General features: G+C 55.2%; 53 protein-coding genes, 1 pseudogene and 1 CRISPR repeat array (1 of these 55 running past the window's edge). Of the genes and pseudogenes, 26 read left to right on the plus strand and 28 right to left on the minus strand.

Going from position 1 to position 57,671, the window contains the following annotated elements; all coding sequences use genetic code 11:
• The first annotated feature begins 24 nt into the window (after positions 1-24).
• A CRISPR array of direct repeats spans positions 25-1,384; the repeat unit is 37 nt; unit sequence GTTTCAGTGCTCTACCGTGAGCCGAAAGTATTGAAAG.
• 306 nt (positions 1,385-1,690) lie between these two features.
• The 10 genes from cas4 to AC01ZF_RS10750 form a co-directional block, all read right to left on the minus strand.
• Positions 1,691-2,299, minus strand: coding sequence for a CRISPR-associated protein Cas4 (gene cas4 / locus AC01ZF_RS10705; protein ID WP_424677512.1), 609 nt, complete (start codon positions 2,297-2,299; stop codon positions 1,691-1,693).
• Positions 2,286-2,543, minus strand: a complete 258-nt coding sequence (gene cas2 / locus AC01ZF_RS10710) for a CRISPR-associated endonuclease Cas2 (RefSeq protein ID WP_424677513.1) — start codon at positions 2,541-2,543, stop codon at positions 2,286-2,288. Before cas2 ends, cas4 begins: the two co-directional genes overlap by 14 nt.
• A 15-nt stretch (positions 2,544-2,558) precedes the next feature.
• A complete protein-coding gene (gene cas1, locus AC01ZF_RS10715; protein ID WP_424677514.1) occupies positions 2,559-3,572 on the minus strand; it encodes a CRISPR-associated endonuclease Cas1 in 1,014 nt (337 codons plus the stop codon).
• A 192-nt stretch (positions 3,573-3,764) separates the two neighbouring features.
• Entirely contained in the window at positions 3,765-4,742 is a 978-nt protein-coding gene (gene cas6 / locus AC01ZF_RS10720; protein WP_476575351.1) for a CRISPR system precrRNA processing endoribonuclease RAMP protein Cas6, read from the minus strand.
• Between the two features lie 2 nt (positions 4,743-4,744).
• Entirely contained in the window at positions 4,745-7,087 is a 2,343-nt protein-coding gene (gene cas3 / locus AC01ZF_RS10725) for a CRISPR-associated helicase Cas3' (RefSeq protein WP_424677516.1), read from the minus strand.
• Positions 7,065-7,802, minus strand: a complete 738-nt coding sequence (gene cas5b / locus AC01ZF_RS10730) for a type I-B CRISPR-associated protein Cas5b (protein ID WP_424677517.1) — start codon at positions 7,800-7,802, stop codon at positions 7,065-7,067. The genes cas3 and cas5b overlap by 23 nt, the downstream gene beginning before the upstream one ends.
• A gap of 279 nt (positions 7,803-8,081) precedes the next feature.
• Entirely contained in the window at positions 8,082-9,173 is a 1,092-nt protein-coding gene (gene cas7i / locus AC01ZF_RS10735; RefSeq protein ID WP_476575352.1) for a type I-B CRISPR-associated protein Cas7/Cst2/DevR, read from the minus strand.
• Positions 9,174-9,297: 124 nt separating this feature from the next.
• Positions 9,298-10,806 (minus strand): type I-B CRISPR-associated protein Cas8b1/Cst1, encoded by a 1,509-nt coding sequence (locus AC01ZF_RS10740; protein WP_424677431.1) that lies wholly within the window; start codon positions 10,804-10,806, stop codon positions 9,298-9,300.
• A 65-nt stretch (positions 10,807-10,871) separates the two neighbouring features.
• On the minus strand, positions 10,872-11,885 hold the full coding sequence (locus AC01ZF_RS10745; RefSeq protein WP_424677430.1) for a helix-turn-helix transcriptional regulator: 1,014 nt from the start codon (positions 11,883-11,885) through the stop codon (positions 10,872-10,874).
• A 70-nt stretch (positions 11,886-11,955) separates the two neighbouring features.
• A complete protein-coding gene (locus tag AC01ZF_RS10750; RefSeq protein ID WP_424677429.1) occupies positions 11,956-12,186 on the minus strand; it encodes an HTH domain-containing protein in 231 nt (76 codons plus the stop codon).
• A 322-nt stretch (positions 12,187-12,508) separates the two neighbouring features.
• Here AC01ZF_RS10750 and AC01ZF_RS10755 point away from each other — a divergent pair, with 322 nt between their 5' ends.
• From AC01ZF_RS10755 to AC01ZF_RS10765, 3 genes are all read left to right on the plus strand, one after another.
• Entirely contained in the window at positions 12,509-12,637 is a 129-nt protein-coding gene (locus tag AC01ZF_RS10755) for a hypothetical protein (protein WP_424677428.1), read from the plus strand.
• 11 nt (positions 12,638-12,648) lie between these two features.
• The gene (locus AC01ZF_RS10760) at positions 12,649-16,434 is read left to right on the plus strand and encodes a magnesium chelatase subunit H (protein ID WP_424677427.1); all 3,786 of its coding nucleotides are present in this window, start codon (positions 12,649-12,651) and stop codon (positions 16,432-16,434) included.
• Positions 16,435-16,545: 111 nt separating this feature from the next.
• Positions 16,546-17,490, plus strand: coding sequence for an AAA family ATPase (locus tag AC01ZF_RS10765; protein ID WP_424677426.1), 945 nt, complete (start codon positions 16,546-16,548; stop codon positions 17,488-17,490).
• 80 nt (positions 17,491-17,570) lie between these two features.
• Here AC01ZF_RS10765 and AC01ZF_RS10770 read toward each other — a convergent pair whose 3' ends face one another.
• Complete coding sequence (locus AC01ZF_RS10770) at positions 17,571-17,927, minus strand: STAS domain-containing protein (protein ID WP_424677425.1); 357 nt, start codon at positions 17,925-17,927, stop codon at positions 17,571-17,573.
• A gap of 60 nt (positions 17,928-17,987) precedes the next feature.
• Complete coding sequence (locus AC01ZF_RS10775; RefSeq protein ID WP_424677424.1) at positions 17,988-18,254, minus strand: hypothetical protein; 267 nt, start codon at positions 18,252-18,254, stop codon at positions 17,988-17,990.
• Positions 18,255-18,373: 119 nt separating this feature from the next.
• On the opposite strand from AC01ZF_RS10775, the gene AC01ZF_RS10780 reads away from it, so the two are divergent.
• Complete coding sequence (locus tag AC01ZF_RS10780) at positions 18,374-18,631, plus strand: transposase (protein ID WP_424677423.1); 258 nt, start codon at positions 18,374-18,376, stop codon at positions 18,629-18,631.
• A 227-nt stretch (positions 18,632-18,858) separates the two neighbouring features.
• Positions 18,859-19,152: pseudogene (locus AC01ZF_RS10785) on the plus strand (transposase); the annotation flags it as partial.
• A gap of 143 nt (positions 19,153-19,295) precedes the next feature.
• On the opposite strand, the gene AC01ZF_RS10790 reads toward AC01ZF_RS10785, so the two are convergent.
• Positions 19,296-19,538: a hypothetical protein gene (locus AC01ZF_RS10790; protein ID WP_424677548.1), complete on the minus strand. Its 243-nt coding sequence runs from the start codon at positions 19,536-19,538 to the stop codon at positions 19,296-19,298.
• An 86-nt stretch (positions 19,539-19,624) separates the two neighbouring features.
• Between AC01ZF_RS10790 and AC01ZF_RS10795 the strand changes: the two genes are divergently transcribed.
• Both AC01ZF_RS10795 and AC01ZF_RS10800 read left to right on the plus strand, forming a co-directional pair.
• Positions 19,625-20,872: a hypothetical protein gene (locus tag AC01ZF_RS10795; RefSeq protein WP_428113121.1), complete on the plus strand. Its 1,248-nt coding sequence runs from the start codon at positions 19,625-19,627 to the stop codon at positions 20,870-20,872.
• Positions 20,869-21,582, plus strand: coding sequence for a hypothetical protein (locus AC01ZF_RS10800; RefSeq protein WP_428113123.1), 714 nt, complete (start codon positions 20,869-20,871; stop codon positions 21,580-21,582). Before AC01ZF_RS10795 ends, AC01ZF_RS10800 begins: the two co-directional genes overlap by 4 nt.
• A 19-nt stretch (positions 21,583-21,601) precedes the next feature.
• Here the strand turns inward: AC01ZF_RS10800 and AC01ZF_RS10805 are convergent, their stop codons facing one another.
• The 7 genes from AC01ZF_RS10805 to leuB form a co-directional block, all read right to left on the minus strand.
• Complete coding sequence (locus tag AC01ZF_RS10805; protein ID WP_424677545.1) at positions 21,602-22,228, minus strand: hypothetical protein; 627 nt, start codon at positions 22,226-22,228, stop codon at positions 21,602-21,604.
• 222 nt (positions 22,229-22,450) lie between these two features.
• Entirely contained in the window at positions 22,451-23,455 is a 1,005-nt protein-coding gene (locus tag AC01ZF_RS10810; RefSeq protein ID WP_424677544.1) for an ATP-NAD kinase family protein, read from the minus strand.
• Positions 23,456-23,507: 52 nt separating this feature from the next.
• A complete protein-coding gene (locus AC01ZF_RS10815; protein WP_476575353.1) occupies positions 23,508-24,116 on the minus strand; it encodes an alpha/beta fold hydrolase in 609 nt (202 codons plus the stop codon).
• A gap of 7 nt (positions 24,117-24,123) precedes the next feature.
• On the minus strand, positions 24,124-25,467 hold the full coding sequence (locus tag AC01ZF_RS10820) for a phosphomannomutase/phosphoglucomutase (RefSeq protein ID WP_424676476.1): 1,344 nt from the start codon (positions 25,465-25,467) through the stop codon (positions 24,124-24,126).
• Positions 25,468-25,528: 61 nt separating this feature from the next.
• Positions 25,529-26,461 carry a methylmalonyl Co-A mutase-associated GTPase MeaB gene (gene meaB, locus AC01ZF_RS10825; protein ID WP_424676477.1) on the minus strand — a complete coding sequence of 311 codons (933 nt, stop codon included), beginning with the start codon at positions 26,459-26,461 and terminating at the stop codon, positions 25,529-25,531.
• A 2-nt stretch (positions 26,462-26,463) separates the two neighbouring features.
• Positions 26,464-26,871: a cobalamin B12-binding domain-containing protein gene (locus tag AC01ZF_RS10830; protein WP_012615892.1), complete on the minus strand. Its 408-nt coding sequence runs from the start codon at positions 26,869-26,871 to the stop codon at positions 26,464-26,466.
• A 75-nt stretch (positions 26,872-26,946) separates the two neighbouring features.
• Positions 26,947-28,023: a 3-isopropylmalate dehydrogenase gene (gene leuB, locus AC01ZF_RS10835; protein ID WP_424676478.1), complete on the minus strand. Its 1,077-nt coding sequence runs from the start codon at positions 28,021-28,023 to the stop codon at positions 26,947-26,949.
• A gap of 116 nt (positions 28,024-28,139) precedes the next feature.
• Between leuB and AC01ZF_RS10840 the strand changes: the two genes are divergently transcribed.
• On the plus strand, positions 28,140-28,358 hold the full coding sequence (locus AC01ZF_RS10840) for a hypothetical protein (protein ID WP_424676479.1): 219 nt from the start codon (positions 28,140-28,142) through the stop codon (positions 28,356-28,358).
• 3 nt (positions 28,359-28,361) lie between these two features.
• Here AC01ZF_RS10840 and AC01ZF_RS10845 read toward each other — a convergent pair whose 3' ends face one another.
• Positions 28,362-31,853: a BTAD domain-containing putative transcriptional regulator gene (locus AC01ZF_RS10845; protein ID WP_424676480.1), complete on the minus strand. Its 3,492-nt coding sequence runs from the start codon at positions 31,851-31,853 to the stop codon at positions 28,362-28,364.
• 144 nt (positions 31,854-31,997) lie between these two features.
• On the opposite strand from AC01ZF_RS10845, the gene AC01ZF_RS10850 reads away from it, so the two are divergent.
• Genes AC01ZF_RS10850 through AC01ZF_RS10865 form a run of 4 tightly spaced genes read left to right on the plus strand, consistent with a single transcriptional unit; the run spans position 31,998 to position 34,650 of the window.
• Positions 31,998-32,876: a hypothetical protein gene (locus AC01ZF_RS10850; RefSeq protein ID WP_428113133.1), complete on the plus strand. Its 879-nt coding sequence runs from the start codon at positions 31,998-32,000 to the stop codon at positions 32,874-32,876.
• A complete protein-coding gene (locus AC01ZF_RS10855) occupies positions 32,873-33,496 on the plus strand; it encodes a YigZ family protein (protein WP_428113135.1) in 624 nt (207 codons plus the stop codon). The genes AC01ZF_RS10850 and AC01ZF_RS10855 overlap by 4 nt, the downstream gene beginning before the upstream one ends.
• 3 nt (positions 33,497-33,499) lie before the next feature.
• Positions 33,500-33,931, plus strand: coding sequence for a DUF2231 domain-containing protein (locus AC01ZF_RS10860; RefSeq protein ID WP_424676483.1), 432 nt, complete (start codon positions 33,500-33,502; stop codon positions 33,929-33,931).
• A gap of 41 nt (positions 33,932-33,972) precedes the next feature.
• On the plus strand, positions 33,973-34,650 hold the full coding sequence (locus tag AC01ZF_RS10865) for a lysophospholipid acyltransferase family protein (RefSeq protein ID WP_424676484.1): 678 nt from the start codon (positions 33,973-33,975) through the stop codon (positions 34,648-34,650).
• Between the two features lie 56 nt (positions 34,651-34,706).
• Here the strand turns inward: AC01ZF_RS10865 and AC01ZF_RS10870 are convergent, their stop codons facing one another.
• The 3 genes from AC01ZF_RS10870 to fmt all read right to left on the minus strand — a co-directional run bounded on the left by AC01ZF_RS10870 (position 34,707) and on the right by fmt (position 36,801).
• Positions 34,707-35,279: an SH3 domain-containing protein gene (locus tag AC01ZF_RS10870; RefSeq protein WP_424676485.1), complete on the minus strand. Its 573-nt coding sequence runs from the start codon at positions 35,277-35,279 to the stop codon at positions 34,707-34,709.
• Between the two features lie 37 nt (positions 35,280-35,316).
• Positions 35,317-35,751: a hypothetical protein gene (locus tag AC01ZF_RS10875; protein WP_424676486.1), complete on the minus strand. Its 435-nt coding sequence runs from the start codon at positions 35,749-35,751 to the stop codon at positions 35,317-35,319.
• A gap of 105 nt (positions 35,752-35,856) precedes the next feature.
• Positions 35,857-36,801, minus strand: a complete 945-nt coding sequence (fmt, locus tag AC01ZF_RS10880; RefSeq protein WP_424676487.1) for a methionyl-tRNA formyltransferase — start codon at positions 36,799-36,801, stop codon at positions 35,857-35,859.
• Positions 36,802-36,995: 194 nt separating this feature from the next.
• Between fmt and AC01ZF_RS10885 the strand changes: the two genes are divergently transcribed.
• From AC01ZF_RS10885 to AC01ZF_RS10910, 6 genes are all read left to right on the plus strand, one after another.
• Complete coding sequence (locus AC01ZF_RS10885) at positions 36,996-37,940, plus strand: MDR/zinc-dependent alcohol dehydrogenase-like family protein (RefSeq protein ID WP_424676488.1); 945 nt, start codon at positions 36,996-36,998, stop codon at positions 37,938-37,940.
• Positions 37,933-38,874: a GGDEF domain-containing response regulator gene (locus AC01ZF_RS10890; protein ID WP_424676489.1), complete on the plus strand. Its 942-nt coding sequence runs from the start codon at positions 37,933-37,935 to the stop codon at positions 38,872-38,874. Before AC01ZF_RS10885 ends, AC01ZF_RS10890 begins: the two co-directional genes overlap by 8 nt.
• A gap of 218 nt (positions 38,875-39,092) precedes the next feature.
• The gene (locus AC01ZF_RS10895; RefSeq protein WP_424676490.1) at positions 39,093-42,431 is read left to right on the plus strand and encodes a tetratricopeptide repeat protein; all 3,339 of its coding nucleotides are present in this window, start codon (positions 39,093-39,095) and stop codon (positions 42,429-42,431) included.
• Positions 42,428-43,036 (plus strand): FFLEELY motif protein, encoded by a 609-nt coding sequence (locus tag AC01ZF_RS10900; RefSeq protein ID WP_476575354.1) that lies wholly within the window; start codon positions 42,428-42,430, stop codon positions 43,034-43,036. The genes AC01ZF_RS10895 and AC01ZF_RS10900 overlap by 4 nt, the downstream gene beginning before the upstream one ends.
• Positions 43,033-43,854, plus strand: a complete 822-nt coding sequence (locus AC01ZF_RS10905; RefSeq protein WP_424676492.1) for a formylglycine-generating enzyme family protein — start codon at positions 43,033-43,035, stop codon at positions 43,852-43,854. The genes AC01ZF_RS10900 and AC01ZF_RS10905 overlap by 4 nt, the downstream gene beginning before the upstream one ends.
• A 48-nt stretch (positions 43,855-43,902) precedes the next feature.
• Positions 43,903-44,769 carry a YecA family protein gene (locus tag AC01ZF_RS10910; RefSeq protein ID WP_424676493.1) on the plus strand — a complete coding sequence of 289 codons (867 nt, stop codon included), beginning with the start codon at positions 43,903-43,905 and terminating at the stop codon, positions 44,767-44,769.
• Positions 44,770-44,851: 82 nt separating this feature from the next.
• Here AC01ZF_RS10910 and AC01ZF_RS10915 read toward each other — a convergent pair whose 3' ends face one another.
• From AC01ZF_RS10915 to AC01ZF_RS10925, 3 genes are all read right to left on the minus strand, one after another.
• Positions 44,852-48,334, minus strand: a complete 3,483-nt coding sequence (locus AC01ZF_RS10915; protein ID WP_428113147.1) for a sensor histidine kinase — start codon at positions 48,332-48,334, stop codon at positions 44,852-44,854.
• A gap of 199 nt (positions 48,335-48,533) precedes the next feature.
• A complete protein-coding gene (locus AC01ZF_RS10920; protein ID WP_424676495.1) occupies positions 48,534-49,265 on the minus strand; it encodes an amino acid hydroxylase in 732 nt (243 codons plus the stop codon).
• Positions 49,266-49,345: 80 nt separating this feature from the next.
• The gene (locus tag AC01ZF_RS10925) at positions 49,346-49,663 is read right to left on the minus strand and encodes a metal-sulfur cluster assembly factor (RefSeq protein ID WP_012615911.1); all 318 of its coding nucleotides are present in this window, start codon (positions 49,661-49,663) and stop codon (positions 49,346-49,348) included.
• A 95-nt stretch (positions 49,664-49,758) separates the two neighbouring features.
• On the opposite strand from AC01ZF_RS10925, the gene AC01ZF_RS10930 reads away from it, so the two are divergent.
• The 5 genes from AC01ZF_RS10930 to AC01ZF_RS10950 all read left to right on the plus strand — a co-directional run bounded on the left by AC01ZF_RS10930 (position 49,759) and on the right by AC01ZF_RS10950 (position 54,940).
• A complete protein-coding gene (locus AC01ZF_RS10930; protein WP_424676496.1) occupies positions 49,759-51,384 on the plus strand; it encodes an aspartate:alanine exchanger family transporter in 1,626 nt (541 codons plus the stop codon).
• Positions 51,385-51,480: 96 nt separating this feature from the next.
• The gene (gene zigA / locus AC01ZF_RS10935) at positions 51,481-52,707 is read left to right on the plus strand and encodes a zinc metallochaperone GTPase ZigA (protein WP_424676497.1); all 1,227 of its coding nucleotides are present in this window, start codon (positions 51,481-51,483) and stop codon (positions 52,705-52,707) included.
• A 69-nt stretch (positions 52,708-52,776) separates the two neighbouring features.
• Positions 52,777-53,142, plus strand: coding sequence for a SaoD/DsrE family protein (locus AC01ZF_RS10940; RefSeq protein ID WP_424676498.1), 366 nt, complete (start codon positions 52,777-52,779; stop codon positions 53,140-53,142).
• Between the two features lie 150 nt (positions 53,143-53,292).
• Complete coding sequence (gene rpmB / locus AC01ZF_RS10945) at positions 53,293-53,547, plus strand: 50S ribosomal protein L28 (RefSeq protein WP_424676499.1); 255 nt, start codon at positions 53,293-53,295, stop codon at positions 53,545-53,547.
• 223 nt (positions 53,548-53,770) lie between these two features.
• Positions 53,771-54,940, plus strand: a complete 1,170-nt coding sequence (locus AC01ZF_RS10950) for an NAD(P)-binding domain-containing protein (protein ID WP_476575355.1) — start codon at positions 53,771-53,773, stop codon at positions 54,938-54,940.
• Between the two features lie 968 nt (positions 54,941-55,908).
• On the opposite strand, the gene AC01ZF_RS10955 is transcribed toward AC01ZF_RS10950, so the two are convergent.
• Positions 55,909-56,124 (minus strand): hypothetical protein, encoded by a 216-nt coding sequence (locus tag AC01ZF_RS10955; protein ID WP_428113665.1) that lies wholly within the window; start codon positions 56,122-56,124, stop codon positions 55,909-55,911.
• A 311-nt stretch (positions 56,125-56,435) separates the two neighbouring features.
• Here AC01ZF_RS10955 and AC01ZF_RS10960 point away from each other — a divergent pair, with 311 nt between their 5' ends.
• From AC01ZF_RS10960 to AC01ZF_RS10970, 3 genes are all read left to right on the plus strand, one after another.
• A complete protein-coding gene (locus AC01ZF_RS10960) occupies positions 56,436-56,588 on the plus strand; it encodes a VOC family protein (protein WP_428132326.1) in 153 nt (50 codons plus the stop codon).
• Positions 56,589-56,674: 86 nt separating this feature from the next.
• A complete protein-coding gene (locus AC01ZF_RS10965; RefSeq protein ID WP_428132308.1) occupies positions 56,675-57,196 on the plus strand; it encodes a VOC family protein in 522 nt (173 codons plus the stop codon).
• 97 nt (positions 57,197-57,293) lie between these two features.
• Positions 57,294-57,671: the start of an ArsA family ATPase gene (locus AC01ZF_RS10970; RefSeq protein WP_428113661.1), read on the plus strand. Its footprint extends 747 nt past the window's final position; 378 of the gene's 1,125 nt are visible here — the first part of the coding sequence; the start codon lies at positions 57,294-57,296; its stop codon lies beyond the right edge, outside the window.

The raw sequence follows: 57,671 nt of genomic DNA on the forward strand, positions 1-57,671 counted from the left end.
CAGTACCTGTTCCCAAAGAAGTCGGTTTCAGTGCTCTACCGTGAGCCGAAAGTATTGAAAGGAGTCATCAACCGCATCAGACAATAATCCCGCAGAGTTTCAGTGCTCTACCGTGAGCCGAAAGTATTGAAAGAGTAGCATCGCTGCTGCGGCGTATCCGTCATAGTCCCCAGTTTCAGTGCTCTACCGTGAGCCGAAAGTATTGAAAGTTGAGTTGCAGCTTGTATTCGCTCGTCAACAGCAGGGTTTCAGTGCTCTACCGTGAGCCGAAAGTATTGAAAGCGGTAACAATTTCTATTTTCTCAAGCCTGTAGAATGTTTCAGTGCTCTACCGTGAGCCGAAAGTATTGAAAGTTGTTGCATTCGTTATCGTGCTGATGGTGGTTGGTGTGTTTCAGTGCTCTACCGTGAGCCGAAAGTATTGAAAGTATGGCCAACGGAGCACATCATACTCGCCGATGAGGTTTCAGTGCTCTACCGTGAGCCGAAAGTATTGAAAGGGGCACTGTCACAACAAGATGTGATCGGCTATCATGCGTTTCAGTGCTCTACCGTGAGCCGAAAGTATTGAAAGCTTACAGAATCCGCGTTCCATCTGCGGATCGGGACGTTTCAGTGCTCTACCGTGAGCCGAAAGTATTGAAAGTTACTGTAGCATTTGTCTGGATTAAAACTCCGCCAACGTTTCAGTGCTCTACCGTGAGCCGAAAGTATTGAAAGGCAGTATTTTTAGCGATGTCGCCGTCGTCTCGTCCATCACGTTTCAGTGCTCTACCGTGAGCCGAAAGTATTGAAAGGACAAGAGACGAGCAATACGGTCTCGAAACTCGACTAGTTTCAGTGCTCTACCGTGAGCCGAAAGTATTGAAAGCAGCTTGAAGCCCCAGAAGAAGGTAGTCTCCAGGAAGTTTCAGTGCTCTACCGTGAGCCGAAAGTATTGAAAGTTTGTCAGAATACATGCGATATATTACTTCCTTGAGTTTCAGTGCTCTACCGTGAGCCGAAAGTATTGAAAGGCTACGTCGGTATTGTTCACCGTCACCGTAATAGAGTTTCAGTGCTCTACCGTGAGCCGAAAGTATTGAAAGGCGCTCGGTGCTGGATGAAGAGTATAACGTTCGCCAGGTTTCAGTGCTCTACCGTGAGCCGAAAGTATTGAAAGCGCTCGATACACCTCCCCGCTGTAAACCGCAACAGACGCGTTTCAGTGCTCTACCGTGAGCCGAAAGTATTGAAAGTCCATGTAGGAGCTAAAAACTTGCTCCGATTCAATAGTTTCAGTGCTCTACCGTGAGCCGAAAGTATTGAAAGAAACAACAGCTTCAGCAGAAAGCAGGAAATGCCGAGGTTTCAGTGCTCTACCGTGAGCCGAAAGTATTGAAAGGCTACCTCTCTTCCTGAAGCCCTCCCGCTGTGATCACCCTCCCTCTGCCGATACAATCGCTCATAGGCCTTCCTACACTCTTAGTATAATCACTTTTTGGACGATCGCAAACGTACCAAGTGGGCTATGCTCGCAACTTTTCTTTTGCCCGTAAAAGGCATCGAGTTGAGATGATACTCCATCCCTTTGTAATGAACCATATTGCCGATAACGGGTTATCTGTTTTTGTACCGGAGTAGGGGAACAAGACCTCTCCGGTACAGAGTTGCGAGCGAACCGCGTTAACGACCTATTCGATCGCTATGCTCACACAACATCATTACAGAAGCGACGGAATTCACAGTTTACACACATTGCACGACTGGTCGGGGGTGGTGGTAGAGCTTCGGTTTGAATAGCCCGTTGCACGGCGGTAATCGTTTCAAGTACATTACGTCGTAGTTGCGGAGTGATCGGAACCTTTTCGGCTTTACGCAACGGGATATGATAGATCCACCCGGTTTCTACCGGTAATCCCCACACCTCTTCAATCAGCAAGGCATACGTTCCTACTTGCAACTTGAAATGTGGTCCAGCCGGTTGCTCACTGTCTTTGTAATCGACTACTACCACCTTCGCCGCCGGATCGTCTCGCTTGGGTACGACAATTGCGAGATCGAGGATACCACGCACGCCTAAACGCTCTGAACGTAAGTAGACGTTGAAATAGCGCTCACCGGTTTTGAGACCATACGTGCGCAATGAACGTCGCACTTCACGATCCTCTTCGGCACGATGACTGGCTATACCGTGGCGCATCAGATCGGTCTTGGGGCGAATCGTAGGCAAACAGTAAGCATACCACACTACCCGTGGGCAGTAGCGCCATTGCTTGACGTCACTGACCTCGATTGTGTCTAGATCAGGTGTTGTCATAGTTTTGCTCCAATACCCGCCGTTCCTCCCACATCTTTGCATCGAAGACGAAGAGTTGAACGTTGGCAGTGCGATCTTTCAATCGACGAGTTATTTCGTTAAACAGCGCGCGTTGATGCGCTCGGCTGAGATTGCCGGCAAATGCACTGTATTGAATCCGCTGTAGACCGTAGTCTAGACAGGCATCAGCAACACGCTGTCGTGCCCGGTCATCAGGGATGTCGTAAATCACGAGGCACTGCATATCGCTCTATCACTATCACCAGCCCATCACGAATGGGGTGTAGTTTTCACGATCACCACGCACGAAGGTAGCAATGTGGCGTGCTTGACACTGGATGATATGACGTAACGGTTGCCGCTTTCCTTCATACGGTTCGGTTGATTCAAGCCGTTCGAGCACTTTGGTCACAATGCGCTCGCGCGTAGGTTGATCAAGCCGCCCATCTTCTTCCCGCCCAATCTGCCAACCACGGGTGATCTGGCCGAGCAGCGGTCGATCAACCACTGCTTGGCGAAACTCTTCGATTAAATCTAAAACTAGACTCGGTTTTCCCGGTCGATCGGCGTGGAGTAGGCCGGCATACGGATCGAGACCGGCAAGCACGATGGCAAGTTCGATCTGACCATACAACACGCCGTAACCGTAGTTGAGTACTTGATTGAACGGATCGCTTGCCCCACGTGTCTCGCGCCCCGGCCAATTGAGTTCAGGCGGGACTATCGCGCCGATGGCTTTCCAGTAGTGCGCTGCGTAGCGGCCTTCAATCCCCATCAATTCTTCACGAATCTCATCAACCGTTTCGCCTTTGAGTCGTTCGACTGCGATTTGGTAGTCAACCGCTTCACCAGCTGTAGTCATCAGTTGTTCGTATACATCAGGTGCCGTCTCTTTGCGATTTTTTGCTGCGTAGCGCAGGAGGTTGGCTTGGTTACCTAGTTTGCCCAGCGTGAATGCACGGGCAAGGGCGACACCGGCCGGCCCGTCATAAGCACGCAGTTGTGCTCGCCGCGTGAGAACGGTGCCGGTGAGGCCAGCACTGTAGAGGCTAGAATGTGGGGTACCATTGGTGCTGATAAAGTGGATTGGGATGCCTTCTTCACTGCACACCCGTATGGCATCGCTGCTGATGGCGACACCGCCACCACAGATGATGACTTGTCGGAGATGCATGATCGGTACTTCACGTACCAGCTCATTGTCCTTGGTTACCCGCAGCCGGCCTTGGTGTTTACCGACAAAACTGCCGCGTTCGCTAACGATGAGTTCCATGGTGCAGTCTTCCTTTCTGTACCGGCGTCGCCCGCAATGGGTGACATGCTGGTTGTTAAGGTGCAGAAACGATCATGCAGTGCGCTGATGGCTGCAATGCTGGCTCGGTTGTTATGCACTGCCGGTGTGTTCATTGATACTCCGAAACACCTGTCGTTGTCAAGTTCGCAAGGCAATGCCTTGCTACTGGCGTTACGGCAAGACCTCCATCCCGTCCGGGGTGTACCAGCCGTCGCCTTTGACCGCGTTGCGCCCGATGTGGATCAAGCTGCCCCAAACGATCAGCTCGCGCAGGGGCGCAAGCGGCCCGCTGAAAGTGGCACTGCCGATCAGTCCTCCCACCGGGGTGCGCCGTTGCTGGCGCGACGAAACGCTTACCACGTCAACCCAGCGCGTCTGATCAACCGTCGTTGTGACCTGCTCGGCGATGGCGAGCAGGCTACGAAAGTCGATCGCTAGCGGGCCAGCGCCATACGCCCGGCTGAGGTCGTCAAGCCGACGCATGAGGCGCTGGATCAGCGGCCTCAGCGTGATCTGCTTCACCAGCCGGTCTTGGTCGACCAAGCGGGCCGGCGTATGAAAGGTGAGCGTGATCTGATCGGTCGGCAACCGCGCCGCGTAGTCTTGCACCGCCGTCGCATCGATCGGCAGGCTGGGGAAGTTGACGTTGCCGCCGGGCAGCGGATAGAGCATCTGCCGCTCGCCGCTCAGCGGGTTGTACGCTTCAATCGCGTTGAGCTTAATCGTGCCGCGCCGGCGACCGAGTTCGGTCAAGCTGATGCCGATCCCGTCGTGTTCGAGTTCGCGCACAGCCATCACGATGAAGGGGAAGAAGATTTCGGCCTGACCAAAGAGGGCAAGGCCAAACCGGATGGTATCGCCGGGTTGGTAGCGTTTCCCGCCGTCACGGGGCGGGCGCACCACATACGGACGCGGGCGCTGCTCGCTGCCTTTTTCGTCTTCGCTGCGCATTGGCGCGACCAGCGCTGCGACCGGGCAATGCTGAAACAGCGGGCAGCCGGCGCAGGTGGTGGCGCTTTTGTTAGTGCAGAACCGGTTCCAGAGCGCGTTGGAAATTGCGCCGCGCACGGCCGGCCCGCTGTGCGCAGCCAGCACAACCGGGGTGGCAGCAGTGGCGGTAAAGATGAGATGATGCACCGTCAGACTCATACTTAACTCCAATCCGGATCAATCACGATGTCACTAAACGAGAGACCGTTACGCTCGTCGTAGGGAAGCTGCGCAACCCATACCCGCCGCTTGCCGGTCTCTTCCGCCGGACGCAGTTTGCCTTGGCTACGCAGGATGGCAAACCGTTGCTTGCTGATGCTGACCAGATAGTCATTCGCTTCAATCAACCGTTCCTCAACAAGACACTTAACATAGTCCTCTTCAAAGCACTGCGGTACCACCTCAACGCCATCGAACAGTTGCTCAAACTCATCCTCACGCTGGTCATCACTCCGAAACGGACGGATACCGTTGATGATGAGTTCAACGTGTTGCGCCATCCGTTGGTAGGCTTCTGTCCATTGCTGTTTCAGCTCAGGATCGGCATAAATGTTGTCGAGCCAGTCATTAATCGCGGCTTCGTCAATAATCTCACGATTGTGCTTCTCAAGCTCGGCTAATGTCACACGGACAATATGTCCCGCACGATTCGGATCGCGATCACGACCATAGACACCTTGCCCGTCGTTGGGCTGACGAAAGACGTAGACCGGACAGATCCCCTTCGCACCACACCGGTTGACGCGGCCAAAGCGTTGTAAGAGCGCTTCGAGGGGAGCCGGATCGGTATAGATTGTGTCGAGATCAATATCGAGACTCACTTCGACTACCTGCGTAGCCACCAGCACTAGTGGCGGTCTTTGGGCAACATTACTGCCACAGTAAAAACGGATACGCTGTTCGAGTCGGTTGCGGTCGCCATGCGTAAAGCGACTATGGATCAAGAGAAGTTGGTCATCGGTGAGACCGGCTTGCGCGAGCTGATCGCACAGTGCTTGCGCCCGCGCCACCGTATTCGCGCAAACCAACACTTGCCGGCCCGTCCTCACTCCATTGACAATCTCGGTGATGGTGGTCGGATCGGTGAGATCACCATCACGTAAGAATAGTTGGTGACGACGAAAGCGGGTAAAGATCTCCGGGCTAGCCCGGATTACGGGAACGTTGTTACCAAGTGCCACCGTTAACCGGTCGCGAATAAGCTGGGGAAACGTAGCCGACATTACAAAGAAACGTGCAGCGAACTGCTCGCGTAGATACCGCATCAGACCGATAATCAAGGCGAGACGTTCCGGTTCGTAAGCATGAATCTCGTCAAATACAAACGCTGCCTGCGCGTAATCGGTGAGCATGGCTTCAAACCCGCGCAGTTGGAAGAGAGCTTTGAGGAGTTGGTACGGGCTGAGTACTTTGAGCGGGCGAGCGTGCAGCGTGTTCAAGTTCTTTTCCCACTGTACACGCCGCGCTGCAGCCGACCATTCCTCACCCTCCCGAAAGCGAGCGTAAAGGGCTTGTGCTGCCCGGCCATGCTGTAGGCCGACCAGATCGTCGCCAAAGTTCTGCCGTAATCGGTCGTACATGGCATTCATACTCGCCTGATAGGGTAGGGTATAGAAGATACGCGCTGGAGGTGCGGTACCATCACCAAGTGCCCAATAGAGCGCAGCTTCAGTCTTGCCGCTGCCGGTCGGGGCCATGAGCAGCGCCGATTGGCCGTTGAGCATGCCACTTTGCCGTTGGTGTTCGTAGACCTGCCATCCCGCCGGCAAAAGACGTTTAGCCAACGCCGACCACGGTTCGGTGATCGGTGGCGGCAGGCGATGAAGATGCGCCGAAGCCATATGATCGGCAGTGGTAATCAAGCCGCGCAGCAAAATGCCGGGTACCCGTGCTGCAGGATGGTTCGCCTCCACCCACTCGTGGTAGATACCCAACCAGTAACGTACCCGTTTGGCTTTGACCGTCATCGATTGCGGTGTAATCTCACCCACCACCCCAGCTAATCCTAATGCCTCACGCCAAGGGTTGGCACACGTAGCCAGCCACTTGTTGAGCCGGAAAACGATCTCGTCGTCCACTTCACGACATAGCTCAACCAGCGGGTCCTTGCGAACATCTAATGGATAAGTCTCCGCAATTTCGGCTTCGTCGCGATGATGTGACACGATGGCTGCAACCAGCCAACACTGCTCATCAGCGGATAGACCATGAGCGATGGCATCCACGAATGCCAACGAGAGCACTTCGTGGCGGTGTGACCATGCCGGCCCACCCCGCAACCGTTGCTGAAAACCACGCGCTGCTTTGCCAAAATCGTGCAGAAACACCGCCCAATACAAACAGTGCCAGAGTCGACTGTTATCCAGCAGGTGCGGTCGTAGGCGATACAGATCGGCCAGCCGACTCAACACTACCCACGTATGCTCGGCCAATGTTTCGCCTCCGTAGCGCTGGCTCTTGGCAAGTAGATCATCTAACCAATCAGGCCACGGCGAAGGTCTCATCAGCAGTTCCTCCGAAGGTGTGAAACCACAACCCTAACGGTTCGTCATGCACCCGTGGTGCGGTCGGGTCATACCAATAACGCGGTTTTTGCGTGCCGAAGTGTAGCATCTGTTTGCTCGTCACCCGCTCGGTTAGCATCAGATAGCGCGCAAAGACCGGCCGTCGCCGATTGTGGTAGTCGATCCAGCTCGGCATGAGAGCGACAACCCCAGCCGGTACTTGGGTTGCCATGGTGTACGGCATGAGCGTATGCTCGAAGTAGACCTGTTCTTGTTGTTGCAGCTCAATCACCTCGATCTGTGTGTACACGGCCAAGTCTTGCGAACGTCCCAAAACGACTGGGTAGCGTGGATGACGGAAATAATCGAGCCAATCGGGCCGATTGAGGTAGAGCGTTAGCCGTGGGAAGAGGAGTATATTGCGTTTGAAGGGATTGACGTTGCCCTCCAGGACTTTACGTTCGCCGCTGGGTAACTTACCCGACGATACCGACAGCACGTGAATGTGTTCGAGGTCTTGACCTTCACCGGCAAAAGTGAAATGGTAGGCGAACATTACTCCTTCGGGATCGAACCACTCCCCGAGTGTGCTACACACATGACCGTAGATTGTCGCCGGCGGAGGGAGCGGGAAACTCGGTTGTACACCAAGCATAAAGTGTGGATAGCGGAAGGAGGTAGTGATACCTTCGAGCACGATTTTGAGGACATACATCGTTTTCTCCAACTAACGCACTAACGCAAAGACGCAGAGACGCAAAGACGCAGAGACGCAAAGATGCAGAGACGCAAAGACGCAGAGACGCAAAGACGCAGAGACGCAAAGATGCAGAGACGCAGAGACGCAAAGACGCAGAGACGCAGAGATGTTAAGGCGCAAAGAGGTAAATGATGGAGTGGGTGAGCTGGGTTGGCATCCAACAATTCTTCGCATCTTTCGCGTACCTTGCGCCTTTGTATTAACCCCTCTGCGCACTTTGCGCCTTTGCGTTAACTAATCCAACCAGTCTGGATGTGTATCGCACGCAACCACGAAGCTCAAAAACGCCTCACGCGGATGGCTCAGCTCGATACGCGGCAAGCCATTCGCATCAACGTTCGCATTATGTTCGGCAACGAACTGCTCAAACGCCGCACGTGCCTCATCGAGATACCCCTTCACCCAACCAACATACACCGGTGAGCGGATACCATCGGCAAACACACGTAACGCCTCGCGCAGGGCGTCAGTTTTGATCTCAGGCTGACCGGTACGATTCGCGCCCACCGTGTGGTGAAAGATATGATTCCCGCCGTCGGTAACAGCAAAAATGACTAATGCCGGGCTGACATCGGTATAGTGTAACGTCTGCTTAGCTCCCCCCTCAAGCTGCGCCATCCCGCTAAACAACGCCTTCACCCGTGTCAACCGTTCCTGCTTGGGTAAGCGGTATGACTTCTCTGCCTCTAAATGCTCAGCACCGGGATAGTCGCGGATCAGATTGAGTCGCTCGTCATCGAGATTGCGAAAACCGGTACGGTTGAGATACGAGAAGGTACCGCATGCCCACAGATCAAGCGAGAAGAGACCCTTCAGGGTTGCCCGGTAAAACTGGTGCTCATGCGGCACCGGATTACCCTCGTGACGCGACATGACGCCGAAATCACTCGTCGGATTGACCGGTGCAATCGAGACCAATGTACTCACCCGAAAGGGTGAAGCGCGCGTGATGGTATCTTTCACCGGCGTTGCCTCATCGAGCATGCTTAGCTGCTCACGACTCTTCTTCGCCGTATCCGACTTCCCCGGCGCGCGCATATACCCAAAAAGATCATCATCCCAGTAGCGGATCGGATTGGCGTCGGTGTAGGCAATCTTTTCTTCACGGAAGATCGGCGATGCCTTCCATTCCGGTACCCGCCGCTCGAGGGTGGTGCGCAACCAGTAACGAAACGCTTGTGCCGAGACATAGGGAAAGTTACCGGCTTTGGTCGAGATCATTTTGACACCGACGGTGTTATCTTCCCGCTCACCGGGTATCGAACCGAGATTGTTGAGTGCCGACGCCGGTGCGTCGATCAGAAAGAGACCGGTCACAAATGCCATTGGGTATCCTCCTTGTTGCTATCGTTTGTTCCTATCAAACAGTGCTTAGCGATCTTCACGCCTTTGCGTTTGAACCCCTCTACACCTTTGCGGAGCCAAACAGCCGTTCGGCTCTACTGCGTCGCTACGCCTCCACCACTTCCTCCTCACTCGGAATGGCATCGACGTTATTGGCAATCCAATCACGCAATTGTTCAACCATCCGAATCAGTACCAGATCACGTATCAACCGCCAATCGTTGCGCAACACCTCTTCACCCTCCATAAACAACGTAAGAAAACTATCGAGATCGAACAACGTCTCGGTGCCACGCTTATAGCGCGTATAGTCGATATTCGTCTTGTTGAGCAGGGTTAAAAAATGATCACTACGCTGCACGGTAAAAAACTGGCGAAAGAACCGTTTGCCACCCTGATGACGGGTGTAATCAGCCAACTTATCGCCCAGCTCTTTCAACTTCGCTACCAGATCATCGGTCATGAGCATTACCTCCTGCATAAAAAGTTCAACCAGCGGCCACGAAACAAGATCGGCTTCGCGACGCGTCGAATACTCGCGCCGCGGGTCATCGGTCGCGGTAGACCGATTGGGAATACGGAGAAAATAGGTACGGACAAACCGTGCTGCCTGCTGCGGCAACGTAAAGAGATCTTCGTACAGATAGTTAAACCGCGGTTCGGTTGGTTCAGCGACTTTTCGCCGCTTTGTCGGTGTTTCCGAACGTTGCCAGCTCCGCTGCACCAACTCATTCCAGATTGTGCGGTAGGCCGGGGTATGCACTGCCAGTAGAAAGCCGGTGATCTGCAACGGCAGATGGTAGATATCGAGCGATGGACTCTGCCCATTATTGAAGTAGTACGCCGTCACCGTTGGTCGTCGTTCACGGCGCACGCCCACTTGGATCTGGTGGCGGATGATCTCGGCCAGCGTCTCGATAAGCAGCGTCTTCAAGCTGCGCGGCGAACCGAGCAATTTCTCTTCACCAGCCGCCTGCGCCTTCGCGACATCTCTCAGATTACGCTGTAAAAAGCGCGCGGCGAAATCAATCGTCAACTGCTCGTCATCGCTATGCACTGCTACCAATCCCCCTCCAACCTTGGCGCAGCCCAGTGGCATTGCTTGCAAGGCCAAGATCGCTTCCGCTGCCATCGGCAAACCGGGATCACCGTTGATAAAGAAGTTGATGGCATCGTCCCCTTGCAACAACGGCATCTGCGCCCGCCCCACCCGACCGGGCTTCAGCTTGCCGGACAATTCAAGGGTAGCGGCCGGCCTCCCGGTGAACAGACATGTTTCAGCGCCATTAGAAGCAGGTAGCTGCCATTGGCGCAGATGCCGATCCGCCCAACATTTGCGCTTCTCTTGCGCTTCTTGCTGTTGTTGCGGCGTGAGATTAGACCGGTTCGGATCGTATGCTGACTGAGCAAACCACGAATTACTGGTTAGCGCCATGGTGAGAAAACTACGGAGTGGCTGTCGTACATAGTTTGCTTCAACGTAATCGGCCATTTGCGCAAGATCGTCTGTGATGAGATCGGCAAAACGCTGCCGATTGGCAAAAGCGGCGAGTGTTGCAAAACCAACGTCAATGAATGGATGCCCGGTATAGGTGATACCTATCGGATTCGCCATGTCACCCTCCTCACACCCACCTCGGAACTACCCGAGCGCGGGAATCATCCAGCTCAACACATCTATCAACTTCCGTCATCGCTAATTTGTAGGATAGCAGTTCGCCCTGCATTATAGTTGCAGTCTAAGGTGTATTGTGCCGCTGCTTGCTGTAACTCAGCGGCCACCATCTGCACCAATTCCGGCGGCGCCAATACCCGCGCCTGCGAACCATAACCTAGGACCCACCGTTTGATCTCACCTAACGCACCGCTCTCGAAACGCAAGATCAAGCCACCATCAGGTAACTCCTCAATCCGCTGTGTCGGATGCCATTGCCGTTCACGAATGTACGGTGCCTGATCGCGATCAAATGCAACTGCCACCGTTACCGGACGACCCCCAACCTCGCTCACAAAAGCATGACGGAGATACGCCGCCGCATCAAAAGTGGGATCGCGTTGAAAACGTTGCTGAGATTGCACCTGCCAACGCTTGATCCGACAAAGGGCAAATTGACGAAACTCGCGACGGAGATGATCATAAGCGATGACGTATAGATCACCACGAGCAAAATACAGGTGATACGGCTCGATCACCCGATCACGATATTCCCGTCGGCTCGCAGTAAAGTAGGTAATCGCGAGCGGATACTGTTCACGGATGCAAACATTGACATCGTGGAGTAACGCCGGATCGACCGGAGCAACTGCGCCGGGTTGAAATGTGAGATGAGTCAGGAAATCATTGGGATTGATACTGATCTGATAGTTTTGCAACTGATTCAGCAAATTGCGAAGCGGTGCAACAAAAACGGTGCCGAGATAGCGTTGGCTCAATTCAATACTGAGCAGGAACGACAGTAACTCGCCTTCACCAATCTGGAACGCCGGCAATACCCATGTCGGATTACGATAGTAGTAACCGCGGTGCTGTCGGCTATAGGCCAACGGCGCGTTAATCCGCTCCCGCAAATAGGCCAAGTCTTGATAAATCGCCCGCTCGCTCACTTCAAAACGTTGACAAAAATCAGCTACTGATGGATAGCGACCACTCCGAATCATCGTATCAATGCCGATCAAACGTTCGATCCGCGTCATACATACTCCTGCGTCTGCCGTGTGCTATTAGCGTACTAAGCGCTGCAAATCGTTATACCATTGCCTACTATCAAACATCACCACAGTTGGATGACAATGCGCACCGAACGAGGGACAAACGGCCCGCGTGATCCTCAGCCAACAATATTCCCTGCTCTTCAAGCAGCGGTAAATCACGGATCACCGTTGAACGTGGCACGCCAAGACGGTACGCCAACTCAGCCGCAGTGAGTGGACCACACGCTAGCAATTCGGCATATCGCCGTAGACGTGCCTGTTTACCCTGCTTACTCCCGAACATTGGCTCACCTCCGGTATCGTTAGCGTGTATCGGTGATGGCCGGAGTATGCCGCTGCACTGTTGCCGGTACTGCAACACCGTTCAAGAATAATATAACAAAATGTTCATTCACAAATGTGTATATCACTGCCCGCTTCTCTACGAATTCTCACAACATTGCTGAGCGACCGGCCGTGATAAGTTGTTCGCGTCTCTGCCCATCAGTTGTGAAATCTTCACGAGGTTCCCGGCACAAAGCGAGTAATTCTTTACAAAATGATACCTTGTATCTATAATGACATATCATATAATAAGGAGAAATCTGATCACGCAAAGGTTGCGCATGGCAAACCTGCAATTGAACCATCGCGAAGGTACAACCGGTTGGCTCATTGAGCAAGATCACGTCGGTGTCGCCGGCAAGCCGGTAACCGAACCATCGCGAAGGCCCAACCCGAGCGTTAGTTTGTAAGGAGATCGGCTATGCGCTTCGTGTTCATGTGTATCGAGGCGAACAACGCCCCCGCTTTACGGCAAGCAGCAGCGGCGATTGAACGCGAGCACGGTTTACGGTTGGTCATCGATTTCTTCACTCCACCTGATATGCACTCCACCACCGACTGGGAACGGCTTGCCGCAGCAATTGCGCGAGCCGATTTTGTCTTCGGTTCGATGTTGTTCGGTGAAGAGTACGTCCGACCGTTAAGCGACCTGCTAGCCAAGGCCTCGTGTCCGGTCTGTATGATCATGAGCAGCCCATCGTTAATCAAGCAGACCCGGATCGGGAAGTTTGATCTCCGTCCTAAACCCGCCACCGAACAGAGTGCATTTCGCCAATGGCTAAGCCAGTTCCAGCCGAAACACGGCCATGCCGAGATTCAGCGGCAGATGGCGTTGGTACGCGGCTTGAGCAATGTGCTGAAATTTTTGCCCGGCAAAGCGCGTGACATTCATACGTATGTTATGGCCCACCAGTTCTGGGCTGCCAGCACTCCTGAAAATCTACGTCGCCTGTTACTGATGTTGATCGAGCGTTATGTACCCGGTTACAAAGGCAAGCTGCCGGTGCTCGATCCCCAGCAGATTCCTGAGATTGGTGCCTTTCACCCCGACGCACCCGAACCGTTTGCCGATCTAGCCGCCTACCGAGCGTGGCGGCGCAAACAGCGCCATAGGTTCTCGTCCGGTACGGTTGGCCTCCTGACCATGCGACCGTTCGCTCTGTCAGGTAATCGCGCCCACCTCGATGCGCTGATCCGTGCGCTTGAGGCACGCGGTATCGAAGCACGCGCGGCGTACAGCCCGACGCTCGATATGCGGGCAACCGTTGAACGTTTCTTCACCGACCCGGATCGCGCTCGCCGTCATGAGCCATCTACCGATATTGACCTGTTGATCAATACGACCGGCTTCGCGCTGGTGGGCGGTCCGGCCAATACCGATCCAGACCAAGCGAGCGCTCTGCTCGACCGGCTCGATACGCCAATGCTCGATCTCTTCCCGTTGGTATTCCAGCATATCGAGCAATGGCGCGCCGATGATCGCGGTATCGCTCCGGTTCAACTGGCGCTCAATGTCTCGCTGCCCGAACTCGATGGTGCGACCGATCCGCTTGTCATCGGTGGGATGCTGCGTGGTCGGGAAGAGGTGATTCCGCTCCCTGCCGAGATTGAATTGGCCGCCGAACGTATTGCCGCCCGTGTCGCACTCCGGCGTACACCGGTAGCCGAACGACGTATTGCGATTACCCTGTTTAATTTCCCGCCGAACCTTGGGAATGCCGGTACCGCCGCATACCTTGATGTGTTTGCCAGCGTTTTCCGTCTGATGCAAGAGCTACGCAATGCCGGCTACACCGTCGAACTACCGCCGAGCGCCGATGATCTGCGCCGGCTGGTGGTTGAAGGTAATGCCTTGTTGCACGGTACCGATGGAAATGTCGCCGATACATTGCCGGTTGAAGAATATCGCCGACTCTTCCCCGATTATGTCGAGATCGAACCGTATTGGGGATCGGCGCCGGGCCAATTGCTGAGCGACGGTAAACGGTTGTTTATCCTGGGCCGTCGTTTTGGGAATGTCTTTGTCGGGTTGCAACCGAGTTTTGGTTATGAGCGTGACCCGATCCGGCTCTTGATGAGCAAGGATGCAGCACCTCATCACGGATTTGCTGCATATTATGTCTGGTTACGGAAGGTATTTAAGGCCCATGCCGTGCTGCACTTCGGTACCCACGGTGCGCTCGAGTTTATGCCCGGCAAGCAGGCCGGTCTGAGCGCCCAGTGCTGGCCGTTGCGTCTGCTCGGCGGTCTACCCAATTTCTACTATTACTGCGTCAATAATCCGAGCGAGGGAAGTATCGCCCGCCGTCGTGGGATGGCAACCTTGATCAGCTATCTGGTACCACCGGTACAACAGGCCGGTCTGTACAAAGGGCTACGTGCTCTCAAAGATAGTATCGACCACTATCATGCCCACCCCGATCCCACTTTAATCGACGATCTCCGCACCCAAGCGGAAGCCTTGAACCTGATGGTCAGCGGCGAAGGTGATGCATATGTTGCCGCCCTCGGGCACGAATTGTTACAGATCGAGCAGCGGATGATCCCGGTCGGGTTGCATGTTCTCGGTCAGCCACCAGCAGCGAGTGAACAGATCGATGTGCTCAACCTAATTGCCACCTTTACCCGTGTGCCACGTAGTCATAATCAGCCACCCCTTGAACCGTTGCCGCAGATTGTAGCCAATGCGCTTGGGTACGACTACACGAGCCTGAGTGGGCGCCTCCACAATGACCCAACTGCACAGGCTCGGTATCGTCAAATTGAAGAGATTTGTCGCGCCGCAGTCACGGCACTAGTCCAGTTCGGTACCGGCCATGCTGCTGATGAAGCACTGGCGCGTTATGTTCATCTTCCGTCCGGCCACCTCACGCCACTCTGGAATTATCTGCTTGACATCCAACGCCGCATGACGACCGAGCGCGAGCTGAGTAGTCTACTACGGGCGCTCAACGGTGGCTATGTGCTGCCTTCGGCAGGCAATGACGTGGTGCGTAATCCATCGGTCGTTCCCACCGGGCGCAACATCTATGCCTTCGATCCGTTCCACGTCCCATCACCGGCGGCTACGGCTGCCGGCGTAGCCGTTGCCAACGAGTTGATCGAACGGGTGCGCGCCGAACAAGGCACCTACCCTGAAACGGTAGCGATGGTCTTATGGGGCACCGACAACATCAAGACCGAGGGAGAAGGGATCGCTCAAGCCCTCGCTCTCGTCGGCGCACGAGCTATCACCGATGAGATAGGCCGGGTCACAGCGGTAGAACTGATCCCGCTCGCCGAGCTTGGTCGTCCGCGCATCGATGTGGTACTTACGGTGAGTGGTATCTTCCGCGACCTGTTTGCGGCGCAAGCGGCCCTGCTCGACCGGGCCATTCGGATGGCGGCGACTGCCGATGAGCCACTTGATCAGAATTTTGTCCGCGCTCACGCAGTAGTGCAAGCGGCAGAATTAGGTTTGAGCTTGGAAGAGGCAGCCACCCGCGTCTTCTCAAATGCGTCGGGGAGCTATGGCGCCAACGTTAATCATCTGGTCGAAAGCAGCACATGGGAAGAAGATGGGCAGTTGGCCGAGGCCTTCATCACACGCAAGAGCTTTGCCTTCCAACCCGGTGGCGAATGGCGGGAAGCTCGCGCAGTGATGGAAAAAGCACTGGCGACAGTGCGCGTTACCTTCCAGAATGTCGATAGCATTGAGAATGGGATCAGCGACATCGATCACTACTACGAGTATCTCGGTGGCCTAACCAAGAGTGTCGAGAAGACGCGCGGCGACCGTCCGATGACGTTGATGGGTGAAGTGGCCGAGTTGGTTACACCGGGTGCGAACCGGGTGCGTTCGCTCGAACAGATGGTACGGATGGAAAGCCGGGCCAAATTGCTCAATCCCAAGTGGTACGAAGGTATGCTTAAGCACGGCTACGAAGGCGTGCATGAGATCGAGATCCGTGTAAGCAACACCTACGGCTGGAGCGCGACCGCCCAAGCGGTTGAGGGCTGGGTCTACCAAGGCATTGCTGAGACCTACCTGCTCGATCCAGAGATGCGCGAACGGTTAGCGAACCTTAACCCACACGCCACCGCCGGCATTACCGGTCGCCTGCTGGAAGCACATAACCGCGGGTTCTGGCAAGCGGATGAAGCTACCCTTGAACGATTACGTGAGATTTATGCCGACCTCGAAGATCGGTTGGAAGGGGTGCGGTAGCGCGACTCCTCACATCACCGCTGCGCAACGATGCGGGCTGTCACTTGACAGCCCGTATCCTCTCTACTACACTGACAACGCATCGCACCGTGCCAGGATAAGGAGTGGCGCATGACGCGCATCGTTGCAGTCATTAACCTCAAAGGCGGCATCGGTAAAACAACAACGGTGGTTAACGTCAGCGCTGGCTTGGCCCTCAAGGGCGCACGGGTGTTGTTGATCGACATCGACGCGCAGGGTAATTTAGCAATGGCTCTCGGTGTGCGTCCTCACCGTACCCTGTACGAAGCCATTGTCGATCAGAAACCACTCACCGATTTGCGCATCTCTGCTCGCCCCAACCTCGATCTGATCGCTGCTAATGAGTCGCTTTTGTTGGCTCAACAAGCAATAGCAGGTCGCAGCGATTGGGTACGTGTCCTCGAACAGCTTGTGCGTCCCGTGCGCGAAGAATACGATTTTATCTTTTTCGACTGTGGCGGTTCACTGACGGTGCTAAATCAAAATGCGCTCATAGCTGCGACCGAAATCATCATCCCGACCACCGTTGAACCATTTTCGGTGCGCGGTCTTGAAAAACTGATCACGCAAATTGCGCGGGTAAAGGGTAGTACGAGTGTGGTGCGCGCTATTATCCCGACGATGGTTGATCCCCGCATGCGTCAGTCAATCGATTTGCTCGCCCATCTCAACCGCACTTACGGCCAGCTTGTGCTCCCACCGGTACGGACCAACGTGCGATTATCCGAAGCTTCTGCAGTCGGCAAAACGATCTACGAACACGACCCTCGTTCGCGTGGCGCGCTCGATTATGCACAGATCGTTGAAATCCTGAGTAAAATATGGAACTTCCAACCAACACGCCCGGTATCACCTCGCCCGCTACCAAATAGCACCGCGAAGCGACCGTTAGTCACGGGAAACGGTGCAGTGCAGAGCGATACCTGCCCAAATTGCGGCCAGGCGCTTCGGCGCGCCAACGTCGCCGGATACCGGATCACCTACTGTACTCACTGTCGTTACCGGCAACAAGAGCTTATTACCGGCGCGCATTAACTGCCCGATGGGTAACGAACTCGATAGCATGTGCTAGATCACTACAGACGTGGGTGTCGGCAATTCGATACGCAAACTCATCATCGTCTGGGCGACTTCAGGCCGCACTCCACTCCGACTAACACCACATCGGCGCCGAGCAGCCGTACACTTTGCATCAGTTGGGTAAGCCCGCCTGCCACTTCGGTATCGATCACCGGCACACCGGTCACATCGAGGATCAGCCAGCGTGCGTGTTGCTGCCCGATAATCGTGAGCGCCTGCTGCTGAATTGTGGTCAACCGGCCACGGTCAATGGCGCCGATCAGTGGCATCACCAAGGTAGCCGGCCCGACCGGCAAGACCGGCACACTCAGTTGGCGGATCACATCACGCTGCGCAATAACCTCAGCCAATAACCGATCTTGTTGGCGGGAACGTTCCTCAAGCTCTTGCAAAGTTATGTGCAACGTTTCGGTTTGGAACGCAACCTGCCGATCAAGTTCGGCATTCAGTTGCTATAATTCATTGGCCGACTGTTGCGCTTGATGCAACGCAGTTTGGAGACGACGATGTAATGTCTCATTACCGAGACTTTGCACAAAACTGATCACGGCGATGAATCCGCACAAAATAGTAGAAGTTAGTAAAAACGCTTCCGACGAAATCGTGATCCGCGTCGGTTCAATACCGCTAACCAGCGTTAAAGATGTCTCGCTGCGCTCGACATGACAGGGAGAGGCAATAGTTAACAGGATTGCTTGATGGTGGCAAATTTGTCGCATGACGAGACAAGCGTATCCGACAGACCTGAGCGATGCAGAGTGGCAAATCATCGCACTATTGATTCCACCGACAAAGCCGGGCGGATGGTCGCGCACCACGGACATGCGAGCAGTTGTGAATGCCAACTTCTACTTCATATTTGTTGCGAACCGGTTGTGCCTGGCGTATGTGGCCGCATGACCGGCCACCTTGGCAAACGGTCTACGAACACTTCAGCCAGTGGCGTCGAGATGGCACCTGGCAGCGACTCATCGACCCATTGCGTCGTGAAAGTACGGGTGGCCGACGGTCGCGACCCAGAACCCCGTGCCGGTCTCCTGGACAGCCCGTCGGTCAAGACGACGGAAAACGAGACATCTTTAACACCGGTTATTGACATTTGGGATGGTGAGTGGGAGCCTCGCCGCTGTGTCATGTCGAGCGCAGCGAGACATCTTTAACACTGGTTAGCGGCATTTGGGATGGTGAGTGGGAGCCTCGCCTCCCTGTCATGGCGAGCGCCGCGAGACATCTTTAACGCCGGTTAGCGGCATTTGATAGGGTGAGTGGAGCACATCGGATGGTAAGATTTCTCGCTACGCGCGAAATGACACAGAGGTGCAGCGTTTGCAGCTGATCTGGGCCGATGGTGGCTCTGCTGGTCAGCTCATTGACTGGTTCGATGCCGTCTGCGGCTGGGTGCGTCAGTTCGTGCAGCGCTCCGATCAAGGCAAGGGCTGCCAAGTGCTGCCACGTCGCTGGGTCGTTGAGCGCACTTTCGGTTGGCTTGGTCGCTACCGGCGTCTGAGCAAAGACTACGAGTATTTGACCGCAACCAGTGAAGCCATGGTCTACGCCGCAATGACGCATCTGATGGTCAGGCATCTGGCTCGCATCCGGGCTAGATCGGTTTCCTGATGGACTTTTCAGACACGCTCTGAGCAAATGAGGCTATCGTCGTCCCGACAAGTGCTGTTCCAACGGTAAGCTAGCCACCAAAGTCAATGAAGCAGGTGCCGGAGCGCCGAAAGCACTCGCAGTTGGGAAGTTCCAACGGTAAGCTAGCCACCAAAGTCAATGAAGCCTTGGCAGGTCAGGAAGGCAATGCCAGCATACAAGATAGCTGATAGAAAGGTTGAGACAAGGAGCGAGACCGATTCGGGGAAGCCCACAATGATCGTACTTGAAACGATGAGGTTGATTACCAGTAAACCGAGCGCGATTATGATGATATTGCGCCCGCGCTGACGTGATTCTTCGTCAGAATGACGAATGTCGAGGAGTTTATGGAAGATGTCGGTCATAGATGTAAACAAGATTGCTCAACCGATCACTTGGCGATTATAATTGACGAGGGTTATTTTGACAATCTCATCACGAATCTCGACGCATGCACACCTCATCGTTCCACATTCGGCGCATAAACTTGACCGCACTACATTGGCTGGTGAGTGGAAGCGTTGCCTTGGGGAGTATTGCCGGCTTTACCTTAATCCAACGCCAGCCGGTACAACTGTTCAGCGTGATCTATATCGATGGCTTGAGCTGTTTTACCTTGCTCATTGCCGGATTGTTAATGCTAAGTTTACCCGGCCAGTGGCGACGGATCGGCCAACTGGTGGCCCTTGGTTTGGCAATGTTCAGTGGGCACCTGATGGGAATCGCAGTCGGTCTACTTGGCGTAGCGATCTTCAGCGAGCGGTGGCCGAATCGCATTGCGGGAGCCGTGATGGCTGCCGGTTATGGGCTGATCGGTTTCCGGGCTACGTCGTGGCACCTATTAATAAGTGGTAACGGGTTGAACAGTATCAGCTTTTTACTCGTGCTGGCCGGCGTTGTGATGATGGTCGGCGCGCTCGATCTACCGGCAGCGCCCCTACCACCATCGGTCGATCCTTTGGCAACCGTTACCGGACTGGTCGCACTCCTCCGACTGTTCAGCGTCGGGCCGTGGAATCTTGGGTGGCAACTGGCCGCATTCGTGGTTGGTGGTACGCTTGGCGTTGGCACCGCGTGGTATGCCCTTACGAGCAGCGATCCGTTTGCTGCCGAAGAATGGATAACCCGCAGTCTCAGTGGCTTAGCGATCATTGCCATTGGCTGTGCCTCGTCGGCAGGAGTCGTGGCAACCGGTTTGCTCTTCGGTCACCTGACCGTTCGTCGATTGACGCAACCTGCTGCCGGCACGAGCCGGTGGGCCGGTTGGCTGTTAAGCGGCGCCGTACCGGGAACACTCGGCTTCGTCGCACTGTGGTCGGCAAGTGCCGCCGTCATGGCAGCCGGTGTAGCAGCTTTAGCAGTTGTCGTATGGGCTACTGCATTGCTGCTGATGGTAGCCGGTGGCCGACAGATACAAACGGCTCGTCGTTTGGCGAGCACCGTTGGTGCCGGAGTGAGTCTGGGTCTTGGTATCGCGGCGCCGGCGCTATCACGCTGGTTGATCCGTCCGATCAGTGATCAGTTGCAGGGTGGATTAACCCCCTACGGCGCTATTGAACCGTGGGGATGGGCAGGGATGCTGGCTTTCGATGCCGGTTCACGGATAGCAGCCACGGCACCCGGCGTTGTCCTCTTGCTCTTAATGGGATTGATCGGCGCCTTAGCGTGGCTGATCAGTCGTTGGTGTAAATGGGTATGACCGATCTCCTTGGCGCATTAGGGCAAGCATGGGTACGAGTGCTGATCTTTCCAGGTGGGTTAAGTGCCTTCCTCCTATCCCTGCTGGTCGCATACATAAGCGGTTGCCGGCAAGTTGAACGGCTCTATGCCGTTACCTTACTCGATGTGCTCCCGCCACTCTGTGCGATCACCCTGTTGCCGTTAGTCACAGCGCCGTCATTCCCCTATGGCCTTGATCTACCGACCGCATTGGTACTCCTCCTCTGGCCGGTTGTTCGCCGTTTCGCCACGACACCACTCGATCCACCGCGCCTCATCGAGGGCTATGTACCACTCCTCAGCGCTATGCTTGCGCTCATCAGCGCCACCGCGACGTTCGATCTCGGAGGCCTACTTCGTTGGCCTACCGCACTTCCCTACCAAATCGCACTTAGCATCGGTACGATAACGTGGCTAGCTGCGTTACCGTACTTGTTACCCCCACCAACGGATCTTGCACTGGCAACGAGTCGGCTCGGTTTGATACTGATCGGCTCCTTACCGATCAGCACAGCACTGAACGTTTACACCGAGATTGGCAGCACCTTACCGTGGCTCATCACAGCCATGAGTAGCGCAACCGCCATCGCCAGCACTATCGCTTTTGGCTCCGCACCGGCATCGGTGCGGTATGTACTGGCCGGCAGCGCGTTTATTACTGCCGGTTGGATCCTTGGAGTAGGGCAGTAGAGGAAAGAGACGACAACGATTACGCAGCATCGACCGAACGGTAGTTACCGTTACCGCGGGAATGAAACGTCTCGCTCAGATTAGCGATAATCGTGCGGGCCAATTGCAACTCAGAACGGATCAGACGGCGCAAACTCTGCACATCACGGTCTTCCCACTGTTCAAACAGATCGACCATGGTAGCACTTACCAACTGGATCGCCTCAAGTTCAACCCGCTGTTCGACCGGCTGGTAAATCCGCCGTACCTCTACCGAAACCGGTTCAATCTCAATGACCTCATTGGGAAAGTGGTGGGTAAAGGCACTATGCACAGCGCGTTGAAACATCCGCACCAATTCTACATCACTCCGATCACGGTGATTGGTCAACGTCACCGTATACGTCAACGTCAACTCCAGTGGATCGGCCGGCAGATCGCGCCCCTCGCTGATCAACTGATGGACCGGCGACCACGTAAACGTTATTTCAAGCCAGGGCGGCATCGTCGCCAATGTGAGCGGCTCGGCGTGATCGGGGAATAATTCAATCTTGCACGTGCGATCGTGCGTGGCGGGTATAAAACTCTCGATCAACGTGTGTTCGTGCAGGCCAACGCTGAGCCAAGCATCTTCCAATGCCATCACGAGATCGTCATAGGTTACCATCAACTCTACTCCTTAGCCGGTAGCATAACTGTTAAATTGTACCCTAGACCGACGAGGATGGCAACCGCCAAAGCTGCATCACCTCCATAATGTACTCTAACACGATCAGGCCGATGGATGCGCTATAATTCCGTAAAGAATATTCAATTCTCCCCACCCTCACGCTATTTCCTAACCAAGTGTGCTGCGCTCCTAAAAGGAATAACCGGCGTGTTACTATCATCAGCCGATAAACACACCACTCGCAGCCGCTAACGCAATCGCCCGTCGTGGATCGATCACGCGCGGTCCATGCGGATTAAACCGCAGCAACGCCGTCTCGCCGGCCCGCAGCTCGAGTTCGCGCTCACCATCGAACGCCAACACCGCCGGTTGAGCGCGATACACACGGACCATCTCACCGGGAGCCAGCACGCAATGCGCGGCGACATGAACCGTCTGCATCAAGCCTGGTGCAACCGGCGCGCGCACCGGTATCCCACTCGTATCCAATTGCAAGTATAATCCATGCCCTGGTGGATAGTTACCGGCCAATACGTTGGCTCCAATCGACGACAAACCGATATTCCCCGGCTCGGCGCGGGTCAGAACAAGATCGGTAATCCGCCCACTATCCCAGATTGCGCGGGCAGCGACAAATCGCTCATTGTAGATAGCGGCATCAACCAATGCGATATCATCAGGTGCATCGGGCGTGAAATCGCTCTGACCGGCAGCCAACCGATACACGTCGATCCGTGGTGCGCGCGAGACCGCCGCATCAGCGCGCCCACTCGCCACCAATCCGGCAGCCAGACCGGCCGTTGTTGCTTCGATCATCATTGGAAACACGTTGTTAGTGCCGGTCGAAATTGGCATCAGTGGCACATCACCACAACCCTTTGCCACCAAGCGGTTGGTTCCATCACCACCAAGGGTGACGATACAACCAACCCCGCGCTCGGCCAGTAATTGCGCCGCCCGCCGCGAGTCATCAGGCATAAACCATGCCGGCATATCGAGTAATGTTGCTTTGATCTGCAACGGCAGGTTATCGAGCGCCTTCAGACCGATACCAAAGCGATCGGGCATAATCCAGACGTGTTGCACACCAACCGCCTCTAACCCCAGCAACACCCGTTTAATAATGCTTACCTTCTCTTCGTTATCGAACACCGAGCCATGGGCAACAAGACGCCGGATGTCTTTGCCTGAAGCCGGATTTGCAATGATACCAACCGTGATCATAGCAAACACAGCGCGGGGCACAGCGGCCCCGCGCTCATTAAAGAGATGATGCCTACCCTACGTGTACCGGTAATACCTCGTGGAGGAATGAGACGATACGATCAGTTACTCGGGTAAAACCGGTGCTACCCGGTACTACCCAGTTGAAATGGCTCATACCGGGTACGATGTCCAGCCGGCAAGATGAGCCAGCCCGGATCGCAATAGCCTCGGCCTCGGCCAACGGCACCAATTGATCGGCATCACCGTGGACGATCAATAATGGGCGTGGGGCAAGGCAATGTACCATTTCTTCGGGTGCATACTCGATCAGTGCCTCAGCACTTTCGAGCGGTACCATCACCTGCATCTGTGGAAATTCTGCGCTCACCTGATTGAGAAATACTTGTGATTCAGGGTCAGGTACGACAATCTCCAACGGATCGACCAGTGTTGAGACGCCGGTCATAACCCGTCGTCGCCGATCTTCGGCCAAGCGCACCAGAAACTCGCGCCATTCCCAATGACGACGCAGACTACGCAACCAACGCGCACCATTACCCGGCGGTTCGAGGGCCACTGCCGCTTTCACCCGCTCATCAACCGCGGCGGTTGTGATGGCATGGGCACCGCCGAGGCTAATCCCAACCAAAGCCAGCCGTTCAGGATCAACGCGGTGCAAGCGGAAATTATGATCGAATCACTGCCAACACCTCATCACGCTTCGCTTCCATCTCGGCTCGCGAGGCAATCGACTCGAGGTTGAGCCGGATCAGCGGCTCAGTGTTGGAACCACGTACATTGAAGTGCCACGTATCGTAGCTCACCGAGACACCATCGATCCGCTCGATCTTGCCATCGCGATACCGTTCGGCAATCTCTTCAAGCTTGGCACGCACATCGCTCACCCGCGAATTAATCTCGCCTGAGATGAAGTAGCGCGACTCGAGTCGGCTCAACAGCTCGCTCATCTTTACGCCACGCTTCGACAGCATTTCGAGCAGATAGAGCGAGGGGATAATGCCCGAATCGGCAAAGGCAAAGGCTTTAAAGTAGTAGTGACCGGAGACCTCACCGGCAAAGATCGCATCTTCGTTTGCCATACGCCGTTTGATAAACGCATGACCAACCCGCTCGACCAACGGAATACCTCCGGCGGCACGCACTTCGTCGGGTACCGCCCACGAGGCACGCACATCGTAGAGAATCTTCGCGCCTGGCTCCTTCTCGAGCAGATAACGACCTAAAATCGCCGTCAGGAAGTCGCCGGAGATAAACTCACCGCGATCGTCAATCGCAAAGAAGCGGTCACCGTCGCCATCAAAGGCAAAACCAATGTCGGCGCCTTCCTCCTTCACCCGCCGCTGTAATTCGGCCCGATTCTCCGGCATCAACGGGTCAAGACCGTGATTCGGCAAAGTGCCATCGGGTTCGAGATACATTCCGGTCAACTGGATCGGCAGGCGGGCATAGACCGCTTGCAGGATAGGACCAACCATCCCATTACCGGTATCTACGATCACGTTGAGCGGCTTGATCGCCTCAACGTCGATCAGGGAGAGCACCTTCTGCACAAACTGCTCTTTGAAATCGTACTCGCGACGCTCGCCGCGTCGGGTCGGTGTAGGGAAGGCTTCACGCTCGACTAAGCGGCGTAAATCCTGGATACCCTCATCACCTGACAAGAGATAGGGCATGCGACGCACCATCTTGAAGCCGTTGTATTGCTTTGGATTGTGCGATGCCGTGACCATCATACCCGGTAAACCGAGCTGTGTACACGCAAAGTAGTATTGATCGGTGCTAACCATCCCGATGTCGGCGACATCGGCGCCCTGATCCATAATGCCACGGGTCACCGCATCGAACAACGCCGGCCCAGAGGTACGCATATCACGGCCAACAATGACCGTGTCGGCGCCGAGAAACGTAACAAAGGCGCGCCCGATCAGGTAAGCAATCTCTTCGTTTAGCTCGGTCGGATAAATACCCCGAATATCATACGCCTTAAAAATTGATGGATTGACCTGCACGAAATGCCTCCTTGGCTTGATTCGGTGAATAGTTCCGGCTGTATCCTACCACAAGCAGCAACTACGTGGGCCACCCATCCAATAACTCACTCGCTGCCGCATATGGATCTCGCCGACGTGCGGCAATCTCACCAACAATGGTATTCCACCGTGGGCCACGCAACCGTTCGAGAACAAGTTCTTGAATTGCTGTAGTCAATTCACGTTCAGCAACCATGAGCGCTCGTCGGGCCGGCATATCGGTTGTGGTGAGAAACTGCCGGTGTTGGTTCACCGCATCAACCACTTGTCCACATCCCTCGCCGGTTGTCGCAACGGCGGTCAAGACCGGTGGCACCCAACCATCGGTCGATCCGCCGCCCAATTGCAACATTGTACGCAACTGGCGTACCGTCTGATCGGCACCCGGTCGATCGGCCTTATTGACGACGAAAATATCGGCAATCTCTAGCATGCCGGCTTTAATACTCTGAACATCATCGCCCATACCGGGCACTTCGACCACGATGGTCGTATCGGCAGTTTGGGCAATATCCACCTCATCCTGACCGGCCCCAACCGTTTCGATGAGCACAACCGAAAAGCCGGCAGCAGCGATCAGAGTCACGGCATCAGCCGTCGCTCGGGCCAGACCACCCATCCGCCCACGGCTGGCCATACTACGGATAAACACACCGGGGTCACCACCGAGCACCTGCATACGGATCCGATCACCGAGCACGGCGCCACCACTGAACGGAGATGACGGATCGACGGCAACAATACCAACCGTCACACCACGTTTCCGCCACTCTTGGGCCAGTGCGGTCACGAGGGTCGACTTTCCGGCGCCGGGCGGTCCGGTAACACCTACCCGGTGGGCGTGGGCGTATGGATAGGCGGCAGCTAATACTGCTCGTGCTGCCGACCCTCCCTGTTCTACCAACGAAATAGCGCGCGCTAAGGCTCGCCGTTCGCCATTGCGCAGGCGCGTCACCAAGTCGTGTTCGTTCATGCTTAACCCCGCGCCAACGGAACGTTTGCCCGGATGAAGTCGATGATAGCCTGGGTTGATGAACCCGGTCCAAAGACCTCGGCGATGCCATGTTCGCGCTTGAGGATCGCAGCGTCTTCGTCGGAGATGATCCCGCCGGCGACGACCAACACATCCGTCATCCCCTGTTCGCGCAGCAACTGCATCACCTTAGGGAGTAGCGTCATGTGGGCGCCGGAGAGAATCGAAAGACCGATCACATCAACATCTTCCTGGAGAGCTGCTTCAACTATCATCTGCGGAGTCTGTTGCAGACCGGTGTAAATCACCTCCATACCGGCATCACGGAGAGCACGTGCAATCACTTTCGCACCGCGATCATGACCATCAAGACCAGGTTTGGCAACCAGTACGCGAATTTTTCGCTCCATTGAGCGCTCCTTTTGCTGCGATAACAATGGCGTCTGTGGTAAACCCTATCGTTGGTGACATCGACAACGATCGCCTTACCCGGCAATGACGGCGGCCACGGCATCACCAACGGCAGCCGTTGTGGCGACGACCTGACCGGGAGTGGCAATATCGGCCGTTACAATCCCACGGTCGATGACCGTTGCGACTGCCGCCTCGACACACGCGGCTTCTTCAGGCAAATCAAGCGAATGGCGCAACAGCATTGCCACACTGAGAATCGTTGCCAGCGGATTAGCCTTACCCTGACCGGCAATATCTGGCGCCGAACCGTGGATCGGCTCGTAGAGGCCAAGCCGACCTTCGGCGAGCGACGCCGACGGCAACATCCCCATCGAACCGGCCAGCATCGACGCTTCATCGGTGAGGATGTCACCGAACATATTTTCGGTCACGATCACATCAAAATCGGTCGGTCGACGGATCAGATGCATTGCACAAGCATCGACCAGCATCGTCTCGAACTCTAGATCGGCAAATTCCTCGCGGACGAGACGGGTTGTGATACTCCGCCATAACCGACTCGTCTCAAGCACATTAGCTTTATCGACCAAGGTAAGCTTACCACGTCGGCGTCGAGCTAGTTGTCCGGCTACTCGTACCACCCGCACAATCTCTGCTTCGCTATAGAGACACAGATCACTCGCCCATTCACCATCAGGACCACGTTCACGCCGTTTCTCACCAAAATAGATACCACCGGTCAATTCACGCACGACGATCAAATCAACACCTTGCAGCCGTTCGGGGCGCAACGGCGATGCACCGATCAGCCGCGGATGGACCGTCACCGGTCGTAGATTGGCAAAAAGGCCGAGCGCCTTGCGAATACCGAGCAATCCCTGCTCAGGTCGAACCCGAGCCTGCGGATCGTCCCACTTTGGCCCGCCCACAGCGCCGAGCAAAATTGCATCGGATGCACGACACAGGGCTACGGTCTCTGCCGGTAATGGTTCACCGGTGGCATCGATTGCACAACCGCCGATCAAGCCTTCGCGCAGAGTGAAGGTATGACCAAACCGCACTGCGACCGCCTGCAACACCTTCACCCCTTCAGTCACCACTTCCGGCCCGATCCCATCGCCGGGTAACACAGCAATCACTGCTTGCATTGTTTCCTCAGCATCTTCACAAAAAACGGTTACGAAATGGTAAGAATCCCTCAGTATGATACTACCAAGATACGTGAGGGTATGCGACAGAATAGGATAGCACAAGGAATGAACGTATGGCGACACGCCGAGTCGAATCTTTTTTGGTCCGCATTGTCGTCGCTGAGAATGAAGGTAAGACAGCGCAGCAATGGCACGGACGGATACAGCATATCGGTACCGGCTTCGAGTGTCGGATTGATCAACTTGAAGAACTTCTGGCCTTCATTACGAATCATTTGCACGCCAGCACCAATAACACTACCACCGATCCGACATCAAGCCCAACCACATAGTAGCTACGAAGACCGGCGCCCACGCACCTGTTCAAACAGCGCAACGGTCTCCGGCAGTGGCTCGACGCCCAACTCATCACGTAGCGCGGCAACACAGCGATGATACAGCCGGATCGCTGTACCGCGCTCGCCAATCGCTCCATACGCCCGGATCAGCAACTGATACGCCTCTTCTTGAGCTTTGTCATATTCAAGAACACGCCACCCTAACGTAATTGCCTCTCGGTAGCGACCTTCTTCAAACAGGAGGCGACCTAAACTAAGAGCGGCATCGTTAAACAGCAACCCCAACCGCTCACGCTCAACCACCGACCAATCCTCATAGAGACTGTCGGGTAAGAAGGGGCCGGTATAGATCGTCACAGCCTGTTGAAATGCTTCGCGTGCCTCATCATAGTGGTTACGCTGTAACGCGCGTCGCCCGCGTTCAACCGCCTGCACGAAGGTGGCAACATCGTATTCATGGTCGCTATCAACGTTGAAACCGTAGGTATCACCCTGTTGCAAAATGTAGTAAGTTGGTGCGCCTTCAGGACGATCCGGTTCGAGCGCTTTAATGAGCCGGCTAACGGTCACGCGCAGATTATTCGATGCCGAATCACCATCAAGGCCGGGCCAGAGCATATCCATAATTTGATCGCGCGACAACATACGGCCCCGCTCAATCAGGAGGAGCTGGAGCAGATGGCGTGCTTTGATACTGCGCCAATCCCGTTCACGCACTTCTTGATCGCCGCGCAACACCTGAAACCCACCGAGCGCACGAATGATCAGCCGGTAGGGGGGACGATACGCCAGCCGTTCCAGCGCATCCGCGGCGGCTTGCCGAAGGTCTGGTACACGTTCCTTCAATAACGAACGTAATGTACTGTAAGCTTGAACCAACCCCAACTCACCGACCAAGCCGGCGATACGTACCCGGAGTGTCGTTGGGTACGCTTCATCGAGGAGTGGTACCAAGATGGAGGTCAGGGTTGCAGTATCAAAATTGCGCAATGCAGCAATCATTGCCCGGCTCGACAGCCCAAGCTGTAGTGCCGTTTTGATGGCCCAGAGCATCACCGGACGTGGTAGGAAGGGCAACGTCTCCACACCGACGCGGTCGCAGATCGTACAGGCGATACGAATATCATCGGCCACAGCCTCCATGTGCGGTTGTTGCTGGAACATCAAATAGGCGCGGTAGATATGAATAACCGCCTGAAACAGACCATCGCGACGCCGAACGATAAACGCGAGCAACGAATCGGCCATCGCCAACGCTTGTTCAGTCTCACCACCTTCACCCATCGCGAGCAGCAACAGAGTCTGCATCCACGCATCGTGTATCTGGAAGGACTGCAAGTCGCTCTCACGGGTCACCGGTGTATTAGGATCGGCGCACTCGCGTAATTTGTGCCAAAATGCAACAGCTTGTGCGGCAGCCGTCGGCGATTGGCTTCGTAACGCAGCGTAAATCTCAACGACACGCACCCGCATTCCTAATAACCGGTCATCAAGCTGACTCGCAATTTGCCGTCCCCGTTGCAGATACGTCGCCGCCTCATCAAAGCGCTCGTGCTCAACTAAGAGTAACGCCAGGATCAGCACCGCATTACCGGTCAACACACTGCCAGGGGTGTAGTCGTTCAGACGAAAATAGCACTCTTGTGCTTGATCAAGAGCAACTTCGCTCTGACCTTGCTGATAGAGGGCTAACGCCTGTAACAACAACAACGACTGGCGCAGCATATCGTTGCGATCAATTCGGGGCAGATCAAGAGCGGCACGGATGGCCGTCAGTGCCTCGGCCGGATAGCCCTGTTGCACATAGATTGACGAACGCAACACCGCCAACAACCACTGCCAAAGCACACTCAGCGGCCACCGTTCTGCCCACCGCCCTACTCGCAACGCGGCCCGGAACCGCCCTTGGCTATAGAGCAACGCCATGAACCCAACCAGTGCTGCACCACGCGACCAGGCATCGTTGATGCGGGTTGCGGCTTCGATCACTCGCCGGCACACGCGAGCAAACTCGGCCGGTGTATCGGCCCAAAAGAGCAAAACAGCCATATCGCGCAACGCGCGCATTTCTTGATCGGTGGCGCCGGCTAATCGATACTGTTCGGCAGCTTGTGCGATCAACTGTAATGCGCGTTCCCGATTGGTGTTAAAAAAGCTCCATCCATACATATGGAGCAGCGCCGGATCACGTTCGCGTGCATCCTGTGGCAAGCGCTCGATCCAATTGCGTAGACTCTCGCGTTGGGGAGAATCGATCAGCGGCCATGCGTACTCGCGCAGGGCATAGGCAATCGCTGCCGGATTTTCCGCCGCGGCCAGATGACGCAAAGCCGCCTCGATCTGATCGTGCCGGGCCAGGGTCATCCCAAACCGCTCATGAAGCTCACGAACAAAGACCCGGTCGAAGCGCAATAGGGCCTGATCGGCTAGTAAGCGCTGCCAGAGTGGATGGAAGCGAAACACCCGTTCACCGGAAGTGCCATCGGTTTCAACGGTGAGCGGTAGACCAAAATCAATCGCTTGCTCGAGCAGTTGCGTGCTATCATCAACTCCTAGGGCTTCATCGAGGAGTGAGGGGATCGCTTGACCAAACAATGCCGTACAGATCAGACGGTCAACTAAGTGGCTCGGGAGCATGCCCAACACTTCTGAAGCCAAATACTCAAAGAGATCGTGCTGATTTGTCGCCAAACCCTGGAGATAAGCTCGACGCTGTTCAGGTGTCTGGCGCGCCAATGTGCGCACCGCCAACTGCACACTCAACATCCAGCCACCGGTCCGTTCGAGTAACAGGTCAAGTTCATCGTCGGGCAATACCACACCGACGCGCGCTAACAACTCAATGGCCTCATCGCGTTGCAACAAGAGATCAGACGCACCAATCTCGAGCAACCCACCCTCGGCGCGTAGGCGCGGCAGTGGCGCAAACGTCAGGGGCCGGCGCGAAGCCATCACAATATGCAAATTCGGTGGTGCAGCACGGAGAAGATAACCTAACAGTTCGGTAGTTATCGGGCCTTCACTGACAAGATGTACGTCGTCGAGCATCAAAATAGCCGGTGACTGCAATTCACGTTGCACATTACTCAGTAACGCACCGGCAACCAATGGCCAGTTTTGCTTAAGACTGTCCAGACTCTGCAAGAGACGCAACGCTTGCTCACCGGCGGTAGGGAGTAAACGCCGGATAGCCACAATCAAGTACGTTAACAGTAAGGCCGGCTCTTGATCACTCGTATCGAACCCAAGCCACGCTACCTGGGCACCCGTCTGAGTGAGTTGGTCAGCCCACTGTGCGAGAAGTGTCGTTTTGCCATAGCCGGCAGGGGCAACAACGACCGTCACCGGTAATAAACGTACTTCGGTCAGTAACGCCTGCAAATCGTGACGAAGGATCTCCTCTCGTCGCACCGGCGGCGGTGTGATCTTGAGAGGTAAAATAGGGGTGCCTACCGCAACCGATGGCGCTTGCTCGGCCAGATCGGTCATGGGCTGCTCCTTAGTGTACCAACATATGCCATAGATAAAGAGAGGTGGTAATCTATGGCGTTCTCCGAAATTCAGGGTTTAATACAAGGTATGATACAGTTGTATACTATATCATCGTCTGTATTGTAGCATGCCCTTTTTATTATGCCTACCCTCCTGAACGGTCTGCCAACACCGCATCCGGCACTTGTATTCACCCGTGCCGAACGCGATCAAGCCGTTATCTTCGAGCCGGCTTGTGCATCATTCTTTCGTCCATTGGTCGACAGATCTACGTTACAACCGTGGCATACTCCCATCGGCGACCGCTGGTTGTTAGTCATACCTCCGGGGTACAGCCAGCAGTCTGCGATCACGAGCGTCACCGACTTGATCCAACGCCACCCCGGACTCAACCGACGATTGAGCGCCTATACCGATCACACCGAGCCGTTATGGTGGGAAATGCCGTCGCCTGCTACGGCAATTCTGACCGCACCGACACCTCGCATCTTGATCGGCACCGGCGAACAAGCACCGATTGCGTGGGATTCAGGTCATGCGGTTGCCCTCCATCCGATCCGCGTTGTGGCACCGGCCGATCATCTCACGCTAGCGTTACTCACATCTAGGGGCGGACGTATTCACTTACAGCAAGCATCTGACACCATCACGCTACCGGCCACACCGACCCAGATTGCCGGTCGGTTAGCCGAACTAGCCGCACAAGCGGTAGCGATGGCACACGAACAGCAAGCACTTGCCCGTGAATTCGCTCGTCGGTTACTGGCCGATTTTGGGCCACCGGGTAGTACCCTCAGTCCAGCCCTCCACCGATGGTGGGAGCTAGAGTTTCGGGATTTACTCGCCGAAGTACACCGTGCGTTACGCAATCCGATACCCGAACCGTTTCAACCTTTTTGGGCGGCACGACACGCCGAAGGTCGTTCACGCTACTATACCCTGGCCGCCGAATTAGCAGCAGTTGCGGCTGCCATTGACGAACTCGCCAATCCGTTGTGGAATGAAACACAGATACCATGACTCGCTACCCCATCCCGGCTGCACCGGCACGAACAGAAATTGTTGTGCGCGGTTCCCGTTTTATCGCACAGGCGATCCCTACCTCAACTGTAGAAGCGGCCCGTGCCGCGATTGCGGCAGTCCGTGCTGAAATGCCCGACGCGACCCATCATTGCTATGCGTACCTGATCGGGTATGGCGCCAGCACTGTCGCCGGGATGAGTGACGATGGTGAACCGGCCGGTACCGCCGGTCGACCGATGATGGCGGTACTGCGTGGAGCCAATCTCGGTGACATCATGGTGATTGTCACCCGCTATTTCGGTGGCACCCTGCTCGGTGTAGGGGGATTGGTTCGGGCGTATAGCGACGCTACCCGCGCCGTCCTTGCCATAGTACCACGTACCCAACGGGTTATCTATCGATACATCACCCTTCACGTCCCATACGCCGACTACACGATGATCCGTCGGCTGCTGGAAGCCAATGCGGCTGTGATCATTGATGAAACATTTGCCGCCGCGATTACGATTACAGTCGGTTTGCCGGCCGATCAAGCTGCTACTATCAGCAAACAGATCGATGAATATAGCGCAGGCAGGATTCGCATCGAGTCGGCACACGAGTATGGTATAATATAGGCGATGTACGCATTGCATCCCGCTACAGTCCATATACCTATCGGGCTGCTGTTAGCCAGTAGTCTCTTCACCCTAATAGCACTGCGCACCGGTCAGAAGCAGTGGGAACAAAGCGCATACCACTGTCTCATCTTTGGCCTCATCGGCGCAGTCGTCGCCATTGCCAGTGGTCTCTTTGATGCCGCTCGTCAAGTGTTTGGCCGTCCTACCGATGACCCGGTACTTTTATGGACAAATGGTCATGCAGCGGCCAGTCTTATCGCAACGTTATGTTACGGACGAGTTTGGCTCATTCGACGGCGACAGCCCGATATCGTTTACCATCTAACCCAGCGACAGAGCTATCTCAGTTGGCATATCGCCGGTAGTCTCTTTCTGATTGTCGGGGGTTGGCTTGGCGGGCGCTTAGTGTTTGGTTTCGATCTTGGCCGTTAAATCCACGAGTGGCCGTTATTGGTAGATTGCGTGAGGAGGTCATGTTCGCCTACGTCGTGTACGGTATTCTCTACCTCATCATCAACTTTTTTCGGCTCATTGGCTGGTGGCGATGGTCAATCACCGGTATTGAAAACTTACCACCGCGTGAGCAGGGTGGGATGATCCTCGTCATGAATCATATCAATTGGGTTGACATTCCCGCGGTTGGTGCGCTCTTACCATTCCGCTATCGGCTTTCGTGGTTGGCAAAGATCGAGATCTTCGCAAACCCTATAGCCGGCTGGTTTTTTCGCACGATGCACGTGATTCCGATCCGCCGTGGCAAACGTGACCTCGCTGCACTCGATGCTGCCACCGACGCACTACGGAATGGAGCCGTATTGCTGATCTTTCCCGAAGGACACCGCAGCCGCAACGGCATCTTGCAATCGGGTCGTGGTGGTGCAATCCGACTGGCGATGCAGGCCGGCGTACCAATTGTGCCAATGGCCATCACCGGCACCGAACATGGCTTCCGCGGCACCTTACTGCGCAAACCGGTCTATATTACTGTTGGTGAACCCTACCGCATCGACCCGCTGCCCGATAATCGCATTCCCGCCGATGTGATGGAACGCTTAACCACTGAAATGATGGTGAAGATTGCATCTATGCTACCACCGGCTCAGCGTGGCCCGTATGCCGCTCTGGTTGAAACAGCCACACCATCACAGTAAGGATGAAGTTCAGTCGAACGGAGATGTTTGTACCAATATAGATGCATCGCTCACGTTCAGGGCACATGCGGTTCGAGAAACAGCGTCCCATCGGGGGTAGCAACGGCACACCACCCACTCACACTACCTACTTCCACCCGCCACCACGTATAACCATCGGCGTCAACCGGCCCTTCGCGCAGGATCACTTCACGACCGGCCGGAATGAGCGCCACTACGCGCGCAGTTAGGCCTGGAGCCGACCGCAGGCGCAGCGCGGCATTCCCTACGTTAACGATAACAGCCCGGCCACCAACTTGCAACGTTGGCGGCGTCGGCGTTGGCTCCGTAGTCGGTGAAGGCAACGGTGAAGGCGTTGGCGGAATAGGTGACGGTGTTGCCACAGCCACTGTTGTTTGGGGAGTCACCATCGGTTGTGCGACGACAGCCGGACCCAAACGTCCGACGAACCAGACAACCACCGTCACCAGAAGAATACCACCCATCACGAATAGCGCAATACTCACGGGCGTGCGCCATGAGCGACGGCGGCGCACCGAATCATACCCTAACCGGTAGTAGTAGTAGTGCTGGTAGTAGAAAGGGTTGAATTCTCCCCGTTCGGCATCGGCAGCACCGAGTTCGTACATCTCGCTCGTTGTTGGCATAGGCAAGCGAGGATACCGACTATTTGGTGATAACTAAATCTTCACGCCCCATTTCACGCAGCATGTTGGGGTAGATCGTGTATATCGGCTCAACTGCAGGTAAGAGCTTGAGGATTTTAGGAATTGGACCTTTCGCAATAATTTGCCGTCGTGCTAGTGCCGTCATCAGATTGATCTTGCCGTGCCAAAATTGGTGAGCGATATCTGCTTTCATGCTCATCTCAACATCGGGCTTGAGATCGACATCACCCCAGAACACATCGCAATACGCACCGGGCTGAGTCGGTGGATGGGCAGCATCGATGGTAACAACACCGTGCGGTTCTTCGTAGCGAAACTGAATGACGATCCGGCCTTCGCAGATCCGTGGCGCAATCTGCGCATCGCATTTAACCCGATCATAGAGCGTCCCTAAAACCTGTCGCAGCTCTTCCTCATCTTTGAAGAATGGCATAAGGCGTCTCCCACATCTCTCGGCAGCTCTAGCATATGTCGTTGCCCGTATTGGGATTATACGCGGTTCAGAGACAAAACGCAAGGTCGTCAATAACGCACTGCGTTATAGTGGTGTGTCAGCACCCAACACAATCTCAGGAGCATGAACACCGGCCAACCATGCTGCACCACTCATTGGGCGACGGCTCGCCGGCTGCACCTCAACCAATTCAAGGGCGTCGCTACCGGTCTGCACCAACGGATGACCGTGGGCACTCCGGCCAATCACCATTCCTGGCGTAGCCAAGGCATCGGTCGGGACCACAGCGGCACTCATAATTCGCAACATCTGACCACGCCAGAACGTATACGCACTCGGCCATGGATCATAAGCGCGGGTCATTCGCTCGATCACAATTGCCGGCAACGTCCAATCAATCCGGCCATCTTCCTTTTTGAGCATCTTGGTGACGGTTGCTTGGCCGTGATCTTGGGGACGCAGTTCGATCTCGCCACGCACGTAGCGAGGTAGCACCTCGACCAACAACGTAGCACCCAGCCGAAACAGCTCATCGGTGAGTGGGCCGGTACGCGCATTTGGTGGAAGATCGACCATCGCTTGGGCTAAAATGGGACCACTATCCATACCGGGATCAAGTCGCATAATTGTCACGCCGGTGACCGTTTCACCGGCCAAAATCGCACCGGCCACCGGAGTCGGTCCCCGATAGAGCGGCAACAACGACGGGTGAATATTCAGATAACCCAACGGCGGAATCTCGAGCACGGCCCGGCGTAAGATCTCACCATACGCTGCCACCACACCGACATCCGGCTGTAGTGCCCGCAGCGTCTCGACTACTGCTGGAGCACGCAGCGTCTCCGGTTGGAGCACCGGCAAGCCATGGGCCAACGCGGCAACCTTCACCGGGGGTGGTGTCAACCGCCGGTCGCGCCCGGCCGGGCGATCCGGTTGCGTAACAACGCCAACAATCGTATACCCGGCAGCCACCAGTGCATCGAGTGCATGTACTGCATAGGAGGGACTGCCGAGAAAGATAATACGCATAGAACATCTCCTTGGTCTGGCGATGGGATCGGCTCGTAGTGAGGTCGCAATTGTGCAACGCTGACATCGATCCTGTCATCGCAGGCAACAGCATATAGTATAATAGAGCTACGACTTTCGCAGACAACTTAGTCACGAACTTCACCAATTTGCCTCTGTCGAAAGGGACAACATAGAGCCATTCCGGTAAAGTCATGCGAGCAATTGTTTTCGATGGTAGTTTACGCTACACTACTGATTATCCCAAACCACACCGCCCACCAGGTGAAGCGCTGATCAAACCACATTTGGTTGGGATTTGTAATACCGATCTCGAAATTACCCGTGGGTATATGAACTTTCACGGTATTCTTGGTCACGAATTTGTTGGAACCGTCATCGATTGTGACGACCCGCAATGGCGTGGGCGACGAGTCGTAGGCGAAATCAACGCAGCTTGTCGTCGCTGCGTCACCTGTTTGCGCGGTGATGAAAGTCACTGCCCACAACGTACTACGCTTGGTATTGACCGTCGTGATGGCGCGATGGCCGATCTGTTTGTGCTACCCGAAGCCTGTCTCCATGAAGTACCGGCGACTGTTAGCGATGAGGCAGCGGTCTTTACCGAACCACTAGCCGCCGCACTCGAAATCGTCGAACAGAGCCACATCCACCCTTCCGAACGAGTTGCAGTTGTTGGCGACGGTAAACTCGGAGCAATGATTGTGCAGGTGCTGCGCCTAACGGGTTGTGCATTGACGTTGGTCGGTCGTCATCCCGAACGGTGGGAGCTGTATCGACGTCAAGGAGTAACCTGTACAACCAGCACTGACGTACCGGCAGCCCATTTTGACGTTGTTATCGATTGTACCGGCAACCCAAGCGGACTAGCAACGGCACGTCGTCTTGTTCGCCCACGTGGACGGCTGGTGCTCAAGAGTACGTTTGCCGCCGAAACCCAACTGAACCTGAGCATGCTGGTAGTTGACGAAATACAGCTCATCGGCTCGCGCTGTGGTCCATTCGCGCCGGCACTGCGCTTACTCGAACGCGGGCTTGTTGAGACATCAGCCTTGATCAGTGCCTGTTACCCCCTTGATGCTGGTTTACAGGCATTTAGCGCCGCACCCGGCCAACTTAAGGTATTGCTCAGTGTCTGAAGAGATCCATATACCGACGGTTTTAATTGCCGACGATGATCCAAACCTGCGCTTTTTGCTCAGCGATATGCTGCAACGCGCCGGTTTTGATGTTTTGGTCGCGGAGGATGGTATCGCACTCCTCCAGATCGCTCAAGAACAACTGCCAGACATCATCTTGGTTGATTTGATGTTGCCTGGAGTCGATGGCTATGAGGCGATTCGCCAGTTGCGCAACGACACACGCACTGCACATCTCCCGATTATCATTGTCACCGCACGCACCAACCCGGCAGATGTGGTGATCGGCTTTGATACCGGCGCCGATGATTACGTCACAAAACCCTTTAATGACGCCGAATTGATTGCCCGCATCCGCTCGCTATTACGGCGTACCACGCAACGCCCTGTCCGCAATCCACTGACCGGTTTGCCCGGTAACTCATTGATCGTTGAAGAGTTACGGTATCGCTTACAACGCGGTGAGTCGTTTGTGTTGCTCTACATCGATCTGAACGATTTCAAAGCGTTTAACGACTCGTATGGCTTTGCCCGCGGTGATCAGGCGATCCGACTATTGGCGCAGATCTGTGAACAGGCCCAACAACATTTTTCTGCCTACCCCACCTTTCTCGGTCATATCGGCGGCGATGACTTCGTGATGCTCTGCCCTACCACAATTGCCACCGATATTTCACGCTGGATCGTCGCGCAGTATGAGCAATCGGCAGTGAAACTGTACGATGAGATCGACCGCGCACGCGGATTCCTCATCTGCCGCGATCGCGCCGGCAATCTGCGCCATATTCCGATCGCTACAATCGCGATCGGTGGTGTCTCTAGCACACCAAACACCACCGTAGACGAATTATCGCGGGCCGCCGCAGCGATGAAGCACACGGCAAAGGCGTTTGGTGTAAGTGCAGTATATATTGATAATGTGCGGGTACGTTGATCGAAACCCACTCGTCAATGAGTCTTGCATGAGATAAGGAAACTTCCTTTGTACACCAATACGTATCGTGATTGGTGGATACCACAACCTTATCACTCAGTGTAAACGCTCCATATGCACCGCCAACAATATCTGTTGTTTTCTCGCTCTGCTTGAAAGATCGCGAAAACTGTTTACAATGAGGGCACCAGAGAGCGTTGTGGGCAAGGAGCGAGATCATGCGATGGCCGTGGCGACGAACACCGACCGAGAGCGAGAGTGAGGAACATCGCGAGCGAACAACTACGCAACGGCATCCTCGGCGCTGGCGCCGACCATTACTCATCGTCACCATCATCGGCATTTTCATCAGTCTCTTCGTGCTATTCCGTCCGGTCGATCCGCGGTTTGTCATTGTGGTCGCACCGTTTAGCGACCAAGATGGCCGTACCGGTCAACAGATTGCCGACGCACTGGCGCGCCAACTGCGGAGTAAAGGTGATAACCTTGTACAGGTGATCGAAAGCCGTACCCGCCCGACAAACAGTGCTGAGGCACTAACGTTAGCGCAACAGACGAATGCTGACATTCTGGTGTGGGGATCGGTGGAGGCGGGCGGTATTCTTGATAGTCCTAGTCTGCGACCTGAACTTATCTATCTCCCCCACAATATTGACGTGAGCCAAAGCTGGCACACCTTCGCCATTCGCTTTGCAATTCCGCACCACTTTGTGCTGAGTACCGCACCAATGAACGGCCAAACGACGCTTGTCCCATACCTCCTTACGCTTGCCGCCTATCACCACGGCGAAACCGATTTGGCCGTCGAACGGTTACAACAACTGCTCGAAATCAATCCGCAAGTATCGCCACTGCTCCCGCACATCCTGCGTGGCAATCTCTTGTGGGCACGAGGCTGGTATTCCGCCGCTGCAACCGAATACAAAGCAGCCCTTGCCGTTGCACATAGTGATCAGGCGCTATTAACCAACAACCTCGGTGCGATCTTGTTTGATGCCCAAGACCCTGAGGCGCTCCGTCTGTTTACCGAAGCGATTGATTTCCTCGATGGTCGCGATCTCGGTCAACTACGGGTAAACCTCGCTTTGTGGGCGTTACGTGAACAGCGCGCCGGTGATGCCGTATCCGATCTGGAGCAGGCCCGCAATCTGTTGCCACCCCACCCGGAGCTGGAACTACTCCTCTCTACCGCGTATCGCGAGAACGGTCAGCTCGATAAGGCAGCAGATTGCCTCGCTCGGGTTGAAACGGTGAAAACCGCGATCCTGGCGCGCACGCCTTTAGCAGTACGGACGGCCGTTGAGTTGCGCCTGAACAGCCTCCTGACCGAAGAGCGCGCTCTGATCGGGATCGAGCGGAAACTGCCACTGGCCGGCCCACTCTCCTGGGCACTCGAGGCTGCCGAACTCTTGCCATCCGCGGCCGATCTCCGACAGACACGCGATCAACTGCGCACGGCCACCGAATACAGCACCCGCGCGATCAGCTTGTGGCGCCAACGCGCAGCGAGCGAAGCAGCGATCTTCCCCAGTACCGGCCTTATGGCAACCGGGCAAGCCGAACGCAATGAAGAACTGGCTTATCGTCAATCTCGCACGCTTGCACTGATCGAAACCGCACTTCAAGCAGTTGACGGTCAAACGAATGCCAGACCAAACCAGTGGTTCATCGCCCTATTCGGTACTACGCGCGTTGACAATCCGACCATTGAGAAATTACGGCAATTGCGTGATAAACAACCGGACGATGTGTTCACATTACTCGCCCTCGGCTTTGCCTTGCGAATTGATGGGCAACTCGATGCGGCAAACGAAAGCTATCAGCAGGCCATCGAACAGTCCCCACAATTACCCGATGGCTATGTAGGCCTCGGTAAGGTAGCACTCGCGCGTAACGATCGGGAACGTGCGGTAACCGCGTTTCGCTCCGCCCTCGAACGGAATAACCGCTTCTTTCCGGCGCATGTGGCTCTTGCGCGCCTTGCCGAAACTGACGGTGATTGGCCGGCAGCTATTGAACACTGGCGTGCGCTCGTTGCATGGCAAGAGTCGCCGTACACGGCTGTGAATCTCGCCCGCGCACTCCGGCGTAGTGGAGTCAGTGGCTTTGCTGAAGCAGAACGGATACTCGTACCGTTGGCAACAACCTCTGCCGAAGCGGCGATTGAGTTGGCCCGCTTGTACAACGATGCCGGCTACCCCAAAGAGGCGGCCGCGGTGTATCTTGATGCCCTCACCCTTGATCCGCGTTCAACGGTTGCGGCGTTTGAACTTGGAGAGACCTACATCCGGCTCGGTGAACTGACCGAAGCCGAGCGCAGATTACGTGATGCCATTGCCTTTGATGAACGAAACCTCGATGCCCGCCTCCGGCTGGCCGAACTGTATGAAGGTCCGCTTAATCAGCCCAATCGGGCGATTGACCAGTACCGTATCGCGTTGGGACAGGGTGTTAACGATCTCAATCAACTGATTGCCATCGGTCAGGCGGCATTGACCGGCAACACCGCGACGGTCGCGATACAGGCACTTGAGCGTGCCCTGCAACTGAACCCCGACTCGGTGACGACCCATCAATTGTTGGCCCGCGCGTATCTGATCGGCAATCGTCTCGAAGCAGCAGCGCAAGCAGCCCTCCAAACACTACAACGGACGGCGAATCGGAATGATCCGGAAGCGATCAATGCGCGAGTCAATGCGTTGCTCACGCTCGCCGACATTGCGCGCCGCCGTAACGATAGCGCTGCCGCCGAGGACTACTATCGGCAAGTGCTGGCGGTTGACCCGCAATCTATCGCTGCCCACATCGGTTTGGGTGAATTGGCCGGTGAGCAGGGACGATGGGGAATTGCGCTCGGCTATTTCGAGACCGCGGTAGCCTTACCGGGAGGCGACACGAATGCTACTGCTCAGTTCTGGCTTGGTGAGTCTCTCTTGCGGAGCGGTCAACTCGCCCGTGCCCGTGCTGCGTACCAACGTGCCTTGGAGCTACAACCGATCTACCCTGAAGCGTTGCTTGGACTAGCCCAAACGCAACATGCCCTTGGTCAAGCTGATGCAGCATTACAAACGGTTGAGCAAGCCCTGCGCCAACGGAGCAATTACGCTGAAGCGCATCTCTTTCACGGCAAGTTGTTGCAAGAAGCCGGTCGTTTTGCCGAAGCACGTGCCGCTTACGATGCAGCCATCGGCGCCAACGACCGCATTGCCGAGAGTTTCTACCGCCGCGCACTGTTGGCAATTCGTGACAACGATTACGACCAGGCGATCCGTGATCTCAACCGCACCGTGACGCTCCAGCCCAACTTTCCCGAAGCTTACTACTGGCTTGGCCGCACTTACTACACACAAGGCCGCATCGAGAGCGCGCAGCAGGCGATAGAACGGGCAATCGCGCTCAACCCTGATTACAGTGAAGCTATCTTCTACAGTGGCTTGATCGCCGAGGATCAGGCAAACGTCGCTGCTGCCCGTGATGCGTATCAAACTCTTATTAGTCGTGAGCCAACGAGCGAATGGGGACAACGTGCACGCGCCCAACTCGAACGTTTGCCATGAACACGTTGCGACAGTACCGTATTGCTCTCCAAATCTTTCAATCGAACCGTCTCCGGCGAGATTACCGCGATCTGTCAGAAGTACCGGCATACGAGCCGCTCGGTGAGTTTTTCTTCAACGAAATGTACGGCCCGCGCGATTTTAGCCGGCGCGATCAAGAAGGCCGTCGGCTGGCCCATTTTATCGACCTCCTCCCCGGTGTGCATCTCCGTGATCTGGAGGAGATTCTCGAATTGCTCGATCTTACCTATCAACTTGACGATGATCTAGCACAACGGATGATGGCAGCCAACGTAGGAACCGACTTCGATGAGACGCTGTACGAACACTTCTACCGCGTGGCCGATAAGTACGATGCTCGTTTGCGGCAGCTCAACCTCGTGCGTAGTTCGTTGTACAATGTCTTCCAACTCTCGCGCTCATCCCTGATCGGGATGACACTGCGGCAGACAGCGTTCGTTGCCCGCCTCGTTGGCATTAGCGAGGTACATGCCTTTTTACGGCGCGGTTACGAAGCCTTACAATATGTAACGACGATTGACCATTTTGCCGAGACGATCTATCGGCGTGAACTCGACCGTCTCAATCGCATTTATCAACGATGAACCACCTTACCGAACTGATGCCGGTGATGGTTGTGATCCCGGCGCGAACCTTCCGAATGGGCACACCGGCACGCGAGACAAGTGATCTCGCCCGTCGTTATGGCGGGACACGTGAAAGCTACCACGAGGAAACACCACAACACGAGGTTTCATTACCGGCGTTTGCCATTGCCCAAACGCCGCTTAGTGCAGCGCTCTATAGCCTTGCCGTCGCCGATGGCGCCGTTCCACCATCACCGTCGTGGCACGGCCCGGTGCCACCACCGACATTAGCCGCACTGCCGGTCATTGATGTTACGTGGCACGAGGCGCGCACCTTCTGTGCGTGGCTCAATCAGCAACCCACGATTGCCCTACGCCTAATTGACAGCGCCGGTCAGCCTGTATCGCCACCATCCCACCTGCACTTCCGCCTCCCAACTGAAGCCGAATGGGAACACGCCGCGCGTGGCACCGATGGTCGGCACTTCCCATGGGGTAACGATTTCGATCCGCAGCTCGCCAATACACGTGAAAGTGGGCGCGCTGCCCCGAACCCAGCCGGTACGTACCCCAACGGACGTAGCCCCTACGGGATTGAAGACATGGCCGGTAATGTGTGGGAATGGACTGCCTCACTCGATTATCCGTACCCGTACCGCCCCGATGATGGTCGTGAAGACCCAAAGGCGCCGGGCCGACGAATTCTCCGTGGTGGTTGTTATGCCAACCCAGCCGGCTATGCACGGTGCGCTTGCCGCTTTCGCTTACTGCCAACGATGCGCAATCCCTTTTTAGGAATGCGGTTGGCGTTGAGCATCCCTGAATATCACGTATAATGCGTCAGCACATCGTTTGATATGACGAGCTAGAGGAGCAGTATTGATATGGCTCGACCTGGAGCAGCAAAGCTTGGCCGAAATGACCCATGCTACTGCGGTAGTGGCCGCAAATATAAAGATTGCCATTTGCGGCAGGAAGAAGAGTGGCGCAGCCAGCAACTGCGTTTACGCAATGCTCAAGACGACCTCATCAAGCGGATCATGAACTTGGCGGTAAACGCTGATGCCGGTGATCTGCAAACCGCATTTGATCGCTATTGGAACGGCCGCTACCGGTTTGAGCAATTGGCCGAATTGAATACCTGGGAAGGTTACGGCGCCGATCGCTTTATGACGTGGTTTGCCTTCGACTACCGTCAAGCAGATGGGCACACGCTCGTGTCACGGCTAGCCGCAACGATGGACGAGCATGAACTAATGCCGCTGGAACGCCAACTCTTGCCTACCTGGATCGATATACGGCTGAAGCCCTACCGGGTCGAGCGGCTCCATCCCAATGCCGGCGCCGATATTCGCAACCTACTCACCGATGAAGAGCTGATCTTAGCCGACAGTCATGCCTCGCTGCGCCTTGAACTCGGCGAAGTGATCGTCGGCCATCTGGTACCGGTTGATACGCCGCTGGGTCGGAACACGCCTAACTACTACCTTGCCGGGCCGGCAGCTCACCTTACACCTGACACAGCCGAGCCACTACGCACCTTTGCCAACATCTATCTGGCAGCACTTCGCCATGAACAGCCACAGGCCGGTTGGTCTGACCTGGTACGTGAGCGGTCCGAAATCTTTAACCACTTCGTCCTGATGTTACCAACTGACAAACCCGACCCCGAACGGATCGAGCGTTTTGTTGCTGAAACCCGGCAGCGTCTCTTGGGCGAGGAAGCAGAGCAGAACGTCGAGGAACGATAGTAGTGCTGTGAAGGCACCGAGCGCAGTGGTAGACCCACCGGCAACCGTTGGGCGAGACGGGGGCAGTGTCAACGACCTGCCCCTACTCGATCTCGGCCAATGGTAGGGTGAAATGGAACGTACTCCCGTGATCAGGCGTACTGTCCACCCAGATCATCCCCTGATGGGCAGCAATCGCCAACTTGCAGAACGTCAAACCCAAACCACTCCCTTTACCACGATGACGACCGGACTGTCGAAAACGGTCAAAAATACGCTGCTGATCTTCAAGAGGAATCCCCGACCCCTGATCGTGGACAGAAATATGGGCCATCCGATCACCGGGCACAATTACCGTCAGTTCGTCCGAGAGAGTCCATCGCTGAGGCTGGCCTGTTGTCGGCTTAAGCCCTACTTCAATCGTAATCACCCCACCCTCAGGACTAAACTTCAGGGCATTATCAAGGAGGTTTTGCAGCACACGGGAAATAATCTCCCTATCGGCGAGCAACATACGTACTGCTGGATCGATCCGAGACACCACCTGCACGCCTTTAAGCTGCGCCTGGATAGAAATCGGATTGATAACACTCTCGATCACCTGTTCAATCGGGAACGGCTCACGCTCAAGCGGCATTTGCCCACTCTCGATCCGGCCAATGTCGAGCATGGTGTTCACCAAATTGAGCAACCGCTTGGTACTGTTCAGACCAATTTGCACTGCTTGCCGTTGACGCTCGGTGAACAGATCACCCAACTCGTGTATCAAGCGTTCAAACGCTAACGTAATCGTCGTCAGTGGCTGACGCAGATCATGGATTAGCATATGGGTTAAATCATCGCGCAACTGCTCAGCCTCTTTAGCCGCCGTCACATCACGGATGGTTAGCAAAAACGTCTGCACACGATCTTGCACCAGATCACCGGCTTGAGTCACCGTCCACGCAAACACCCCATCCTGACCGATCAACTCACCGTGGGCACCTGCTACGGTAAACGATCGTTGCAAGCGTGCCACCGTCTCGGGATCGAGGTTACGCTGATCAGTCCAGCGGTTCAACAGGTCGGTGAACAACTCACCATTCATATTTGTCAGCGGTGGCAACCACTCGGCCGTATGGGCTAACCAATACAACGCTTCATTGGCAATAACGATCGTTCCATTCGCGGCAATCAGGAGCAAACCATCGTGTACGGCGGCCATCACTTGCGCCAAATGATCGCGACCACGCCGAACATCTTCAAGCAGACGCATATTCTCGACCGCTACTGCTGCTTGGGTTGCGTACAGCATGAGCATCTCAACATCCGCCGAATCGAGTGCCTGCTCACCACCGATCACAATTGCACCGATCATCCGCTGGGTTCCCCGCAACGGAACTGCTACTGTGGTTGCTGAGCGAAAGGCCGGACGCCGCTTGACCAATGCGCGGCGAGCGAGGGTTTGGACAACGTCTGGTTCGAGGCTCGCCGTACCGATAGACCGTTCAAGCCGCAGATCATCGGAGCGGTGATCAAGCAGGACAATCTGCGCCCATAAGGCATCGACCAGCTCGATCATACCGCGGGCAGTCAATTCGAGAACTTGCAGTTCGGGCAACGATTGGGTATTGATAACCATCCCCAAACTGTTGAGCGCGGTCAGCCGGGCCAGGCTCTGTTGTTGGCGATTGCGCAACAGCGCCATATCAATCGCCGTGCCGGCAATACTGGCATAGACGGTTAGGGCTTGGAGATCGGCAACATCTGGGCGCTGCCCCTTCACCGGATGGTCGAGAAGCAAGATGGCGCGCACTGCACGATTTGCGGCTCGCAACAGAACGAGCAACACATCGCCATCATTCCATTGTGCTGCGCCAATATCTGGTAATTGCGGTTCGGACGACCGGACGCGATCAAACAACACCGCAAAACTCTGACTACGCCGATTGAGGATGACACAATGTTCACCAAACGACCACTCATTGACCAACACATCGAGCTGATTGGCAGAGACGTGCGTACCAAGCGGAAATTCATCGATGAGCGCACCGGTGGCAGCGACACATTCTAACACTTGATGAATGTGATGTTCACGACGACTGACAAACAACGCCGCACTGCGAAATTGCATCCGGCGACCAATCGTGTCGATGATCAAGCGGAAGAGCTGATCAGGAGGCTGCTCAACCAACAGTTCGCGATTCAGAACTAGTACCGATTGTAAATCAGTATTCAGCCGTTCAATATCACGAACCCGTTGCATAATAACGGTTTCGACCTGGGTTAATTGACTTCTCTTATCAATGAGCAACCCTATTAGGTTCGCAATGATCGCAACCTGCTCGAGATCATGCTCGATAAAAGGCGCACCGCGACGGCGATTGACGTATTCTAGACAGATCGGTGCGCCGGACGGTGAGATGTATGGGACAACCATCAGATTGCGACAGGTAAGGCCGGTCAATCGATCGATGGCATAACTTCGGCGCGGATCGTTGAGCGCATCATTAACAATCACCGGTTTGCCGGTTACAAACGCCTGACCGATAATACTGTGGTGCAACGATACACGCATCCCTACCAACTGCTGCGTATGTTCTCCGGCTGCATAGCGAAAAACCAGCTCGTACTGTTGTTCATCAAAGATAAACAAACCACCACCATCCACCTCTAACAAACGACAACTCATTTCGAGCATTTCTTGCAATGCATGATCCGGATTGAGAACGTGCTGGCCGGCTGCCACCAATGACTGCCACGCTTCCCGCTGTTGTTGCACCTCAACAGCCAAGCGACCGGTCACAATCGGGCGTAGCAAATAACCGGCAGCGTAGACAGCATCATCAAGCAAGCGACGTTGATCATCGTGCAACGCCAATTCGGACATAATCCAGGCGTATACCACACCGAGCGTCTTACCGGTGGCACGGATCGGCACCCCAACCCAATACAGCGGCGTGGTATTGGTCGCCTCGTAGTCGGGATGGGGGCGGACATCGTAGCGCGCACAATCGGCCGGATAGTCGGTTGAACTTATCGACACACCCAGCTTCATCACGGCTCCACTCAGATCGGTACTCATCGGCCAAAAATGGCTACGCTGGGCATCCTCAGATCGCGCGTTATACTGCACCACCAGCTCTAGCCACACACTAGAACGAAATGGAATCACAACGCCGATATTGACCGGACAATCGATCAGCTCGCCGAGCAGTTGACCCAGTTGACGGCACAGGAGATCGGGATCATCGGAATCGCGCAATGCCTCGACCTCCACTTGCAGCCGTTGCCGCAACCGATATTGCGTTACACGCCGTTTAACCCGTTCGTACCCAACCACGAGCAAATGTTCAATCACTGCTAAAGCCTCCACTTCGGCATCGGTCAGAGTTGTCGGTCGGATCGACAACCAACCCCATACTTCACCTTCACCGAGTGGACGCACAATGGTCATCGGATCGAGGGAGGAGGGAACGGGCGACTCGTGCAGCAATGCCACCTGATGACGAGGCAGCACTAACGGTAAGATGGAAAGCGCTCGCTGTTCAAACTCGGCGAAATGACTCGCATTGAGGAGAGTCGTGGCAATTGTGAGCCACCTCACAGCGGCATGGTCATTCGAGTCCGCAGGTAGATGATCAATCATGCTTGTTATTTTACCGCGTTTTAACTTGTTCGGTGAAAGACAGTGAGGCGCAGAAAACACTGCGCCTCCTACCTTCTTCGGTGTTACATACGCAAAACCCCGAAACTAGAGCGTTGATGCAAATAGAAGATACCTCCTACCACCGAGTATTCGCATCTCACACATTGACCGGCGGCAAACCCTCCATCGCCGCATACTCGCGCAGGATCCGCGCTACGTGTTCTAAATCATCGAGAATAAAGTAGGTCTCGTGCATCGAATATGCAGCACCGGGCGTATTCGCCACCCGTCGGATGTCAAACGGTACCCGTGGTGTCGTTGGAGCAAAGGCGTGATCCAACTCACCGATTGAGGAAAGCAAACCGGCCCCGAACGCACGCAATTCACCATCTTCACGGATCAAACCAAACTCGATGCTATACCACCAGAGGCGAGCAATTTCGAGGCGCTGCCGCTCGTCGCCAGCAAAATAGAGTGGACCAAACGCTTGAGCAATATCGGCAAAACGCTGATCGGTGAAAAAAGCTAGATGGCCGATATACTCATGAAACAAGTCAGGGAGTGGGGTAAAGTCGAGTTCATCCATCCGTCGAATATAATTCGTCACCGGAAACCGACGTTCGGCAATGTGTTCAAACCATTCGGTCGGATTGAGATACTCGTTCTGTGCGTCACACAGCGTCCAGCCGGTCATCGCGGCAAGACGCTCGCTCACCTGCATCGGATCGGGCAAGCGTTGCAAATCGAGATTGAGCTTGCGAAAGCCTTCACGAAACAGTCGGCAGGCATAACGTTCAAGACGCGGAACTTGGCGAGCGCAGAGGGTAGCCCAAACAGCGTGATCTTCATCGGTGTAGGCGGGTAACGCAGGTGGAGCGATCGTGGCCATTGCAATACCTCCTTGTATTGAATGTCGCCAAAAACAACAACGGGCGGCGAGCTTGAGCAAAGCTCGCCGCCCGTCACAACCTAAAAGAAGCCAAGTTCCTCGCGCGCCTCTTCGGACATCATCGACGGATTCCAGAAGGGCGTCCAGACGAGATTGATTTTTACGTTTTCCAACTCTTTATAGACTTCCTTCAGCGCCATCACTTCGCGTTGAGCCTGTTGTAAAATCTGCGGCCCCGCCGGACACGCCGGAGTAGTCAGCGTCATATCGATGTCGACCGTCTTACCACCGTCGAGAATATCAATCCGATACACAAGACCGAGGTTGACCACATCGAGGCCAATCTCCGGATCAACGACATTCTTCAGCGCAGCACGCACCATATCTTCGGTAATCATACGATCCCTCTTTCTTAACGGTGAATTGTCGACTTCATGATACCATACACAGCGGGACCTGACGAGATGGTTCATAGGGTCCAGAAAGCATAACGATGATTGAACTCCTAGCCGGTAATCCGCTTCTGTTACTGTTCGTCGTTTCAGCGATTGGCTACCTGATCGGACGCATCCAAATCGGCGGGATCAGCCTCGGTGTCGCCGCCGTTCTGTTCGTGGGGCTAGCGTTTGGTGCAATCGACCAGCGCTTACGTCTGCCTGACATCATTTATCTCCTGGGACTCGTCATTTTCGTCTACACGATTGGGCTGAGCAGTGGCCCCGGATTCGTCGCTTCACTCCGTCAACGTGGGCTACGCAACAACCTCTTTATCGGCGGTATCTTGGTCGCTGCCGCCGGAATAACCCTCCTCATCCGATGGACACTCGGCCTCAACGGTGCCCAAGCTGCCGGTCTCTACGCCGGTAGTTTGACCAACACACCGGCCCTCGCCGCAGTTATCGAACAGCTTAGTCGGATCAGTGCGAATGAAGCGCAACGCGCCGAACCGGTAGTCGGCTATTCAGTAGCTTACCCGGTTGGTGTACTGGGTATGATCCTCGCCATCTACCTAACCCGCCGGCTCTGGCGCATTGACTTGACTTACGAAGCCCAACAGCTCCGTGAACTCGGTGCAATCGGAGAACATCTGATCAATCGTACCGTGCTGGTTACCAATCCGGCCATTGCCGGCCAGACCATTAGCGAGCTGGTGAAACACAACAAGTGGAACGTCATCTTCAGCCGTTACCAACACAACGGTAATATCGAGATTGCTACTCGTACCACCACCTTCATGCCCGGCGATCGCGTCAATATTGTGGGCGCACCCGAAGCAGTTGAGCGCGTTGCTCGAACCATCGGCGAGATAGCTCCCGAACAGCTCGAACTCGACCGTCATACCCTCGACTTTCGTCGCATCTTTGTCTCGAATCATGAAATTGTGGGAGTACCACTGCGTGACCTCAACTTACCGTCGACTATGGGAGCGGTCATTACCCGTATCCGTCGCGGTGATGCCGAAATCTTGCCACACGGCGACACGGTGCTCGAATTGGGCGACCGTGTGCGCGTTGTCACCCATCGCGACAATATGGAACGGGTGAGTCACTTCTTTGGCGACTCATACCGCTCGCTGGCCGAGATCGATGTCGTCTCCCTCGGATTAGGGATGGCCATCGGGATGCTGGTTGGCCTAATCCCATTCCCCTTACCCGGTGGTGGCACCTTTTCGCTCGGATTAGCCGGTGGACCGTTGATCGTTGCTCTCATTCTCGGCTGGCGTGGACGTACCGGGCCTATCGTCTGGAGCTTACCCTATAGTGCTAATCTGACCTTACGGCAAGTTGGTATGACCTTGTTCTTGGCCGGGGTAGGCACGCGCTCCGGCTATAGCTTCGTCACCACGCTCACCCAAGGGAACGGCTTACTCCTCTTTCTCGGCGGCGCCCTGATTACCGTCCCAGTGGCTTTTGCCACCCTTGCCATCGGCTATAAGCTGCTGAAGATACCCTTCAGTCTTCTGATCGGCATGCTGGCCGGTTTACAAACCCAACCGGCTGTGCTGGCCTTTGCTAATGAACAAACCGGCAACGAAGCGCCCAACATCGGCTACGCAATGGTCTACCCAACGGCAACGATTGTCAAAATTATTCTGGCGCAATTGCTTCTCGGTGGCTGATTTGACAAAGATAATGATATAATGTATCATTTTGAGTGCCGCTGTGGAGATTAACAGCGTTCCTTTGTTTCCTATTAATCGAGATAAGGTATCAATATGGATCGGGTGAACAACCAGCCATCACCGTTACCGGTAACCGTACTCTCCGGCTTCCTCGGCAGCGGTAAGACGACACTACTCAACTATGTGCTGGCCAATCGGGCCGGCTTGCGCGTTGCTGTGATCGTCAACGACATGAGTGAAATCAATATTGACGCGCACCTCGTCCGTACCGGTGAAGCCGCACTCAGTCGCACCGAAGAGCGCCTGGTCGAGCTGACCAACGGCTGTATTTGCTGTACACTGCGTGAAGATCTCTTGCTGGAGGTAGCCCGCCTGGCTCGCGAAGGGCGCTTCGACTATCTGCTGATCGAGTCAACCGGCATCGCCGAGCCACTTCCTATCGCCGAGACGTTCACGTTTCCCGGTCCTGATGGGACAACGCTTGCCGATATTGCCCGCCTTGATACAATGATAACTGTTGTCGATGCGTACAATTTTCCGCGAGATTTGCTCTCGCTCGATGAATTACGTGATCGGCAGTTGGCCGTCAGCGACGATGATGATCGCACGGTCGTCGATCTGCTGATCGAACAAGTTGAATTCGCCAACGTGATCGTTCTCAACAAAACTGACCTGGTTGCCGGCGATGATCTTGATCGGCTTGAAGCACTCTTGCACAAACTCAACCCAGAAGCACACCTTATCCGTAGTGTCTTCGGACGAGTACCGCTCGATCACATCCTCAACACGGGCCGCTTCAGCTTTGAGCGCGCAGCGCAGATGCCAGGCTGGCTGAAAGAGTTGCGTGGTGAACACACGCCTGAAACCGAAGAATACGGGATTACCAGTTTTGTCTTTCGGGCATGCCGTCCGTTTCACCCACAACGTTTGTGGGACCTGTTCCACAGCGAATGGCCGGGTGTTTTGCGTTCAAAAGGTATCTTTTGGCTGGCAACCCGTATGAATCAGTGTGGCATCTGGTCGCAGGCCGGGGCTGCTTGCCGGATCGAGCCGGGCGGATGGTGGTGGGCAGCAAGCGACGAGCAACCTACCGATCCTACCGAACAAGCAGCATTGGCTGCGTTATGGGACGCGCAATGGGGTGATCGCCGTCAGGAGTTGGTGTTCATCGGTCAAGATATGGACGAAGATGCCCTTCGGCGCCAACTTACCGCCTGCTTGCTGACCGATGCTGAGATGCGTCTTGGCCCTAGCGAGTGGGCAACGTTCCCCGATCCATTCGGTAGTTGGGAGATGATGTGGACCGCCGATGAGGATTAAGGCTCACGTTAGTAGTGAAATGACATGTAGGACGACGTCCTACACTAGTAACAGAAGGGAAGGAAGTCAATGAAAGTCGCGTATATCTTTGCGACCTCAGGCCATACGGCCAGCTACAAGCTAGGAAAGATGATTCTGCCGCAACTAGAAGCCGGTACTCACGGTGCGCAGGTCGTTGGGATGTTCTTTTTCGACGACAACACCTATCTGCTCCGCGCCGGTGACCCGATGGGAGAGCGGTTGGCGAACGTGGCAGCCGAGCACGGCATCCTTCTGATGATGTGTGACCAGTGCGCCCTTGAACGCGGTTTAGCTGAAGGAGAGCCGGGTAATTGTGTGGTGAAAGGGACGGTAACCGGGGTGAAGGTAGGCTGCTTCCCCGATCTATACGCAGCATTGGCCGGAAACCCGCCCGATCAAGTGATTACGCTGTAAAGCTCCCCTCGCATTCCGCCGAAAGGTGAGCGACGTTGTGTAACACGATGACGAAGAGTAGAAAAAGTAGAAAGATAGAACTCGCATTCCGCCGAAAGGTGAGCGACGTTGTGCAACAACGTTGCTCGCTCAGAAGAAAGGATTGCAGCCATGGCTCGTCGTTGTGATCTCACCGGAAAAGGCCCATCGTTTGGTCATCATGTCTCATTTTCAAAACGCCGCACCAATCGACGCTGGTTGCCCAATGTGCAAACACGGCGCATTTGGGTCCCCGAAGAGCAACGGTATGTAAAGCTAAAACTCTCGGCCACAGCTCTGCGTGAAATCGAACGGAAAGGGTTGCTACAGGCTCTCCGCGATCGTGGTCTTACCTTACGTGACATCGAGCGACGATCACGCTCGTAATGGCAAGATTTCTCGCTGCATTCGAAATGACATGAAGGGGTCGCCGGACCTTATCATTTCAAGCGTCGTGAAACGGATGGCTAGATTGTTCGCTGCGCTAGCAATGACACGAGAGGGTCGCCGGCCCTGGTCACGGCGCGGACTGCACCCCATCCCCTTCCTTATCATGTCTCGCTTCGCTCGACATCTTCTAGACAATCGTACACTTCTCAATGCATGCAATATGGACCTAAACTGGCTCATTGTCGGCGGTGGGATTCACGGTGTGCATCTAGCATTCGTGCTACGCGAACGGTGCGGCATCGCTGCCGATCAAATGCAGATCATCGACCGCCACGAACAACTCCTTGCTCACTGGGAAGCGTGTACCACCGCCTGCGGTATGCGTTATCTGCGTTCAACGGTCGTACATCATCTTGCCCCCGATCCCCACGATCTGCTGCGCTTTGCGCAACACACTCGAGCCGAAGCACATCACTTCCACGGTCGCTACCAGCGTCCCTCGCTCGCGATCTTTCGCGCCCATAGTTGGTCGCTGATCGAACGGTACCGGCTCGTCGATCTGACCCAACGTGGTCGCGTCAAAGGTTTGGTCCGTCGCGAGGCAGGTTGGTGCGTCGAAACGGATCGAGGAGCAATCACTGCGCGCAATGTCATCTTGGCGCTTGGGATCGGTGAACAGCTTCGTTGGCCGGTATGGGCATCGTCACTACGGGCTGCCGGTGCGCCGATACACCATCTCTACGAACCGGGTTTTGACCGCACGCGCATTGGTGCCGGAGCGAGTGTTGTCATTGTTGGCGGTGGAATCAGTGCTGCACATCTTGCCCTTGCCCTCTGCACAACAACGTCTGTCACCCTTGTGATGCGGCACCCGATCAAGATTGCACCGTTTGATAGCCCACCGGGATGGATGGGACCGAAAGAGCTGCGTCGCTTTCACGCTGAACCTGATATGCGATATCGTCGTGCCATGATCAACCAAGCACGTTTACCAGGGACAATGCCGGTTGAGGTGGCGCAAACCCTGATCACCGCCGTTCAACATAAGCGCTTGCAGATTGTGATCGATGAGGTACATGCTGCCGACTACAACAATGATGACGGAATCACGCTAACGCTCAGCGATGCAACGCTGCACGCAGCAACCGTTATTCTTGCCACTGGCTTCACCGGAGAGCGACCAGGGTACCCATGGCTCGATGAGGCGATTTCGGTGTATGACTTGCCGGTAGCGGCGTGTGGTTATCCTATTGTTAGGCCTGATCTCCGGTGGACACAGGGTTTATACGTCAGTGGAGCATTAGCCGAACTCGAGCTTGGTCCGGTTGCCCGTAACATCGTGGGGGCGCGACACGCCGGCGAACGGCTGGCAAACAACATACGCGGCTAAGCGCCGCACATATCTTGGTACTACAGAACGGTAAACGCTAAGTTCTATCTGCCGAATGAGTGTGCCGGTGGCGCCTTTCCGGTAGGCAAGAGAACCGATGATACGTCACGGACTGACGTACTACGCAAGTGGCACGACGAGCGCCCTTGTTGTCCATACCTGATTGGCATGAGCGATCAGGGGACGACCACTGCAATGTGCGCAATAATCGGTTCTGACACCGCAACACCGGTGTATCATCGCGCGACCTTCCTGAACGCGATAGCCAATGAAATGGCACACTCCGCTCACTGTGACCAGGCTCAAGATGTCTCGCTGCGCTCGCCAGGACAGTGCAGTGCTCACCATCCCACAGCCCGACAGCCCCCCTTGTCATTTCGCGCGTAGCGAGCAATCTTCACATCATCCCCGCTGTCATTTCGCGCGCAGCGAGCAATCTTACCATCCGATGCACTTCGCTCACCGTGACCGGCTAACGATGTCTCGCTTCGCTCGACATGACACGGGGAGGATGACGTCCGGCGCTCACCATCCTACGTCCCGGTAGTCCTCTTTTGTTATTCCAAGCGCAGCGAGCAATCTTCCAATTCAGCTCACTCCGAAGATGTCTCGCTGCGCTCGCCAGGACAGGGGTACGATAACACATAGGCTCAGATCATCTGGAAGCAGATCAGGCATTCGTATCACTGCTGGATACGAGCCTAAGGTGACAGCGATTGCAGTGCTTATCGGTCACTCATCCATGCTAAAGAGCACGCCTGTGCCAGCACATCGCGCGTTTGTTTGGTGATCGTGCCAACGGATGTAGCGTGCATCTGCACCGGACGCTACCGGCAAAACCTATAGCCGGTCATCCCCAACTATCGTCAGACGACACCAAAGCGGTGTGATCGTGCAGAACGGTACTATCACGCATCTTACGAAATGCATGGTTATCAGCGGGACATCGGTTGATCCCTTGACAGAACCTAATCAGCAGCCACATCGTCGAAGCAACGCTGGTCATCGTCGGTCCGATCACGCGGCATCCAGGCTTTTTCTTCTACGATCAGCTCAATGGTCTTCAGGCGACGACCATTCTCAGCATCGTATCGGTAACGCACGCAGATGAGGCGATCACCATACAGTGCTTGCAGCTTTTTGGTACCACGCTGGCCGGGTTTGAGCTTAAGACGAGTGCGCATTGGTAGCTCCGCTGAACAAAATATAATTATCCCCTCCCTTTCCACTATAATGATCCGTTTGTACCAAATTGTTACCAAATTATTAAAATACCCGGTGGGAAAGTGACACGCGCCCAGCATTGTTCCTGTATCATGGCTCAACATTTTACGACGCTCATCGTAGCATTCGTCTGGTACACCGCATTGTGGTCAACACTTCAGCGAATCGGACAGGAATACATATGTCTACCAGTCTTCATCCTGCTACCTAGATTGGTACGGTTGCACTCACCATCAGCGATCTGGAGCGATCACTGGCGTTTTACCAACACCTGATCGGACTGCGCCTCCATCACCGTGATGGTAGCGTCGCCTATCTTGGTGCAGGTGGCGATGATCTCCTAGTCTTGTATCATCAACCGCACGCTCGTCGCTATCGCACAGTTTGCGGCCTGCTTCGCCATTCTGCTAGCCAATCGATATGAACTAGCCCATGCCTTAGCTCGACTTTATCAAGCTAACTATCCGCACGCACCAACCGATCACATCGTGACCAAATCGACCTACCTTGATGACCCTGAACGACATCTTCTTCGCGCGCCGCACTGATGGTAGCTTAAGTGATGGGCGTGAACCACTCGATGTCCCTGCCTTCTTACGTCTAATCCACTCCCCTAACGAGGTCGCATCACCGGTTGACTCCACAACTCGTATCAGTTATGTCCATCTCCACGTCGCCAATCTCGACCGAGCCGTGCAATTCTATCATGGTGTGCTAGGGTTTGACGTACAGAGCGTGATGCACCGTTTTCAAATGGCGATGGTCTCAGCCGGTGGTTATCATCATCACATCGGACTGAATACATGGCGTGGCAGAGGTATCCCGCCGGCGCCTTCTGACGCAATCGGATTACGCTGGTTTGAGGTTGTGCTGCCAGATTACGAAGCGCTCACACCGGTTCGCGAACGGGTGCAGGCTACCGGTATCGCTTGTACGCAGCATCCAACAGGATGGCACGTCGGAGACCCGTTTGGTCATCGCGTCGTCTTAACAACGATGGCTATGCGGGCAAACACGATGCACCATCGCTGAGTGACAGAAGTTCACTTGCACACAATTCGGGAAAATGTGCATATAATACAAAAGAATGTGCATATTGGCCGGTCGGCACAACGAACCGGATAACTCTATGTGGCCTGCTACCTCGCAGATCATCATTTTTAGCGGCGAAGCGAGTGCGGCGGCGGCTACAGCGACGGCTGCCGCTGCTGCTCAACATCAACCGACACTGCTCGCCAGTCTGACGGCAACTCATGCCTGTACTACGCTCATTGGAGCACAACTTGCTCCTGAACCGACGCATATCACAGCCAACCTCGATTTGTGGACGTTTCATCCGCTGACCGATTTGAGTATTACATGGGCCGAACTCCGTTCCCAGATCAACATACCCGGCCCCCCAATCGACGGGAGCGATTTGCCACTCCTACCGGGCCTTGAGCTGTTTTTGGCCGTCTATCGACTCGCAACCCATGCCCAACGTGGCTACCGAATCATCTGCGTCGAC

The sequence above is a fragment of the Chloroflexus sp. genome, assembly GCF_056331925.1.

What these genes read in the sequence shown, in the direction of transcription:
- AC01ZF_RS10910 (WP_424676493.1), top strand. Translation starts at nt 43,903, where the DNA reads ATGGCTCGACCTGGAGCAGCAAAGCTTGGCCGAAATGACCCATGCTAC.
- AC01ZF_RS10765 (WP_424677426.1), top strand. Translation starts at nt 16,546, where the DNA reads ATGACGCGCATCGTTGCAGTCATTAACCTCAAAGGCGGCATCGGTAAA.
- AC01ZF_RS10860 (WP_424676483.1), top strand. Translation starts at nt 33,500, where the DNA reads ATGTACGCATTGCATCCCGCTACAGTCCATATACCTATCGGGCTGCTG.
- AC01ZF_RS10870 (WP_424676485.1), bottom strand. Translation starts at nt 35,279, where the DNA reads ATGTACGAACTCGGTGCTGCCGATGCCGAACGGGGAGAATTCAACCCT.
- meaB (WP_424676477.1), bottom strand. Translation starts at nt 26,461, where the DNA reads ATGAACGAACACGACTTGGTGACGCGCCTGCGCAATGGCGAACGGCGA.
- cas2 (WP_424677513.1), bottom strand. Translation starts at nt 2,543, where the DNA reads ATGCAGTGCCTCGTGATTTACGACATCCCTGATGACCGGGCACGACAG.
- cas7i (WP_476575352.1), bottom strand. Translation starts at nt 9,173, where the DNA reads ATGGCATTTGTGACCGGTCTCTTTCTGATCGACGCACCGGCGTCGGCA.
- AC01ZF_RS10950 (WP_476575355.1), top strand. Translation starts at nt 53,771, where the DNA reads ATGGACCTAAACTGGCTCATTGTCGGCGGTGGGATTCACGGTGTGCAT.
- AC01ZF_RS10895 (WP_424676490.1), top strand. Translation starts at nt 39,093, where the DNA reads ATGCGATGGCCGTGGCGACGAACACCGACCGAGAGCGAGAGTGAGGAA.
- AC01ZF_RS10955 (WP_428113665.1), bottom strand. Translation starts at nt 56,124, where the DNA reads ATGCGCACTCGTCTTAAGCTCAAACCCGGCCAGCGTGGTACCAAAAAG.
- AC01ZF_RS10920 (WP_424676495.1), bottom strand. Translation starts at nt 49,265, where the DNA reads ATGGCCACGATCGCTCCACCTGCGTTACCCGCCTACACCGATGAAGAT.
- cas3 (WP_424677516.1), bottom strand. Translation starts at nt 7,087, where the DNA reads ATGAGACCTTCGCCGTGGCCTGATTGGTTAGATGATCTACTTGCCAAG.
- AC01ZF_RS10900 (WP_476575354.1), top strand. Translation starts at nt 42,428, where the DNA reads ATGAACACGTTGCGACAGTACCGTATTGCTCTCCAAATCTTTCAATCG.
- AC01ZF_RS10850 (WP_428113133.1), top strand. Translation starts at nt 31,998, where the DNA reads ATGCCTACCCTCCTGAACGGTCTGCCAACACCGCATCCGGCACTTGTA.
- AC01ZF_RS10750 (WP_424677429.1), bottom strand. Translation starts at nt 12,186, where the DNA reads ATGTTCGGGAGTAAGCAGGGTAAACAGGCACGTCTACGGCGATATGCC.
- cas6 (WP_476575351.1), bottom strand. Translation starts at nt 4,742, where the DNA reads ATGAGTCTGACGGTGCATCATCTCATCTTTACCGCCACTGCTGCCACC.
- AC01ZF_RS10775 (WP_424677424.1), bottom strand. Translation starts at nt 18,254, where the DNA reads ATGCGACAAATTTGCCACCATCAAGCAATCCTGTTAACTATTGCCTCT.
- AC01ZF_RS10840 (WP_424676479.1), top strand. Translation starts at nt 28,140, where the DNA reads ATGGCGACACGCCGAGTCGAATCTTTTTTGGTCCGCATTGTCGTCGCT.
- rpmB (WP_424676499.1), top strand. Translation starts at nt 53,293, where the DNA reads ATGGCTCGTCGTTGTGATCTCACCGGAAAAGGCCCATCGTTTGGTCAT.
- AC01ZF_RS10755 (WP_424677428.1), top strand. Translation starts at nt 12,509, where the DNA reads ATGGCAAACCTGCAATTGAACCATCGCGAAGGTACAACCGGTTGGCTC.
- AC01ZF_RS10925 (WP_012615911.1), bottom strand. Translation starts at nt 49,663, where the DNA reads ATGATTACCGAAGATATGGTGCGTGCTGCGCTGAAGAATGTCGTTGAT.
- cas1 (WP_424677514.1), bottom strand. Translation starts at nt 3,572, where the DNA reads ATGGAACTCATCGTTAGCGAACGCGGCAGTTTTGTCGGTAAACACCAA.
- AC01ZF_RS10795 (WP_428113121.1), top strand. Translation starts at nt 19,625, where the DNA reads ATGCACACCTCATCGTTCCACATTCGGCGCATAAACTTGACCGCACTA.
- AC01ZF_RS10790 (WP_424677548.1), bottom strand. Translation starts at nt 19,538, where the DNA reads ATGACCGACATCTTCCATAAACTCCTCGACATTCGTCATTCTGACGAA.
- AC01ZF_RS10760 (WP_424677427.1), top strand. Translation starts at nt 12,649, where the DNA reads ATGCGCTTCGTGTTCATGTGTATCGAGGCGAACAACGCCCCCGCTTTA.
- cas5b (WP_424677517.1), bottom strand. Translation starts at nt 7,802, where the DNA reads ATGTATGTCCTCAAAATCGTGCTCGAAGGTATCACTACCTCCTTCCGC.
- AC01ZF_RS10885 (WP_424676488.1), top strand. Translation starts at nt 36,996, where the DNA reads ATGCGAGCAATTGTTTTCGATGGTAGTTTACGCTACACTACTGATTAT.
- fmt (WP_424676487.1), bottom strand. Translation starts at nt 36,801, where the DNA reads ATGCGTATTATCTTTCTCGGCAGTCCCTCCTATGCAGTACATGCACTC.
- AC01ZF_RS10965 (WP_428132308.1), top strand. Translation starts at nt 56,675, where the DNA reads ATGACCCTGAACGACATCTTCTTCGCGCGCCGCACTGATGGTAGCTTA.
- AC01ZF_RS10855 (WP_428113135.1), top strand. Translation starts at nt 32,873, where the DNA reads ATGACTCGCTACCCCATCCCGGCTGCACCGGCACGAACAGAAATTGTT.
- AC01ZF_RS10780 (WP_424677423.1), top strand. Translation starts at nt 18,374, where the DNA reads ATGCCAACTTCTACTTCATATTTGTTGCGAACCGGTTGTGCCTGGCGT.
- AC01ZF_RS10800 (WP_428113123.1), top strand. Translation starts at nt 20,869, where the DNA reads ATGACCGATCTCCTTGGCGCATTAGGGCAAGCATGGGTACGAGTGCTG.
- AC01ZF_RS10905 (WP_424676492.1), top strand. Translation starts at nt 43,033, where the DNA reads ATGAACCACCTTACCGAACTGATGCCGGTGATGGTTGTGATCCCGGCG.
- AC01ZF_RS10930 (WP_424676496.1), top strand. Translation starts at nt 49,759, where the DNA reads ATGATTGAACTCCTAGCCGGTAATCCGCTTCTGTTACTGTTCGTCGTT.
- AC01ZF_RS10805 (WP_424677545.1), bottom strand. Translation starts at nt 22,228, where the DNA reads ATGGTAACCTATGACGATCTCGTGATGGCATTGGAAGATGCTTGGCTC.
- zigA (WP_424676497.1), top strand. Translation starts at nt 51,481, where the DNA reads ATGGATCGGGTGAACAACCAGCCATCACCGTTACCGGTAACCGTACTC.
- AC01ZF_RS10875 (WP_424676486.1), bottom strand. Translation starts at nt 35,751, where the DNA reads ATGCCATTCTTCAAAGATGAGGAAGAGCTGCGACAGGTTTTAGGGACG.
- AC01ZF_RS10830 (WP_012615892.1), bottom strand. Translation starts at nt 26,871, where the DNA reads ATGGAGCGAAAAATTCGCGTACTGGTTGCCAAACCTGGTCTTGATGGT.
- AC01ZF_RS10845 (WP_424676480.1), bottom strand. Translation starts at nt 31,853, where the DNA reads ATGACCGATCTGGCCGAGCAAGCGCCATCGGTTGCGGTAGGCACCCCT.
- AC01ZF_RS10745 (WP_424677430.1), bottom strand. Translation starts at nt 11,885, where the DNA reads ATGACGCGGATCGAACGTTTGATCGGCATTGATACGATGATTCGGAGT.
- leuB (WP_424676478.1), bottom strand. Translation starts at nt 28,023, where the DNA reads ATGCAAGCAGTGATTGCTGTGTTACCCGGCGATGGGATCGGGCCGGAA.
- AC01ZF_RS10810 (WP_424677544.1), bottom strand. Translation starts at nt 23,455, where the DNA reads ATGATCACGGTTGGTATCATTGCAAATCCGGCTTCAGGCAAAGACATC.
- AC01ZF_RS10940 (WP_424676498.1), top strand. Translation starts at nt 52,777, where the DNA reads ATGAAAGTCGCGTATATCTTTGCGACCTCAGGCCATACGGCCAGCTAC.
- cas4 (WP_424677512.1), bottom strand. Translation starts at nt 2,299, where the DNA reads ATGACAACACCTGATCTAGACACAATCGAGGTCAGTGACGTCAAGCAA.
- AC01ZF_RS10865 (WP_424676484.1), top strand. Translation starts at nt 33,973, where the DNA reads ATGTTCGCCTACGTCGTGTACGGTATTCTCTACCTCATCATCAACTTT.
- AC01ZF_RS10740 (WP_424677431.1), bottom strand. Translation starts at nt 10,806, where the DNA reads ATGGCGAATCCGATAGGTATCACCTATACCGGGCATCCATTCATTGAC.